This is a genomic window from Deinococcus sp. Marseille-Q6407 (genome assembly GCF_946848805.1).
GTDB lineage: Bacteria > Deinococcota > Deinococci > Deinococcales > Deinococcaceae > Deinococcus.
In genome coordinates this window covers 56,457-110,497 of record NZ_CAMPFU010000003.1, presented here as the reverse complement: position 1 = coordinate 110,497, position 54,041 = coordinate 56,457, and the positions used below count along the sequence as shown (strand labels likewise).

Here is a 54,041-nt window from a genome sequence, read left to right as displayed (position 1 = left end):
CCACGCCGCGGTCGCGGGTGCCGGGGCCGTCCTGCACCACGCCGCTGTCGCGCTCGGGGTAGCCCACCTGGCTGCCTGCGGGGTCGCGGGGTTCCACATCGTCGGGGCGGATCACTTCGTCGCTGGTATGTCCGGTCATGCGTTCACCCTAAGGTACGCGCCCGGCCGCCCGGATGCGGGCAAACTAAAGCGGTCTGAAGCTTTGGGGCGGCGCAACCTATATGCTGGGTGCCGTGCGCGTGTTTGCCCTGGCCGATCTTCACCTGTCCGCGGTGAACCCCAAACCGATGACGATTTTCGGCCCGAACTGGGCGGGGCACCCGGACGCCATTTTCGAGCACTGGCCTGCGCTGGTGCGCGGAGATGACCTGGTGCTGCTGCCCGGTGACCTGTCGTGGGCCATGACCCTGGACGACGCGCTCGTGGACCTGCAGCGGGTGGCCGAGCTGCCCGGCGAAAAGGTGCTGCTGCGCGGCAACCACGACTACTGGTGGTCCAGCGTGTCCAAGCTGCGCTCGCGGCTGCCGCAGGGCATGTACGCCGTCCAGAACGACGCCCTGCGCTTCGGGCCGCCGGGGGCCGGGGTGGTGGTGTGCGGCACCCGTGGCTGGGACACGCCGGGGCACAACCCGCTGGACAGCCAGGACGAAAAGATTCTCAGCCGCGAGGCCGAGCGCCTGCGCCTGAGTCTGGTAGCGGCGCACCGACTTCAGCAGCCCGGCGACCGCCTGATCGTGATGCTGCACTACCCGCCGGCCAGTCCGCCCTTCCAACCCAACGTGCTGACCCCGCTGCTGGCCGAATCCGGCGCCGACCAGATCATTTTCGGGCACCTGCACGGCATTCCGCAGGAGCGGACAGTGGGACAGGTGGGCGGCATTCCAGCTTGCCTGGTGGCCGCCGACGCCCTGAACTTCCGGCCCCGGCTGCTGCTGGACCTGGACGCCGGGGCCGAGGCGGTGGGCTGAAGCTGAAGCTGAAGCGAGTGCCCGGAGGCAGTTCGGCCGGCCGCCATCCGGCTGAGATACGCTACAGGGCATGAAACGCTCGATGCTGGCCCTGACCGCCGCCGTGCTGAGCAGCTTGGCCTCGGCCCAGATACCTTCCAAGTTGGCCCCCGTGCCGAGCTGGAGTGCTGAGTTGAGCGCTCCGCGCAGTGTGAGCGGCGAGCTGCCGCTGACCCTGACCGTGTACAACGTCGGCGGCAAAGACCTGTTCCTGGCCGCCCCACGTGACAGCCGCCAGAACTGTGCCGCCGCGCCGCTGGTGCGGGTGCTGGAAGTGGGCACCCGCCGGGTGGTGTATCCGGCCCCTGACGCCGAGCCGCTGCTGTGCGCGCAGGACCTGGATATTCGCACGGTCGCGGCGGGCGGCAGCGTGGTCTACACCCGCACACTGAACCTGCCGGCCGGCGAGTACATGGTGGAAGGCTGGCACACCGGCGGCGGTCAGAAGGTGCCGGCCCAGCCGGTGCGCGTGACGGTACGCTGAGCTGAACTGCCCGGGCCAAGGCGACTGTTTCATCAAGGGCCGTTCAGGTCAGCATCAGCCGGGTCTTTTATGCTGTAAAGGATGAAAAACTTGCTTCCCCTGCTTCTGATGGCTGCCACTCTGGGCGGCGCTGCATTTGCTCAGTCGTCCGTCAGTGCCCCATTGCCTACACCGCAAAAGACGGTCGCTCAGGTGCCGGCTGGGCTGTCGGCCCACGCTTCGGCCCCTCGCTACACCAGCGGCCCGGTGCGGCTGACCCTGTCCATTGCCAACGCTTCGGACCAGAGCCAAACGCTGAGTGCGCCGCGCGACAACCGCCAGGAATGCGTGGCGGCGCCGCTGGTCCGCGTATTGGAAGCCGGAAGCCGCAGCGTGGTTTATCCGCCCGCCCGCAGCGGTAATGCCACGATGTGCGCTCAGGACATGCTGATCAAGGAGGTGCCGGCCGGCGGCTCGCTGCACCTGGAGCGCAGCCTGGACCTCCCGGCCGGCGACTATCTGATTGAGAGCTGGTTCAGCGGCAATGCGGCTGACGGTAATGTGAAGCTCCCTGCCGAGCCGGTGCGTGTCACCGTCTGGTAAACCGGACACTCTGGCCCTGCTGGTGTATGGTGCGCGGTGCGCCGAGCAAGTCTGTCCGCTCTTGGGCTGGGCCAGCCATTTCATGAAGGACGGCTTAGCCCAGCATCAGCCCAGCATCAGCCCAGCATTTTACTCTGCGTGACATGAACAAAGTGTCTTTTCTGACGTTCCTGACCGCGCTGGGCGGTGCTGCATTTGCTGGAGCGCAGGCGGCGCCGGCCGTGGTAGGCACCACCACTTCTCTCGCTGCGGCGCCGGTGTGCCGTGAGCTGGGCTGCCGCCTGCTGGGCAGCCGAATAGACAGCAGTGGTCCCGGTAACCCGCTAAACGTGTCCACCTATGTACTGCCGCAGGGCCAGCGGCTGGAAGAGACGCGGCTGCATCTACCGGGCCGCCCGGGACATGGCCAGACCGTGCGGCTGCGCTATGACCGGGGCAACTCCGGCTACGGTGCCGTGAATGCCGCCAAGCTGGCCTCGGCCGGTGCCGGGCGGGCCATCACGGCGGCGCAGGTGCGTGGCTGCTGGAATGGGGGCCCGACTTCGGCCACGTCCCCCGCGTCATCTCGCAGCGCGGTTTTAACGACCCGCTGGTGACCTGCGAGGTGCGCGGCGGCCGGCAGACCGTGACGGTCAGCGTGGCGCTGTAACCGCCGGCCGCCGTTGGGCAAATGCCGCTGAGCGGTGCGACGGAAGGTGAGCGGCAGGGGCCGGGGGAGACTGTGCCCCCACTGGCCCCGCCGCTTTTTCTGTGCCTCCCCGCGCTACTATTCTGAGTTATGGAACTCAAGGCGCAGCTCAAGCAAGCCGTTCAGCAGGCCGCCCAGGCGCTGGGCGCGGAACTGGACCCCGCCATTCAGGAAACGCCGGCCGGCAAGAAGGGTGATTACGGCACCCCGGCCGCCTTCCAGATGGCCAAGACGCTGGGCCGCAACCCCGCCGAGGTGGCGCAGGAACTGGCCCGCAGCATCCAGCTGCCGGCCGGTATCGCCCGCGTGGAAGCCGCCGGCCCCTTTCTGAACTTCTTTGTGGACGTGGCCGACTTCGTGCGTGACATCGTGGAGAAGCCCACGCCGCTGCCGCAGCAGGAAGGCAAGGTGGTGATCGAGCACACCTCGGTCAACCCCAATAAGGAACTGCACGTGGGGCACCTGCGCAACGTGGTGCTGGGCGATTCGCTGGCGCGCATCATGCGGGCGGCCGGGCATACCGTGGAAGTCCAGAACTACATTGACGATACCGGCCGGCAGGCGGCCGAGTCGCTGTTCGCGCGCGACTTTTACCACCTGGAGTGGGACGGCCAAGAGAAGTACGACCACTGGATGGGCAAGGGCTATGTGCGCCTGAACGCCGACCCCGCCAAGGCCGAGCAGGAAGAAGGCATCCGCGCGGTGATGCACCGCCTGGAAGCCGGCGAACTGCGCGCCGAGATTGAGAAAATCGTGCAGGCGCACCTGGAAACCTGTTTCCGGCTGGGTGCCCGCTACGACCTGCTGAACTGGGAATCCGACGTGGTGGGCAGCGGCTTTCTGAGCAAGGCCATGAATATTCTCGAAGGCAGCCGCTACACCTCGCGCCCGGCCGAAGGCAAATATGCCGGCGCGTTCGTGATGGACGTCTCCGAGTTCATGCCGGGCCTGGAAGAACCCAATGTGGTGCTGCTGCGCAGCGACGGCACCGCCATGTACGCCGCCAAGGACATCGGCTACCAGTTCTGGAAGTTCGGGCTGTTTGAAGGCATGAAATTTAAGCCCTTTACCACTGACCCCGAAGGCAAGACGGTCTGGACCAGCGCCCCCGACGGCGAACCCGATACGGACCGGCGTTTCGGGCACGCGCAGGAGGTCATCAACGTGATCGACTCGCGCCAGAACCACCCGCAAACGGTGGTGCGCTCGGCGCTGGGCGTGGCCGGCGAGGACGAGAAAAAGGACCGCTCGGTTCACCTGTCCTATGCCTTCGTGACGCTGGAAGGCCAGACCATCAGCGGGCGCAAGGGCATTGCGGTGGCGGCCGACGAGGTGATGGACGAGGCGGTTCAGCGTTCGCTGAAGCTGCTGCAGGAGATCAACCCCGAGCTGGCCGCCCGTGAGGACGCCGCCGAGATTGCCCGCCGCATCGGCATCGGGGCGATCCGCTTTGCGATGCTCAAGGCCGAACCGACCCGGCAGATCGACTTCCGCTGGGACTCCGCGCTGGCCCTGACCGGCGACACCGCGCCTTATGTGCAGTACGCGGCCGTGCGGGCCGGCAACATCCTACGCAAAGCTGGGGACGAAGGCCACGCTGTTGATGGCACCGGCGCCGACTGGGCCGCCCTGCCGGAGATTGACCTGGCGCTGGCCAAGGCGGTGGCCCGCCTGCCGGAAGTGGTGGAGCAAGCCACCCGGATCCACTCGCCGCACGTGGTGGCGCAGTACGCGCTGGACCTGGCCACCACCTTCAATTCCTGGTACAACGCCAAGGACAAGGCCGGCAAGCCCGCCACCAATGTGCTGCAGTCGCCTGCGGGCCTGCGCGAAGCCCGGCTGGCCCTGGTGGCCCGGGTGCGCCGCGCCTTCGAGGAAACCCTGGACCTGATCGGCATCGAAGTTCCGGCGGCGATGTAAAGCCCGGCCCGGCGCCGTTCACGGGCGCTGCGGCTGACCTTATATATAGAGAAAAGAAGGCGTCCATCGGGAATCCCGGCGGCCGCCCTGCTTTTTACCCCTGGTTGGACATTACTTGGGCTCAATCAGCCCGTAGTGGCCGTCCTTGCGGCGGTAGACCACGCCGCAGCTGTCGGTGCCCATGTTCTTGAACACGTAAAAGTCGTGCCCCAGCGCTTCCATCTGAAAGACGGCGTCCTGCGGGGTCATCGGGCGCAGCTCAAAGCGCTTCTGGCGCACGATTTCGGGCTGGACTTCTCCGTCTTCCTCGCCCAGCTGCGCGGCCTGCTCGGCGGGGCCGGGCTCCGGCTGTGGCTGCGCCTCGTGGCGCTGCTTCAGGAACTTGGTCTTGAACTTGCGCAGCTGGCGTTCCAGCACGTCACTGGCCTTGTCAATCGCGGCGTACATGTCGGCGTTGCTCTCCTCGGCGCGAATAATGCCGTTTGGCACGTTGATCTGCACCTCGACCCGGTTGCGCCGGGCGGCGTTCTTCACGTCGCGCACCGTCAGCGTCACGCGGGCGCTGGTGATCTGATCGTGAAAGCGGTCGAGACGCGAGAGCTTTTCGTCCACGTATTCGCGCAGGGGGTCGGTGATTTCCACGCCGCGGCCAGAGAGCTGAGCAATGTTCACTAGACTTCACCTCTTTCCGTTCAGCTGCAGCGGTTCCGGCCCAGCGTCGGTGCGGGCCCAGAGACGGAGCAACAAAGGCAGCTGAATTGTCTCTGTGCCCTCACCCTAGCCGGAGTGTCAGCCCCGCGTCAGCGCCCGGGCTTACCGTGGCCGAACAGGGCATGAGCTATGCTGGGAGTTGGTGCTCCGCAGACCCAGACCGGTACTGTTCTCCTAACTTTTTCTGGCCTGCCCGGGGGGCTTTTACTCATGACCAAAGTGGACCGCCAGGAACAGGATACCCAGCGCCGCCGCCGCATCGCGCGGGCGGCTTTCGAGCTGTTTGCCCGCTCGGGCCTGGAAGCCATCAGCGCGGCCGATATCGCCCGGGCCGCCTATGTCAGCCGCACCAACCTTTACCGTTATTTTCCCAGCAAGCTGCATATGCTGCTGGCCCACTTCGAGGAAACGGTGGAAGAAACCCGGCAAGCAGCGCAGCGCCGCCTGGCCGAGGGCAAGTCGCCGCAGCTGATCTGGCAGGCGGTGACGGCCCGGATGGCCGACCTGGGTGTGCGCTATCACCACCTGGTCGGGGCGGTGGCCTCGGCGGCGCTGGGCGCACGCGGCCGGTCGGGTGACCAGGCCCAGCTGACCGCCGCCGAGCTGGCCGGGCCGCACACCAGCCTCAGCGAACTGGTCAAGCCGGTGCTGCTGTCCATGCAGCAGCGCGGCGAACTGCGCGAGGAAGTGGACGTGCAGGTGCTGAGCGATCTGCTGGTGGATTCCTGCCTGCTGGCGCTGCTCCAAGGCCACCACCGCACCCGTGAAGAGGTGCGGCGCGACTGGCAGGACCGCCTGGAATTGCTGCTGTCCGGGGCGCTGCGCGATGGCCAGCGGCTGGTCTGGGAACTGCCGGATTCTTCCAGCAGCTCCAAGGCCGACGACCAGACCCGCAGCGGCTGAGAGTTGCGGCGCGGCGCCAGTTACTCGGCGTTCGGCGCCGCCTGACTTGAACCTGGCTCCCCGGGACCGGCTGACCCTTCCTGGCCCAGAGCGCGGGAGGGCGTAGCCGGCGCGCGTCCCGCCCGGCTGGGCAGCGAGAACAGCAGCGCGGCCACCAGCACCAGCCCGGCGCCCAGCAGCGAAAGCAGCCCCGGGCGCTCGCCGAACAGGGCCAGGGCCAGCAGCCCGGCCACCACTGGCTCCAGGCTGGCCAGTACGCTGGCCTGGGTGGCTCCCAGCCGCTGTAATCCGGCGCTGTACAGCAGATAGGCCAGATAGGTGGACAGCAGCGCGGTGGCGCCGATGGCCAGCCACGCCTCCGGCGACTTGCCGGTGAAGCTGGTCAGCGGCAGCAGGCACAGGGCACCTACCGGCAGGGCGACCGCATACAGCACCGCCGGCGGGTAGCGGTTAAAAAACAGCTTGCCATACGGGTAATAGAGGCTGTAGCTGAAGCCGCTCAGCAGCCCCCAGATCAGGGCGGCGGGCGTCACCTGAATATTTTCACCCCCGCCCAGTGAAATCAGGGCAATGCCGCCCAGGGTCAGCGCCACGGCACCCAGTTCGCGCAGGCCGGTGGGCTCGCGCAGCAGCAGGGCACCCCACAGCGCCACGAACGCCGGCGCCGTATAGAGCAGCACGCTGGCCAGGCTGGCACCGGCCGCCTGCACCGCCAGCTGGTAGGCCCCGTAAAAGAGGCTGACTCTCAGCACCCCGAAAAGTGCCGTCCAGAGCAGATCAAGGCTGCGCGGCAAAGCCTGCCGGGAGGCTGCTGCCTGTAATCCGAACAGGCCCCCGCCCAGCGCCGCTCGCCAGAAAGCCACCTCCAGCGGCGCGACCCCGGCCTGCTGTGCATACTTGCCGAAAATACCCAGCAGACCCCAGAGACAGGCGGCCAGCACGATCAGCAGACTGGCCGGAAGCGGAGCACGCGGCCGGGTGAAAAGAGACATGCATAATTATGTGAATAACAAGCGGCTTTGTGAAGCCTGCCTGTTTCCTCTGGGCACTGACGCCGACCGGCACGGGTCAGGCCGTTTTGGGGGAAAAGCGGCCCTCTTGATCTTCAAAGGCCAGATGAAAATCTGAAGGCTCTATGAACTGCTGAAATGAAGAGACCCGTTTCTAGCCGTGCAGGACGCTCGCGCAGCTTTTGTGTGGAAATGAGGGGCTCTATGAGAATCCTGACGGTTTCTCTATTTGAGACCAATATTTAGGGTTACCTAAAACGCATAGAGCCCGTATAGGTGCATAGAATGGCCCAGTTCCCCAAACTATTAAGGCCGGATAAAAGCCCGGCACGTACACTCGTTACTTGATGAAAGCACTTCGCACCCTGATGCTCTCGACCGCCGCCGCACTGGCCTGCACCGTTTCTGCCGGAGCTTTGACCGCTCAGGCGGAAAACGGTTCCTTGGCCGCGGCCGCCGAAGCCCATGGCGTGAGCGCCCAGCTGACGCAGTCCACCGACCTGTCCCCGGAAGCCGATACTCTGCCCGGCTACGGCCTGGAAGTGGAAAGCCAGAATGCCCCGGCCCAGTTCGCCGGCCCCGTGATCACCCCGGCCGGCTCCGGCGGCGCCACCGTGCGCACCGCCGCTTCCCGCTACCTGGGGATTCCCTACCGCATGGGCGGAACCGGCCGCGGCACCGTGGACTGCTCCGGCTACACCCAGCTGGTCTTCCGCAACATGGGGATCAGCATTCCCCGCACCACCGGCGGCCAGTGGCGCACCGGCTACTCGGTGAGCAGCCGCAGCCTGCGCGCCGGCGACCTGGTGTTCTTCAACACCATGGGCCGCGGCGTGAGCCACGTGGGCGTCTACCTGGGCAACGATCAGATGGCCAACGCCAACTCCTACTATGGCCGCTCCATGGTCGAGCCGATGTTCGGCAACCGCTACTGGGCCAGCCGCTACGTCGGCGCCCGCCGCGTGCTGTAAGCCTTTTTCTCACCACACAACAGAGCCGCTTCTCCGGGTGCGCGGAAGAAGCGGCTCTGGGTATTGGTCTTGGGGTTCGCCGGGTCTGAGGCAGCACCTGCGCCCACCCAAGGTATCTAGAACAGCGTGGGCTGGTCGCTGGGGGCCGGCGGAGTAACCGGGAAGGGCCGCTCGCCGCGCAGCACGCCGGCCACCTCCTGAATGTCCTCCCAGGTCAGGCTCTTGGGACCACCTTTGACGCGGGTGTCGTTGCGCAGCAGGTAGGCCGGGTGGAACATCGGCATCAAGGCGGCGGTGGCGCCGCTGCCGGGCAGGGTATAAGGGTGCCACTGCCCGCGCATCCGGGTGATCCCTTGCTGGGTGCCCAGCAGGTGCCGGGTGGGCGTGTTGCCCATCGTCACGATGACCCGGGGCCGCAGCAGCGCCAGCTGGCGGTTGAGCCACAGGTCGGTGCAGATGTCGGTCTCGGCCGGGGTGGGGGCGCGGTTGCCCGGCGGCCGGCACTTGACGATGTTGGTGATATAGGTGTCCTGCCGGTCCAGGCCCACGCCGGCCAGAATCCGGTCCAGCAGCTGCCCGGCCTGACCGATAAAGGGGCGGCCAACACGGTCCTCGTTGCCGCCGGGGCCTTCGCCGATAATCAGCAGCTGGGCGGCCGGGTTGCCGTCGGCCACCACCACCTGCAGGCAGCCGGCCCGCAGCGGGCAGGCGTGGCAGGCCTTGTTTTCGCGCTCCAGCTCGTCCAGGGCCCGCAGGTCAGGAGCCCAGAGATCTGCATGGTCGGGGGTCGTCATGCTGCCCAGCCTAGCCCAGAGCCGCCGCGGCGCCTGGGCATGAATTCGCAATTTCCCGCTCTGAGGCGGCATAGTAGGGCCGGTGCCGAGCGGACGCGTACACAATTCCATCAATATGGCCGTGCTGCTGGCACTGGGCACCGGGACGCTGCTGGCTTCGCGGGCCGGGCTGGTTACGCTGACCCAGTCGCAGACCCTGCAATTCTCGCTGGGCTTCCTGGCCGGCACCTTCTTGCTGTCGCCGGACCTGGACCTTTCCGAGCAGCGCGTGAACTCCAAGAAGAACTGGGGCTTTCTGGGGCCGCTGTGGGTGCCTTACGGCATGGTGTTCAGCCACCGTGGGCTGTCGCACACCTGGGTGATCGGGCCGCTGACCCGGCTGGCTTACCTGGCCATTCTGGTGTTTCTGGCGGTGGGCCTGCTGCGCACCTTCTGGCCGGCGGTGCATCTTCCGGCGCTGCCCGACCCTTTCAAGTGGAAGCTGCTGGTGCCGGTTACGCTGGGGTACTTTCTCAGTCAGTGGCTGCACCTGATTGCCGACGGTATTCGCCCAGACCACGGCCTGCGCCGGGCGCGGCGCCGCCGCCGCGGGAGAGCCTGAAAAGGAAACGGGGCGGGAGCTGCCTCCGCTGCCCCTGCCCCTGTTTGAAGAGCCACTGACCGGCTTAAGGCTGGTACCACTTGTAGGTGTTGGGCGGCAGCCGGTAGAACACCAGATTGACCGGTAGGGCGCTGCCGTTGGACGGCATGAACTGGATGCGGACCCGGTCGGACTTGGCCCGCCACAGCAGCTGCGGCTCGTTGGGCGTCAGGGCGTTGCCCTCGCGCGGCAGCTTGATGACCTGGGTCAGGTCGCCGTCGATGATGCGCATGGCACCCCGGTAGAGGCCCCCGCGCGGGCTGAGGGCGATGGCGGTGTTGGCCGCGCCGGTAAATTCCATGTCGTACATCACGCCGTAGTTGCCGGCCAGCCGCTGCGCGCTGCCGGTGACCGAATCGCGGCCGGTGATGACCGGGTCGTGCTGCCCGTCACCGATGACCACTCGCGCCGGCAGCTGCGTGAGCGCCGTCGTCATCGGGCGGTCGGCGCCCGCGAAGGTGCCGCGCTGGTGCCGGCCGTCCAGCGGCAGGTAGGGCAGCGACCGCAGCGCCGCGTCGCTGAGCGGCACGCCTTCTTCCAGCATCACGAAGCTGACCGCCACCCGCCCGCTGGTGCGCAGGTCCTGCAGGATGCTGACACCGTGCCCCGGATTGAGGGTGGGGCTGACATACACGGCGCTCAGGCCGCCGGCCGGCAGGTTCAGTGCGCCGCGGGGCGTGCTGGAGAAATAGTCCAGCAGCGTCACCTGCCCCAGAATGCCCTCGACCCGGCTGGGGGCGGTTTCGCCCTGCTGGGCGACCTGCACACTGACCGGGCGGCTTTCCAGGTTGCGGACTGCGATATACAGCCGCGTCGGGCGGCCCAGGTCGTTGACGTGGTAGCCCAGCAGCCGCGCCTCGCCGCTCACCTGATCCTGATACAGCACGCCGTTCTGATTGGGTTTTTCGGGGCTGTCGCTGAACAGCAGCGGTAGCGGCCGCGGGGTGCCCTGCTGCATGGTCAGCGCCGGATAGTTCAGGATGCGGCCGTCGGCGAACTTGTCCCCGATTTCGCCGTACCGCAGTGCATAGGTGACCGGCGTCTCGCCCGATTGCCCCTCGACGCGGATGGTGCGGGTATAGGCGGTGGAACTCTGCCCGCGGCCGTTGGTGACCTGCAGGCTGACCGGATAGTTGCCCGGTGCCCAGTAGGCGTCCTGCCGGCCAGTCCAGTTGCGGGCAGTCAGGCCGCCGCCTTCGGGGTCGTAAGAATACTCGGTAAAGACCACCCGTTCGCCGGGAGCATAGACAGCCTTGTCGGTCGCGAAGCGGGCCTGCGGGGCGGCCGGTTGCACGGCCGCCGGGGAGGAAGGGGAAGGCGCTGAAGGAAAGACCGGCGCTGGAACCGGCGTTAATGCCCCGGGAGCCACCGGCGTCGCAGGCACAGCTGTGATGGGGGCTGCCGGCCGTGGCGCGGCTGCGCCCGGCGTCGCTCCCGGCCAGACTGGCGGTGTGGAAGCAGGTGCTGCAGGCCGGGGCGAAGTCAGGGCGCGTGACGGCGGCACGAACTCGCCGCGGGGCGGCACCGACAGCGCGGCCGAGTCACCTGGGCCAGGAATGAACTGCCCGCCCAGGCCCACCGCAATGACCCGCGCCGAGACATAGACCTTGCCGCCCAGCACGGCCACGCTGCCGGCTTCCTGCAGCCGCCCGCCCACCGTGGCGGTAGGGGGATCGCTGCTGAGGTCCACCGCCAGGTCGCCGCCCATCACGCTCACCACGTCGCCCTGGCGGGTCAGGTGGTAGCCCAGCAGCAATACGGTGTCGTTCAGCGGCAGCATGGTCCGGCCGCCTACCACTTGCGGCGCGGCGATGTTGGCGCTGTTGCCGCCGATCAGGACGTTGTTCTGCCCCGGGCTGAAACTCAGCTGCAGCTGGGCGCCGGCGGCGCTGCACAGGCCCAGGCCCAGCAGGCCGGTCCGCAGCCAGCGAGCGGTGCGGGTCAGTCGGTGAGATGAAGGCCATTGCGAGCGAACACACATAAGCCTCAGTATGCTTGCCCAAGCTGACGCGCACCTGCAGATGTTATGAGGGCCGGGAGGGTGAGAGCGGCTGGCCGGCGCCCCCTGAGCGTGCCCGTCGGTGAATCCGCCCCAGGCGCCACAAGAAAGCGGCATTGATCAGCCAGGCCAGCGCCATCAGGGCCAGCGGCCAGGCCCCTTGCAGCCAAGCCAGCGAGCTGGGCCAGCTGCCGGCGGGCCACAGCGACAGCGGCCAGGGCAAGGCCTCACCGGCGGCCAGCAGGGCAGCGGCACGGCCGGCTGCCCAGGCCAGCCCGCCCAACACGAACGACAGCAGCAGCGGGCCGCCCCAGACCCATTCCAGCAGGCCACTGCCGGGCAGCACCCAGGCCAGCGGGTCACGTTCCGGCCGGCGGGCTGCAAGGTCGCTCTGGCCCCAGCGGTCAGTGCGCAGCGGAGCGCCGGCCGGGCGGCGCGGTGGCAGCAACGCCAGCAGTAGGGTGCCCAGTGCCAGCAGTTCAGACAGCCACAGCAGTGCCCAGGGATGCAACTGGCCCTGGCGTGCCCCGGCGGCAATGTCCTGCAGCTGCTGACCCGGTTCCAGCAGCTGCGAGCGCCACAGCCCGGTCACGCCACCACTGAGTGCCCGGATCAGGCTGCGGTCGTCGGGGTAACACAGGCGTGGGTCCCCGCCGCGGTACTGTTCCTGAAACTCGCTGCCCAGGGTCAGCACCGGAAAGCCCAGGTTGTAGGCGGCTGCGCCCAGGCCGGGCTGCTCGGCCAGCGCGGAGCGGAACAGGGCGTCGGCGCTGGGACGGTCGCCGCGCAGGGCCGCAATCACGCCGAGGTTGTTGCGGGCGCAGGGCAGCGCCTGGGCCGCCTGATAACGTACCCGCGCCGCCGAAAGGTCGCCTGAAAGCTGAGTGCTGAGCCCCCGCAGCAGTGTGGCTTCGGGGCTGCTGCCCAGCGGCAGCCGGGCCAGGGCGTTTTCGGCCCAGGCACCCCCATAGGTGCCGGTGTTCAGTGCCGGCGTTTCCAGCAGCCGTGCTGTTCGGCTGGCCCACAGGCCGCCGCTGACACTCAGCACCAGCGCGGCGCTCAGCAGCAGCAGGGTCAGGCGCTCACCGGTGCCGGCGTAGTGCAGCGGGGTATAACTCAGGCGCTCCAGCGGGCGGGGCTTCCAGCTGTGCCCACCTTCGTTGCCGGGGCCAGAGGTCAGGCTGGACAGATCGGCCCGCCGGGCCGCCCGGGCCTGCCGCAGGATGCTCCAGGCGGCCAGCAGCAGGCTGAGCGTCAGGGCTGCGGCGACCAGGCTGCTGGTATCACGCAGCCTGATCAGGCCCTGGTCGCCGCGGTGATAGAGGGTCTCGCTGCGCAGCGAATCGGCAAAGCGCCGCCACTCGCTGGCCTCGCCGGCGCGGCCCTGACTTTCCAGCAGCCCGGTGTAGCGCAGGTATAGCGATTCGCCGCCCTGGATTCGGGGGTGCAGCGTGCGCAGATGCCGCAGCCACACCCCGGCGCGGGTCAGCCGGCCCTGCTCCAGCAGCGAATTGATGTAGCCGGCAGGGTTCCCGTAGGCTTCCGGGGCGCTGCGGCTGACCCGGATGGCCGGATCGTACCCGCGCTGCGCGGCGTCGGCGCGGGCCAGTTCCAGCGCCCGGTCGGCCTGCTCGGCATAGCCGGCGGCGTCCAGCCGGGCCGCCAACTTGACCCATACTGGAAAAGGCTGCGGCATGGCCATCAGCTGCCTGAGGTGCGCGGCTTCCTGCGCGGGCTGCCCGGCGGCCCGGGCCTGTTGCGCGGCCCGCAGGCCCAGAAACGGGTTAAAAGCGTCGCGGCGCCACTGCTGCGCCACCTGCGAGTCGGGCACCAGATCGGCGGCCCGCATGGTCCAGAGCGTGACTGCCGGGTCGGGCGTAAAGACCACCCGCTCCTGGGTACCGGCCCCGTTTTCCGGCGCAGTCAGGGTAAAAGTCTCGCGGTAGTCGCCGCCCGAAACGGTGGCCCGGATCAGGCCGCCAGAGCCGTCCAGCGTCAGCACCGGCGCCGACAGGTCGTAGCGGGCCAGCACCTTGCCCTGTTCGTTGTAGGCCAGCACGGCCGGGCCGGCGCCCAGATAGGTTACGTCGCCCTGGCGCAGTGGTCCCCGCAGGTCACCCAACTCGGGTGGAAAGGTCTGTGCCCAGCTCACCTCACCCAGCCGCGAACCGGTCAGGACGCGGCCCTGCAGCTGCACCTCGGTGGCCGGCGTGCCGCGCTGCGCGGTGAAGCCGGTTGCGGTGGAGGTGGCTACTGTGGAGGTGGCCGCCGTCTGCGCCTGCACCATTCCCGGCGCGGCCAGACACAGCAGCGCTGCCGTCAGCCGGCCCAGCTGGCGTCGGTGGCGCGTCACTGGCCGGCTCCAGACTCGGCTGCCTCTGACCCGGCTGCACGCAGCTGTTGCTGGCGGCTTTGGAGCACCATGTGCGCGGCCCGCACGCCCATCACCAGCACGCCCAGCAGGGTGGCCCAGAAGCCGCCCTCGCGCCAGGACAGCCACAGCGCCACCGGCACCACGGCGCCGGCCGTGACCGGCACCACGTTGATATGCACGTAGCGCTGCAGCAGCAACTTGTAGAGCGGCATGAAAATAGCCGTGGCCACCAGCGCACCCAGCAGGGCTTGCGGAGCCGCCAGGGCCAGTGCCCCGATCAGGGTGGCGATACCGCCCCCGCCCCGGAAGCCGAACAGCGGCGGGTAGCAGTGGCCCAGCACCACGAAAAAGGTGGCCAGGGCCGCGCCCAGCTGTGGGTCCTGCGGCATCAGCTGTCCAGCCAGATACACCGCCAGGGTGCCTTTCAGGCCGTCGAACAGCGCCACACCGATGCCGGCCGCCGGCCCGTACTGCCGCCAGGTGCCGCTGCCGCCCGGCAGGTCGGCCCGGCGGATGTCCTGCCCGCGCCAGTGCGAATACAAAACGCCCGCCACCAGCGAGCCCAGCAGCAGCGACAGCAGGGAAACGAGCAGCCACATGGGGGCAGTCTAACGCGGGGCTTGCCCCGCCGGGCTTACGGTGCTGGCCCGCCCGGCCTCTTTAGACTGGACCGCGAGATGCCTGCTGCCCACGCCCGCCGCCTGACCCGCCCTGAACTGCGCCGTTACAGCCGCCCGCTGCTGGTGACCGAATGGCAACAAGCCGGCGCACAGGAGCGGCTGGCGGCGGCGCGGGTGCTGCTGGTGGGGGCCGGCGGCCTGGGCTGCGCGGTGGCGGCGGCGCTGGCCGGCGCCGGCGTGGGCAGGCTGCGAATTTCCGACCATGACACGGTGGACCTCAGCAACCTGCACCGGCAGCTGCTGTTCCGCACGGCCGATGTAGGGCGTTCCAAGGCCGAGCTGGCAGCGGCTCAGGCGCAGGCCATCAACCCATTCGTGCGGCCCGAAGTGGTGCCGGCCCTGACCCCGGACAACGCTGCCGAACTGCTAGACGGAATGTCGCTGGTGATAGACGCCACCGACAACCTGGACACCCGCTATGCACTGGCCGACGCGGCGCACGCGGCCGGGCTGCCCTGCGTGTGGGGCGCGGCTAGTGGCACCTCGGGCATGGTGACGGTGTTCGCACAGGGCCGCCGCCTGCAGGACGTCTTCCCACCAGCAGGGGCGCAGGCGGACAGCTGCGACGAAGCCGGCGTGCTGGGCCCGGTGCCGGCGCTGGTGGGGCAGATGATGGCCCTTGAAGCTCTCAAGCTGCTGGGCGGCGTCGGGCAGCCGCTGCTGGGCCGGCTCTGGACCTTTGACGGTCTGAGCGGCCGAGTCCGTATCATCACGCTTCCTCCTTTGGCTGAGTAGCCTCCGCCCCCCCAGATGGGTGGATATTTTGTAAACTTTTTTACATTTGTGCTAAGGTTCGCCAAAGACCAAATGAAGCTGGCCGGGCTCAGCCGGGCCATGCGCAGGCACCGGGCTGCCGTACCCGTGGCTTTTGCTGGAGGAAGCTATGAACAAGGAAAAAGTCGCCAAGGCCGAACTGGCCTCCCGTATCAGTGAGCAGACTGGACTTTCGCGCAAGCAGGCCGGTGAAGTGGTCACATCGGCCGTGTCGCTGATGGTGGACGCCCTGAAAGAAGGCCGCACCGTAGGCCTGCTGGGCCTGGGCACCTTCAGTATCTCCCCAACAGCCCAGCGTCAGGGTGTGCGCCCCGGTACCACTGAACGCATCACCATCCCTGCCGGAAAAAAGGTGCGCTTCAAGATTTCCACTGGCCTTAAAGACCGGCTCTGAGGCTGCTGGCGCTGGCCTGCCTGAATGGGTGGGCCGGCGCTTATGCTTGGAGCGCCGGCCTCCAGAGTGCCGGCAGTGGATTAGCGGAACAGGTCCTGCAAGACTGCCCGGGCCGCCTGCCAGCCGCTCATGCCGTGTACACCGCCCCCGGGCGGAGTGGCCGAACTGCACAGATACACCTGCGGGTCGGGCGTGCGGTAGGGCGTGGGCGTGGGCACCGGGCGGGCCAGCAGCCCCGGCAGGTCAAAACGGCCCCCGTTCACGTCGCCGCCCACAAAGACCGGGCTGAACGCTTCGAGGTCACGGGGCGTGGTGACTTCGCGGTGCAGGACGAGCGAGCGAAAGCTGGGTGCCAGTTGTTCCAGTGCCGCTTCGATGGTATCGGCATAGGCTGACTCGGTGTCGGCCGGGGCGTGCGCGTAGACCCAGAAGGTGTGCCTGCCGGCCGGCGCCCGGCTGGGGTCAAAGAGGGTGTGCTGAGCGGCCAGCAGATAGGGCCGCTCCGGCAGCTGCCCATCGGCGGCGTTCTCCTCAGCGCCGGCAATGGTTGCCAGGCTGCCGCCGATATGTAAGGTGGCGGCGCGGGCGGCCGCCGGGTCCCGCCAGGGCACTGGCCCGCTGAGGGCATAGTCCAGCTTGACGGCGCCCAGGCCATAGCGAAAGCGGGCCAGCCAGGCGTCGTAGGCGGGGGTAGAGCGGCGCAGCAGGCGGCGGGCGACCACCGGGCTGGAATCCACCAGCACCGCCCGCGCCGCCGGCAGGTCAGCGCGCGAGGCCACCGGGGTATTCAGATGAATCTCGCCGCCCAGAAAGCGGAAATAGTCGGCCAGGGCGTCGGCCAGGGCCTGGGCGCCGCCGCGCGGAAACGGCCAGCCCCCGGCGTGCGCGGCGCTGCCCAGCATCAGGACGGCGGCGCTTACACCGGGGGTCCGCATCGGCAGGTTCACGTGCGCGGCCAAGCCGGCCCACAGTGCCCGGGCTTCTTCGGTCTGAAACAGCCGGGCCAGCAGCGGCGCCGGCACCAGCGCCGGCAGTCCGAAGCGGGCCAGGGTCAGCGGCCAGCGCGGCACCCGCAGCAGCGGCCGCAAGGTGTCTTCCAGCAGCCGGGGCTGAGCGGCGACCAGCGGCCCGAACAGGGCGCGCCAGCGGTCACCGTCGGGGCCCAACTGCTCGGCAGCGGCGTCCAGGTTTTGCGGCAGTGCCAGCGCCCGGCCGTCCCACCACAGGTGCGCGTAAGGGGCCGGCGAGCGCACCCAGTCCAGCCCGAAAGCGTGCAGCGGCCAGGTCTGCCACACAGGCGAAGCGTAGCCCAGCGGGTGAATGGCGCTCCCGTTGTCGAAGGTAAAGCCTTGCCACTGCCGGCTGCTCAGGCCGCCGCCCACCTGCGAGTGCGCTTCCAGCAGCTGCACCTTCAGCCCGGCGCGGGCCAGGGTGATGGCTGCACTCAGTCCATTGGGGCCAGCGCCCACCACCACGGCGTCCAGGGTCATGCGTCCAGTCTAGCGGGGCCGGCCGTACTGGACTGAGTGCAGAGCCTTATAAAACAGGAAGGCCGGCCGGCACAGCCGCCTTCTGCAGCTGCCCGCGACAGAGGCTGCCCTCACAGAGTCGGGCGCCCGACCCTCTAGACTGCCGGGTATGAACCTCGGACCCATGGAAATTCTGGTCATTCTGGTCGTTGCTCTGGTGCTGTTCGGCCCCAGCAAGCTGCCCGAGCTGGGCAAGAGCCTGGGCCGGGGAGTGCGCGAGTTCAAGCGCGGCACCCAGGGCCTCAAGGATGAGCTGGAAAACAGCCTCAAGGAAGAGCCGGCCCGGCCCCAGGGAACGCCGGTTCAGACTCAGCCCGTGCAAACTCAGCCTGTACAGAGCCAAACTGTGCCGAGCCAACCCGTGCAGCCCCAGCCGGCCCAGGCGCCGATGCCTGCCGTGACCGCCTCCCAGGCGCCGGTTGCCAGCGCCCCAGCCAGCGGCGAACAGGTGGTTTATGCGGCAGCACCCCAGCCGCTGCAGCCTGCGGCCACTCAGCCGGAAGCTGCCCAGCCTGCGCCGGTGCAGCCCGCGCCGCTGCGTGCTTCCGACCTGGCGGTGGCGCCGGTCGTGCAGACGCCGGTGGCAGATGCGGCCCCCGCCGAGACACCCGCGCCGGCTGAGCCCACCCACCGCGCCTGAATCCATCTCCTGTGCCTGAGCTGAGGACGGCTGAGCGAGTCTGCTGGTCCACCACATTCCAGCGCGCCTTTTCGGGTATTTTTCGCTAAGCTGCGGCACATGACCCCCGCCCGCCGAGGTTCCCGTTGTTAGCCCGCGTTCGCAGCGCCGCTCTGGTGGGGGTGGACGCCGTGCCGGTCGAGGTGGAGGTGGATGTCTCGCCGGGCCTGCCTGCCTTTATGGTGGTGGGCCTGCCGGATCAGGCAGTCAGCGAGGCCCGCGAGCGGGTGCGGGCGGCCATTCGCAATTCGGGTCTGCCGTTTCCGGCGGCCCGCATCACTGTCAATCTGGCCCCAGCCGACCTCCGCAAGGAAGGCCCGCTGTACGATCTGCCCATCGCGCTGGGCGTGCTGGCGGCGCAGGAGCAAATACCGCTGGACGCCCTGCGCGGCCTGATCTGCGCCGGTGAGCTGGCGCTGGACGGCTCGCTGCGGCCGGTGGCGGGCGCGGTCAATCTGGCACTGCTGGCCGCCGAGCTGAACTTGCCCGCGCTGGTGCCGGCCGGCAGCGCCGAGGAGGCGGCCCTGATCGAGGTGCCGGTGTACGGCGCCGCCTCCTTGCTGGACGCGGTGCGGCACCTGACCGCCCAGGCCCCACTGCCACTCACCGCGCCGCCCCAGCCGCAGGAAGGCTGGCTGGACGCCCCCGACCTGGCCGACGTCAAAGGCCAGACAGCCGCCAAACGGGCACTGGAAATCGCGGCGGCCGGCGGGCACAACCTCTTGATGGTGGGCAGCCCCGGCAGCGGCAAGACCATGCTGGCCCGCCGCGCCGCTGGCCTGCTGCCTCCCCTGACCCGCAGCGAGGCGCTGGAAGTGACCCGGATTCATTCGGCTGCCGGGCTGCTGACGCGGGGTGGCCTGCTGGGTGCGCCGCCTTACCGCAGCCCGCACCACACCGTGTCGGACGCCGGTCTGATTGGCGGGGGCAGCGTGCCCAAACCTGGCGAGGTCAGCTTGGCCCACCGGGGCCTGCTGTTTCTGGACGAATTCCCGGAGTTCTCGCGCCGGGCACTCGAAACGCTGCGTCAGCCGCTGGAAGACGGCCGGGTGGTGATTTCCCGCGCCCGCGCCAGCGTGGAGTATCCGGCCCGCTTTCAGCTGATTGCCGCCATGAACCCCTGCCCCTGCGGCTACCTGGGCGACCCTGAAAAACCCTGTACCTGCACGCCGGTGCAGCGCACCCGCTACCTCGCCCGGTTGAGCGGCCCGCTGCTGGACCGCATTGACCTGACCGTGACGGTGCCGCGTCTCACGGTGGACGAACTGACCCGGGCGCCCCAGGGCGAAAGCACCGCCGAGGTGCGCGGGCGGGTGCTGGCGGCCCGCGAGCGGATGCACCGCCGCCAGGAAAGCCGCAACGCCGACCTGGTGGGGCAGAGCCTGCAGCAGGCCGCCGCGCTGGACGCCGGCCCTGAGAACTTTATGCGGGCGGCGGCCCGGCAACTGGGGCTGACTGGCCGCGGCTACGACCGGGTGCTGCGGGTGGCCCGTACAGTGGCGGACCTGGCCGGAGCCGAGTACGTCGCGGAAGCCCACCTCGCCGAAGCACTGACCTTCCGCCCGCGCGAGTTGGCCTAGCGCGAATGGAACTCTTTTCCCTGAGTCTGCTGGGCGCGCCAGCGCTGCTCTGGCCTCTGGTGGCCCTGCGGATTCCCACTGAGCCGCTTGCACTCAGCCGGACGGTGGCCTACGCGCTTTCTCTGGCTTGCCTCAGTCTGCCGCTGGCCTGGCTTTACCTGGTGTTCCTGGGTTCGGTGGCCTGCCCGGCCGGTTTTCCGCTGGCCGCTGGCTCTGCCGGCTCTGGGCGCAGCGCTGCTCACCGGCTGGCAGGCCATGCTTGTCGGGCGCGCTGGTGGCCAGAGAGAAGCCCGGCTGCTCTGGGCAATACCCGTCGTGCTGCTGGTGGGCTGGATCCTGAATTTCGGTGGTTTGGCTCCGGCAGAGGAGCCGCACCCTGCTTGCACTGAGGCGGTGAATGCCGGGCCAGCCTGGCCTGACTGGGTAGACTATCTCTGGGACGCTGCCAAGGGGCTGCTCCTCCCAGCCGGCCTGACCATCTACGCGGCCTGGTCAAAGCGGGAGCGGGAAAAGTGGGGGAGGGGGCAACTGTAAAAACAGAGCCCTGTGGCCCCTTTGTGCAAAAGCTGGCCTGACAGCTTGCTAAGCTGAGCAGTAGCAATGACGCGCATAGGGCCGACCTTGGAAGAACTGGGCATTACGAGCAAGCCCGAAGCCACCCTGATCCGGGACGACGCCTTTTTTATGCTGGTGGACGACCTGCTGATCTACCGCGACGAGAGGTTGCTGCGCCGGATTCGCCTGCGCGACCTGACCCGGATTCACAGCGACGACAGCGGCATGCTGCGGGTCGAAACGCCGGCCGGCACCGTGCTAAGTGTCAGCCTGCTGGGCTTCGACCCGGATCAGGTGCAGCCGTTTTTTCTGCGGGTGCGCGACGCTACCGCCTATGCCAAGGCACAGGCCAAGCGGGCACAGGAACGCGAGCGCGGCGAGGCCCCACCTTCGCCTTTTGCCGGCGTGCCACGGGCGCAGCCGGCGGTGCCCGCTCCGGCTCCGGAGCCTACGCCTGCTGCTGAAGAATTCGAGCCCTACGCGCCTTATGAGCGGCCACGCTCTTTCGGGCAGGAGGTCAGCGGCCGGCTGGGCTCGGTGGTGCGGGTCATCCAGCGCCGCCCTGCCCCAACCGAGCCTGCCCCCACTAAGCCCGCTCCTGCCGAGCCTGCGCCGCCGGCCGCCGTGCCGGCAGCAGCGCCAGAGCAGGACGCGACTCCAGCACCGCTGGCGCCCCCAGCCGAATCTGCGCCGTCTTCTCAGCCAGTCCAGCCGTCCTCACCGGCCCGCACCGATACCGATACCGATACCGAGCCCACCCCCGCTCACCCGGCCAGCGTCAGCATGGACGAGGCGCTGCGGAATGTGCCGCCGGCTGCCGCACCTGCGGCAGGGAATGCTGCCGTCAGCCCGGCACCGGCCCAGGCCGAGACGCCCCGTCAGCCTGCCCCGCCTGCTGCACCTCTGGCACAGACGGCCCCCGCACCTGTGCCGGCTGAAGTGGGCCCGGCTCCTGCGCCTGCCAGGAACCGGCCTGCCCTGCGCCTCCCGGCTCTCTCTGACGCAGCGGGCATGCCCGATTTATCGGTCTGGCCGGCGCGGCTGCGGCTGATGGCAGCGCTGCTACTGTTGACCGCCCTGGTCCTGATGGTCTATTACCTGCGGCACGGGGCCGCCGCTTCAGGCCTGTGGCTGCTGGTGGCCGGCGCGGCGGGTGGTGTCTTTCTGCTGGCCGCCGCCGATGCCTTGCAGGCGCTGGCCTTCTGGCTGCGTCCGGAAGATGCCCAGGCAGAGGAAGATCCCGGCCGCCAGTCTTAAGGTCGGTGGGGGCGCCGGCGAAACATGGCCCCCGCCCCTGTCAGGGTGCACCGGGTCTGCGGCAACTGCTCTACACTGACCCGCAATGGAACCCATCGGCATCATTCTGATCCTGCTGGTCTTGTTGCTGGTGCTGTTCGCTACCGAGTGGTTTCCGGTAGATGTGACCGCGCTGCTCCTGATCGCCGCCCTGATGCTGACCGGGTTGCTGACCCCTGCCGAGGCGCTGGCCGGGTTCGGCGACACCACGGTGCTGACGCTGGCGTCGCTGTTTATCCTGGCACGGGTTCTGATGCGGACCGGCGTGATCGGCTGGCTGGTGCAGCGGCTGACCGGGTCCTCGGGTCCCCGCGGCGCGGGGAGCGTACAGTCGCCGCAGCAGGGCCAGGGCCTGATCCGGCGGCTGCTGGCCGGAGTCACGGCAGTCAGCACCGTGACCAGCAACACCGCCACCACCGCAGTCTTTTTGCCGGTGATGCACGCTCTGGTGCGGCGCACCGGCACGCCGGCCAGCCGGGTGATGATGCCGCTGGCCTTCGCGTCTATTCTGGGCGGCTCGGTCACCCTGATCGGTACCAGCACCAATCTGGTGGTGGCGGGTTTCATGCCCAAGCTGGGGCTGGACCGCCTGGGCTTTTTCGAGCTTGCCTGGGTGGGCGTGCCCGGCGCAGTGGCCGGGTTGCTGTACCTCTTTTATGTGGCCCCACGGCTGCTGCCCGAGCGCGACTCGGAGCTGGAACAGGAGGTGCGGGCCTATATCTCGGACCTCACGGTCGCCGAGGGCAGCCCCCTGATCGGGCAGACCCTGGCCGGCGCCGCGCTGGGCCGCGACCACGGCCTGACGGTGGTGGCGGTGCGCCGCGGCGGCCGCACCAGCTACGCCCCGGACGCGAATTTCCAGATAGAGCAGGGTGATACCCTGGCCCTGGAGAGTGACTCGGAAGGGCTGCTGGCCGCCAAAGCGGGGCTGGGGCTGGTCAGCCGCTCGGAGGAAAAGCTCTCGCTGAGCGGCCTGGATTCCGAAGCCCGGCTGGTCGAAGCAGTGGTGATGCCTGGCAACGAATTGACCGGGCGCACCCTGCGCGAGGCCCGTTTCCGCGAACGCTATGGCCTGAGCGTGCTGGCGCTGCACCGCCGCGAGAAAACCATGGAGCGGCTGGGTAGCCTGCGAATACGCGGCGGCGACGTGTTGCTGATTCAGGGCACCGAGTCGCGGGTGCGCAACTTGGGCGATACGTTCGCCGTGCTGAGTGACCTGACCGAGCAGCAGCGTGACCAGTCCAAAGCGCCACTGGCTGCTGGTCTGTTCGTGGGTGCCCTGCTGCTGGCCGGCACCGGCGCCGTGCCGCTGGTGGCTGCGCTGATCACGGCTGTGGCGCTGGCGCTGGCGCTGCGGCTGATCAGCCCCGCCGAGGCCTACCGCGCGGTCGAGTGGCCGGTGCTGGTGCTGGTGGCTGCCATGCTGGCGTTCGGAGGCGCGTTTCAGTCGAGCGGCGCGGCTGAACTGATTGCCGGCTGGATGTCCGGGGTGCTGCAGCCGCTGGGCGGGGTGGGCGTGCTGGCGGGCGTATACCTCTTTACCCTGATTCTGACCCAGCCCATGAGCAATCAGGCGGCGGCCCTGGTGATGCTGCCGCTGGCGGTGAGCATCGCCGGCGCGCTGGGCTACGACCCGCGCCCTTTCGCCATCGCGGTAACGCTGGCGGCCAGCAACTCGTATCTCACGCCGCTGGAACCCAGCTGCATGCTGGTGTACGGCCCGGGGCACTACCGCTTTGCCGACTTTCTGCGGGTAGGCGGGGGCCTTTCGCTGATCACTTTCCTGCTGACCATCGTGATCGTTCCGCTGGTCTGGCCGCTGACCTGACTCTGCCGTCCTGAACGCATGGGTCGCTGCCGGCTGATCACAGCCTGATGACAATTTCACACTTTTCACGGCCGCTTCACGGCCGGATTCATCTTTCCTTGAAGCGTTATGGCAAACTGAAGGTCATATGCGAACCCATACGCTGATGTTGACCCTGGCGCTTGGCGCCGCCGCGCCGGCCCTGGCCCAGACGGCCGCTCCGGTGCGTGCGCCGGCCCCTGCCGCGCAGCCTGCCTCTGCTCGGCCTGCCGCAGCGCAGCCGGCCGGCACCGTGTCGGAAGTGGTCGTGAACGGCACCACCGAACTGCTGGCCAACTTTGTGCGGGCCACCCTGAACGTGCAGCCCGGCGCCCCGGTCTCGGGCGTGAACCTGGATCAGGTGCGCCAGAGCGTGCTGAACTCGGGCTACTTCTCGGCGGCCACCCCGCGCATCGAGCAGCGCTCGGGCCGCAGCGTGCTGGTGATTGACGTGGTGCCCAACGCGACCATCGGCAGCGTGGAAGCCACCGGCCTGACCTACCTGTCGGCCGACGCTTTCAAAAAGAGCATCGCCGACATGCTGAACATCGCCCCCGGCGCCGCGCTGAACACCGCCCGCCTGGAGCAGGCCAAGAACGCCCTGCTGGACAACTACCGCTCCGAAGGCTTTCCTTTCGTTCCCAAGGTGACGGTGCAGACCGCGCCGGCCAACGACGGCACCGTGACCGTGCGCTTCTTGGTGGATGAAACCGCTCCCATCCGCGCTGTGCGTGTGCAGGGCGTGACCCTGCTGGACCGCGCCCGCGTCGAGAACATCTTCCGGCCGCTGCAGCAGTCGGGCAAGTTCACCCCCGAGTCCTACTACCGCGCCGTGTCGCAGGTGCAGGCTCTGTACGAAGAAGCCGGCTACCTGCACGCCGGTGTGGAAGTTGCCAAGACCACTCTGGACGGCGGCCTGCTGACCGTGCAAGTCGTGGAAGGCCGCGTGACCCGCTTGGATACCAGTAACCTGGGCAATGTGGACGCCGCCGTGCTGCAGGGCCTGCGGACCCGCTCGGGCCAGCCGGTCCGCGCCGCCGATCTGCAAGAAGACGTGCGCACCCTGTCCAACCGCACCGGCAAGCCGGTGGGCTTTGCGCTGCAGGCCAACCCCCAGAACCTCAATCAGGTGGTGGTGTACTTCGGCAGCGCCAACGTGGTGACGGCGCCTATCCAGCGTATTGAGATTCGTGGCAACACCCGGTTGACTGCCGAGCAGCTGCGCGCCGCGCTGACCATCAAGGAAGGTGACGTGTTCAGCCCGCAGCTGGCCCAGGACAACTTTGTCCGGATGCGTGACCTGTACCGTGCCCAGGGCTACGAGATCAGCACCCGGGACGCCGTGCAGTTTGAAAACGGCGTGCTGGTGTTCAATGTCCGCGAAGTGACCCTGGCCGGCTATGAGCTGAACTGGAAGGGCGAACACCGCACCGAGGACCGCGTGATTCTGCGCGAGCTGCCCAAGCCGGGTCAGCTGTTCAACGCCAATCAGCTGCGCGAGGGCCTAGGCCGCATCAGCCGCCTGGGATACGTGCAGCTGGTCAGCCAGGAAACCCGCACCGACCCCCAGAACCCCGAAGCCATCACCTACGTGCTGACGGTGGCCGAAGCCGACACCGGCATTCCGCTGCAGCTTTCGCTGGGCTACGACAGCCTGCAGGGCGGCTGGAACGGCGAAGTCGGCTACAGCAACCCCAACGTGTTCGGTCTGGGCCACAACGGTTCTATCAGCCTGGGCGCCCAGCAGAACGACGCCGGCCAGAACTGGTTCGGCTCGGCCAACTACACCATTCCCTGGCTGGACCTCGACTTCCTAGACTTCCGTGAAAACCGCACCAGCCTGAGCGCCGGCGTGAGCAGCACGGTGGCCGCCAACCAGGCCATCTTCCAGGAACGCGATGACCCCAACGGCAGCGGCAAGGTGCAGCAGGATACCGGCCGCGACTACACCGTTCGCAACAACACTTTCGGAGTGGATCTCAGCCGTCACCTGACCGATGAAATCACCGCCGGCGTGGGTGTGGGCGTGACCCAGCAGAATTATTTCCTGGAAGGCAAGATCCGCGACAACGACGTCCGGACGCCTTACAAGGTCGAGGGTGATACCCAGTACTGGATCGACTGCAACAACGCTCCGGTCAAGGCCAACCGGACCGACACCGCCCTGATCGAGCAGCTGCGCCGCCCCTGCGCCCTGACCGACGCTCAGGCGAACGCTCTGCTGCCCCAGAAGAGCCTGACCACCAGCTTGAACGGCCGCGTGAACTACGACAACGCCGATTCCTTCGCCTTCCCCAGCAAGGGCTGGCGCGGCGACCTGAACGGCTCGTACAACTTCGGTGCGGTGGGTGACAACCGCGTCAACTGGTTCGAGGTGGAATCGGGCACCCGCACCTACTTCAACCTGGGCGACACCGTGCAGAAGCCTACCGGTGAGCAGACCCCCCAGCAGGTGGTGGCGGTGCGTGCCAACGCCGGCACCATGGTCGGTGACACCCCGGTCGGCACCGGCTTCCGGGTGGGCGGCGGCAACAGCGGCTCCTTCTCGCGTCAGCTGCGCGGTGTGGAAAACGGTTCGCTGTTCGGCTCCAACTACTTCACCACCTCGGCCGAGTACCGCCGTGACCTGAACATCAACCTGGGCCCGGCCCGTGGCGTGTACGGCGTGCTGTTCGCTGACGCCGGCGACGCCTGGGGCGATAAGGATCCCTTCAAGCTGAACTACGGCGTGGGCGCGGGTGTCCAGCTTGACCTGGGGCTGGGCAACTTCCAGCTGCCGCCGCTGCGCTTCGACTACGGCTACAACCCCCAGACCAGCAACGGCCAGTTCTACTTCCGTCTGGGTAACTTCTGGTAACCAGCCACACGCTGTCAGGCGACTGACGAGCAAGACGGGAAGGACCCAGGGCTCTGCCTCTGGGTCTTTTTCTTTTTGTGCCTGCCTGCGGCTGGGCAGCTCCACCCGACCGGACAGCGCCGCCTTTTGCCGCCCGGCCCCTGCCCTACAATGTCCTCTTATGGAAGGTTTGATGCTTGCCCGCGTGCTGCGGGGCCTGTCCGGGGGCCTGCCGGCGCGGGCGCTGGGCTGGGTCTTTCCCGACGAAACGACCGCAGCGCTACTGCTGGAAGATATGCCGCAGGGCACCGGCAATCTGGTGCTCAGCTACCGGCCCCCGCAGCCGGTGGTGTATTTCTCGCGGGAGCGGCTGCGCGGCGAGCCGCACAACCCCTTTCAGCAGATGGTGGCCAACAAGGTGCGTGGTGACCTGCTGCGGGCCGAGCAGCTGAAGCTGGACCGGGTCTTTCAGCTGCATTTTGGCGGCGAGGAGGGCTTTGTCAGTGTGCCGCCCGCCCGGCTGCTGTTTGAGGTGACCGGGCGCAACGCCAACCTGCTGATTCTGGAAGAGGGGGAGGGGTTCAGAGGCCGTATTCTGCACGCGGCCCGCGAAATCACTCCGGCGCGCAACCGTTTCCGCACCACTCGCTCGGGCGGTCAGTACACGCCGCCGCCCCCTTATGACAAGCTGGACCCCCGCAGCCTGAGCCTGGAAGAGGCGCAGGCCGCCGGCCTGGACGACCTGCCGCTGCCGCGCTGGCGCGAGCAGGTAGATGGGCTGGGCCCGCTGCTGAGCGCCGAGCTGGGCCGCCGCGCCGGCTTCACGCAGGCGCCGGGGCCACAGCAATTACCGCAGGCCCTGGCGGCGTTGCACTCGCTGGTGGAAGACCCCAGCGTGTCCGAAGGGGTGATGACCGAGGGCGCCCGCGAGGCGGCCCGCAGCGAGAAAGCGGCGCAGCTGCGTAAGGAGCTGATCGGCCCGCTGGACAAGCGCCTGACCCTGCTGACCAACCAGCTGAGCGACGTGACCCGCGCCGAAGAAGGCATCGAACTGGCCGAACAGGAGCGCCTGGAGGCCGATATTCTGATGGCCTACAGCCACCAGGTGCCCGACGGCAGCGCCGAAGTGCGCCTGCCTGACCTGACTGGCGAGAGCGAAGTGACCATCACTCTTGACCCGCTGCTGAGTGCGGTGCAGAACGCTGAGAAGCGGTACACCCGCGCCCGCCGCCGCGAGGATATCTATGAGCGGCTGGCCGAGCGCGAGCCACGGCTGCGGACCGAGTTTGCTGAGGCGCAGGCCCGTGTGCAGGCGCTGGACACCGCTGGCCTGAAAGAGCTGGAAGCCCTGGCTGCACAGCTGAGCAGCGAGAAGCCCGAGAAAGTCCCTTACGGCCTGCGCTTTACGCTGCCCAGTGGCCTGACAGCGCTGGTGGGCCGCAACAACAAGGAAAATGCCACCCTGACTCACCGGATCGGCCGCAGCATGGACTACTGGTTTCACGCGCAGGGCTACGCCGGCAGCCATGTTCTGGTCCGCACCGGCAGCGGCGGCAAAGAGCTGTCCCAGGCCGATATCCTTTACGCTGCGCAGCTGGCCGCCGCCCACTCCAAGGCGCGCGGCAGTTCCAACGTGCCGGTGGACTATACTCGCATCAAGCATGTCTGGCGTCCCAAGGGCGCAGCGGCTGGCAAGGTGAATTACACCGGCCAGAAGACTGTTTTTGTGGACGGCGACCTGCCGGAGAGTTAAAGGGTCAGGAGGCGCGTGGGCTGGGAGGGTTAGCCCAGCGTGCTTAGCCGCTCGCCCACCTCCTCACGCATCCGGTGCGAGAGGAGAGAGAGCAGGGCCCGCTGCCAGAAAGCTGCGTTGGCTCTGGCCGGGTGCTTGTGTGTCTCCATCAGCTCGGCCAGGGTGGGGGCGCTGGCGTCACCGGGCTCCAGCCAGCCGGTGTCGCCAGCCTGCAAGCGGCCGGGGCGCAGCACCCGCACGTAGATGCCGGGCCGGCCCAGCGCATAGAAGTCCTTGACGAACGGTCCGTCATACACGTCCCGCAGGTAGGCGGCGGCCACGGCACATGGCAGGCGCGGGGCAGTGGCTTCCAGAATCACTTCGGCGCCCAAGGCGGTCACCAGGGCGTACCTCAGCACTGCTAAGGCCGTCCAGCCGCAGGTTTTCTCCGAAATAAGACCGTCCCAGGTCAGCCGGCAGGCCGCGCTCCGTCCAGGCCAGAGCGTCGGGCTGGGTGTACAGGTAGGCGGCTTGGTCGGGGCCACCGTGGTATTTGCGGTTCAGCACATGGTCGCCGCGCAGGCCGCCTGCGTCCAGCCAGGCGGTGTCTACCGGGCGCTTATGAATCCCGCTGCGGGTGCCGCCCGGCTTGCCGCTGCCAGCAATCTTTTCCGGTTCACCGAGGTACAGCGCCAGAATGCGCAGTGGGGCAGGGGAGGGGCTGGCAGAAGCGCTCATGTGACCCAGGCTAGCAGCTGGGGAGGAAGGCAGAGCACCCTTGTCCCGGCGCCGCTGTGCTGAAATGGGCAGCGTGACTGACACTTCCTCCGAAGCGACCCCAGCGACCCCGGCCGAGCTGGAACAGGGCCGGGTGTGGCTGACGGCGCTGCTGTGGGCGCTGCCGGCCCTGGTGGCCGTGCCCACAGTCTCTGCCCTGCTGCGCGGCCACACCGAGGGTGCCGCGCCGCAGCTGATCTACTTGCTGGCGACCGGCGTGCTGATGTGGAATGTCTGGCGCGGCAGCGTGTGGTCCTGGCGCATTACCGTGGCCCTGACCATGCTGACCGGCATGCTGGTGTTCATGGCGGGGCTGTTCGCCGGCCGGACGATAGCGCAGGGCCTGCTGGTCAGCTTTGCGGGCCTGGCCTTTTTGGGCATCGGCCTGCTGCTGGTCTCGGCGGGGCCGGTGCGTTCCTTCCTGGAAACCCGCTGGACAGCCCGCAGCGAGCAGCTGCGCCGGAAGAGGCAGGCATGAGCGGGCGGCGCTTTACCGTGCAGGGCACCAACAACGCCTTCGAGTGCACCCACTGCGGCGCCGACATTCAGCCGCTGCAGAACGGCTCGGTGCGCAACCACTGCCCCCATTGCCTGCACTCGCTACATGTGGACATCTTTCCGGGCGACCGCGCCTGCGACTGCCACGGCGTGATGGAGCCGGTGGCGGTGGAGAACAGCGGCAAAAAAGGTTGGATGATCGTGCACCGCTGCCAGAAGTGCGGGCACACCGGCCGCAACCGCGCCGCCCTAGACGACCCCCAACAGCCCGACGACTGGGACCTGATCGTGGAGCTCAGCCAGCAGCCCCGACTCTAATCCAGGCTTTCTGGGTGTGGGTGCCAGGCGCACGCTTCTCACCGTAGGGTAGATTACAAAAGAAAGACTGCTGGAGCTGGTGAGATGTCGCCGGCCCTGCACCGAGGTGACCCCGTGACTGACAGACTTGATCCTGCCGCCGCTCTTACCCCCCGCCTGCCCGCTTTCCTGCTGCTGGCCCTGCTGCCGGGCCTGCTGGCCGGCTGCACCAAAGAAGAGAAAACCACCACCCAGACGGTTTCACAGCAGACCGTTTCCCAGACGACCACCTCCCAGGCTGCCACCACCCAGTCTACGGACGCATCGGCGGTCAGCACTTCCGGGACCGAATCGCAACCGGCAGATGCCGTGAGCGCTCCGGTCAGTGGCAGCACAGGCACGCCGGCCTCCACCCCAGCTCCTTCTTCTGAGGCGACTCCGGCGGCGCCCAGCGGTCAGTCAGGGTCGCCGGCGCCCGCCCAGTCAGCGCCTTCCCAGACTACTCCGGCCCAGCAGTCACCCGCTCAGACAACTCCGGCGCCTGCGGCCCCGGCCCAAGCGGCGCCTGCACAGTCGGCGCCGCCTGCCCCAACTCCGGCGCAGTCCACCCCCACCAGCGGCAACCAGTCGGCGCCAGCGGCTCCCGCTCACAGTTCGTCGGCGCAGCCTAAGCCTGCGGCGCCGGCGGCCAATCAGAGCACTCCTGCCCCGAAGGCAGCGCCCAAAGCAGAGAGCACTGCGGCCCCCGCTCAGCCGGCACCGGCCGCCAGCGATGAGGTGATTGCCGATCCCACCGAGTATTACCAGGATCAGGGCAAGGACAGTGGCGGTGCAGCACAGGCACCAGCGGCCAGCGGCGAAATTTACTTTCCCAACTGCGCCGCGGCCGCGGCCGGTGGCTACAGCCGGATGGGCAAGGACAGCCCCGCTTACCGCCCCGAACTGGACAGCGACGGCGACGGTGTGGCCTGCAACTGAGCTTCTGCGCCCACGGCGGCCGGTCTCCGGGCCGGCTGCTGGGCATCACTCCCAAAAGCCGATTCCAAAAAGAAAACTCCTTCCAAGACAGGAAGGAGTTCTTTGCTGGTCGAGGCGGCGAGATTTGAACTCACGACCCCTACCACCCCAAGGTAGTGCGCTACCAGGCTGCGCTACGCCTCGACGTTCAGCACCGAGAAATATACACGCCTGATGGGGGAGGGTCAAGCCGTAAGGCGACAAGGTGGCTTTCCCACGGTAGCCGGAGCGCTGGATTCCCGGCCCGCCGTTCCACTGCCGGAGATTCTCTGCTGCCAGCGGCCGGGCGCAGTATCGTGAAGCTATGGTTCAAAATTTTGACGAGAAGTTGAAGAAGTACGCTGAGCTGGCTGTGCGGACCGGCGTGGGCCTGCGTCCCGGCCAGCGCCTGCTGATCGAAGCGCCGGTCGAAACGGCGCCCCTGGCCCGCGCTCTGGTGGAAGCTGCCTACGACGCCGGCGCCAGCTTCGTGGACGTGCGCTGGGACGATGACGCCGTCAACCTGCTGCGCTACCAGAAAGCCCCCGAAGGCAGCTTCGATCAGCTGAGCAAGTGGCGGGTGGACGCCGAGATGGAAACGGTAGACGAGGGCGGCGCCGTGCTGGCGATTCGCTCGACCGACCCTGGCCTGCTGGGCGGGGTGGACGCGGCCCGCGTGACCCAGCAGTCGCGGGCGCTGAGCACCTACCGCAAGCCCTACAGCAAAAAGGTGATGACCAACTCGGTCAACTGGAACCTGATTACGGCGCCGCTGCCCGAGTGGTCCAGCCAGATTTTCCCGGATGTGAGCGCCGAGGAAGCGGTGGAACAGCACTGGGACGCCATCTTCGCCGCCACCCGTGCCGACCAGCCGGATCCCATCCAGGCCTGGGAAGACCACCTCGCTGCCCTGAAGACCCGCCGCGATTACCTGACCGACAAGGGCTACGCTGCGCTGCACTTCAAGGACGCTGCCGGCGGCACCGACCTGACGGTGGGCCTGGCCGATGATCACGTCTGGGGCGGCGGCGCCAGCGACAGCACCGGAGCCGAACAGGGCCGCTTCGTGCCCAATATCCCGACCGAGGAAGTCTGGACCGCGCCGCACCGTGAGTGGGTGGACGGCGTGGTGGTCAGCACCAAGCCGCTCAGCTACAACGGTGTGCTGATCAGCGGCATTCGCATGCGCTTCGAGAACGGCCAGGCGGTCGAAGTTAGCGCCGAACAGGGCGAAGCGACCATCAAGGAACTGATTGCCACCGACGGCGGCTCGGCGCACCTGGGCGAGGTGGCGCTGGTGCCGCACTCCAGCCCCATCAGCCAGTCGGGCCTGTTCTTCTTCCATACCCTCTATGACGAGAACGCCGCCTCGCACATCGCGCTGGGCGCCGCTTACCGTTTTAACGTGGCCGGCGGCACCGAGATGAGCGACGAGGAATTCATGGCACACGGCGGCAACGATTCGATCGTGCACGTGGACTGGATGATTGGCAGCGCCACCATGGACGTGGACGGCATCACCAAAGAAGGCCAGCGTGAACCGGTGATGCGCGCTGGTGAGTTTGTCATCTGAAGCCTTGACGCTTCTGCGCCTTGCGCGGAGCAGGCGGGCCGGTGCCGTGGGCGCCCGGCCCGCTTTTCTGTGTTTCTGTGAGCCGGCCTCAGTTTGCCTGACCCTACACGTCCAGCGAGAGTGGGTCTTCCCCTGCGCTGACGTCCTCCTCAAAGCCCAGCAGCTCCAGCGCCTCGGCGTACTGCACCTCGGGTACGTAGAGGCCCACATCGCCCAGATAATTTCCGGCGATGATCTCGTAAACGGGCGCTGCCACCGACCAGCCGGCCGGGGTCAGCAGCGCGCTGACCACACCGCCTTCGGCCAGGTCGCGCCGCCACCCCTCGGCCAGCAGGCGCGGCAGGGTATCCACCCGCCGCCAGCGGTGGCCCAGGTGCTCGGCGGTGTCGCCGTAGTGAGGCGCAGTCACGCGGGGCTGGCGGCCGAGGGCTGGCCTGCCATAAAGCGCTCCATCCACTCGCGGCGGTCGGGTGCCAGCGGCGCAGGCCGCTTGTCGGGACCGATATTCACCTGCACGGTCCGGGCGTAGGCGCTGGGGACGCCGTCGGCCAGCACCCGCACCACGAAAGTGTAGGAAGACGTGCCCAGACCCTCGACCAGTGTTTCCACGATGACCTGCTGGCCCAGCTTGATTTCCGAGATGTAATCCACCTCAATGTGCGCCACCACCGTCAGCAGGTCGTGCAGCGGTGTGCCCATTTCGGCCAGCATCTGCACCCGCGCGGTTTCCAGATAGGAGACATAGGTGGCGTTGTTCAGATGGCCCATGGCGTCGGTGTCGCCGTAACGCATCTGAATCTCGGCGCGGTGGGCGTGGCTCCAGTCCAGAGCGGCCAGGGGATGTTGACGGGCAGATTTGGGGGTTTCTGACATGGCGTCAGTCTAGGAGAAAGCCGGTCTTCTGCGCAGGAACCCAGGCATCTTCTGCCCGGCCTAGCTCGTCCCTGGTGCAGTACTCGGCAGCAACATCAATGCTGCCCAGAGCACCAGCAGCAGGCCAAACCCCAGCATAAACAGCGAGGCCAACAGGCTGAGCGGCTTGGAGGCCAGGGTGCCCCTGGGATAGGCGGCGGTCCATGGCTGCCCGTCCGGGCTCGCTCGAATAACACGGTGTGCGGCCGGCGCCGCCAACACCAGAATGGTCTGGCCCGCGGGTAGGCGTTTCTGGGCTTCGGCCAAGGCCAGGCCGTCAGCGGCAGCCATGAACTCTTGGAAACTGAGCCCTGGCGGCTGCGTCAGCGTCATCCGGGCCAGTTCAGGTGGCCAGACTTCGGCCAGTGTGCCGTCTTCCAGCTGGACGGTCACGGCGGCCCGGACCGTTTCGGTCTGTGCGCCACGTGACAGAGCAATCTGGTTGCCCCGGTGTTCATGCTCTACCTGGTGGCTCAGTACGGTGGCGGGCACCTCCGGCCAGCGGTAAGTGTCCCGGCCAGTGCCTCCAAGCAGAGTGGTCCAGAGGCTCAGACCGCCCAGCCACAGCAAAAAGAGCCCCAGCGCCAGCAGCGGCAGAGTAAAGAGCAGGACGAGCCAGTTCATTGCTCCCAAGTCTCACGGTGGCTGGCCCGCAGGAATGTCACAAATAGGCTGTGCAGCTGGCCGGGGGGAGCGCAGGCGCTAGCATGGGGCATGAAAGCAACCTGGCAAGGCGCGGTGCTGGCGGAATCTCCCGATACGGTCGTGGTGGAAGGCAACCACTACTTTCCGGCCGAGAGCCTGCGGCGCGAATACTTTAGCCCGTCACAGACATATAGCACCTGCCCTTGGAAGGGCGAGGCGAGCTACTACACCGTGACCGTGAACGGGCAGGAAAACCGCGACGCGGCCTGGTTCTACCCCGAGCCCAAGGAGGCCGCCGCCCAGATCCGCGGGCGGGTGGCGTTCTGGAAGGGCGTGGAAGTCACCGAGTAGACCAGAAGCAAGGGCGGCTCTTAGGGACGGCTGGTGGCGCGGCCCCAGGCTTCCTCGGTACTGCCCTCTTCTAGCGGCGGCACCGGGCGGGGCTTGCCGTTCTCATAGACCGCCACAAAGACGAAAGTGCCGGTGGTGGCCAGTTCCTGCTCGCCGCTGGCCATGTGCTCGCGGTAGACATCCACCTGAATGGTCATCGAGGAGCGGCCCACCCGGATCACCCGGGCGTCCAGTGCCACCGCGTCGCCCACCCGCAGCGGAATGCGGAAATCCACCCCGTCCATCCGGGCGGTGACCACGCCGCCGCCGGCGTGCCGCACCGCCGCTACCGAAGCGGCCTTATCCATCAGCGACAGCAAGAAGCCTCCGAAAGCGGTGCCATGATAGTTGGTGTCCTTGGGAAAGACCACCTCCAGCATGCGGGCGCGGCTGCGCGGGGCCGGCATTTTGGGCAGTGGTGCGGTGCCGGCGCTGTCGGTGCCGGATGCATCTGTGCTGGCTACATCTGTGCCGGCAGTCTCGCTACTGGCCGTCTCACTAGTGGAAAGCTCTGCGCCGGGCGCGTCCGGGGTCTGGTCCTGGTCAGTCATTGCGCTTCAGAATAACGCTCTGACCCCGGCCTGCTGCTCTCGCTTGCGGCTGGGTGCTGGCGTGATGTTCAGGCCCTTATTCGGCGGGGAGCGCGGGCACCTGGCGCTGCAGGTGAAAATAACGGTGCCCGGCCAGGGTGCGTTCGCCGGCCGGCTGATAGCCACTGCGGGCATAGAGCCGCGCTGCGGGGTTGCTTTCCTCGACCAACAGCCCGATGCGTGCGAGGCCCAGGTCGCGTGCTCGGCTGTCCAGCGCTGCCAGCAACTGGCCGCCTACGCCCCGGCCCCGGCCCCGCGCCGCGCCCGAGACGGCCAGGGTGTCGAGGTACAGTTCGCCGGGTTCGCCTTCGCTGAGAAAGTCGGCTGGGCGGCCCCCGGCGCGCAGCGCCTGCCGCAGCGGTTCGTCCAGCGCCTCCGACTGTTCGCCGGGGTAAGCCAGCGCCAGGCCCAGCGGCTGCCCACTTTCGGCGTCCTCAGCCAGCAGGCACGGGTCGTAAGCCATGCGGTGCCCCGGCTGCGCGAACAGCCGGGTAATCGCCTGCGCGGCGGCCTCGTCGCTGCCGGTGCCGGTCAGCTGCCAGCCGATGTCGCCGATCGCCTCCTGAATCAGGGGGCCGGCAAAGGGAGCGTCTGCAGGAGTGGCGGGGCGGAAATTCAGAGCCATGCACCCAGCATAGGCCCCGCCGTACACTGAGGGCATGACGGCAACATTGAATATTCCTGACCTGATCGCCAAGAAGCGTGCTGGCGGCGAACATACCCGTGCCGAGCTGGAACAACTGATCGGCGGCTACACCCGCGGCGAGGTGCCCGACTATCAGGTGAGCGCCTGGCTGATGGCGGTCTTCCTGAACGGCATGGGCGCCCAGGAGACGGCCGACCTGACCCTGGTGATGGCCGAAAGCGGTGATCAGATGGACCTCAGCAGCCTTCAGAACACCGTGGACAAGCACTCTACCGGCGGCGTGGGCGACAAGACCAGCCTGATCCTGACGCCGATGCTGGCGGCGCTGGGCCTGACGGTCGCCAAGATGAGCGGGCGCGGCCTGGCCCACACCGGCGGCACCATCGACAAGCTGGAAAGCTTTCCCGGCTGGGACCCCGAAATGCCCGAGGACCGTTTTATTGCCCAGGCCCGCGAGATCGGGCTGGCGCTGGTGGGGCAGAGCAAGGACCTGGCTCCCGCCGACGGCAAGCTGTACGCCCTGCGCGACGTGACCGCCACGGTGGAATCGCTGCCCCTGATCGCCTCGTCCATCATGTCCAAGAAACTGGCCAGCGGTGCCCAGACCATCGTGCTGGACGTGAAGTCAGGTGCCGGCGCCTTTATGAAGACGCTGGACGATTCCCGCGCTCTGGCTCAGGCCATGGTAGACATCGGCACCCGAGCTGGCCGCAACGTGCGCGCCGTGCTGACCGATATGGACACCCCGCTGGGACACATGGCCGGCAACAGCCTGGAAGTGCAGGAAGCCATAGCTACCCTGCGCGGCAACGGCCCCGCCGACCTGACCGAGCTGTGCACCACCCTGGCCGCCGAGGTGCTGCTGGCCGCCGGCCAGGAGAGCGACCCCGCGCGGGCCCGTGAGCGGGCCGCCGCCACCTTGCAGGACGGCAGCGCCCTGGCCAAACTGAAGGCGTTCGTGGCGGCGCAGGGCGGTGACGCCAGCCGCGTGGACCAGCCGGAAAAACTGGACGTGGCCCCCGGCCGCGCCGAGATCACCGCTCCCGAAAGCGGCTACATCGAGCGGCTGGACGCCATGAGCGTGGGCCGCGCCGTGCTGGCGCTGGGCGGTGGCCGCGAGCGCAAGGGCGAGGCGATCGACTTCGGGGTGGGTGTGGAAACCCTCAAGAAGCCTGGCGAACAGGTAGCGGCCGGCGAGCCGGTCTACCGCCTGTATCACCGTGACGGCCGGGGCCTGGAGCGGGCGCAGGCGCTGCTGAGTAAAGGCATCCGCATCAGCCAGGAGCAGCCGCAGGCGCACGGCCTGATTCTGGGCCGGGTGCAGTAACAGTCTCTGCGCAGAGGACCGGGCCAATTCTGAACCCGGTCCAGAAAGAATGCGCTGGCGCCGCGTAAAATGGCCCCCGATCAGGAGGCGAAAATCGAATGGCGCTAGAGCATTTTTTCCGTAGGCGGCGGCCCCAGTCACAGGCCGGGGCCGACCTGCCCGAACTCTGGACCAAGTGTCCTGCCTGCAAGGAAACCGTCTACAACAAAGACCTCGACGCGAACAGCTGGGTGTGCCCCCGCTGCGGGCACCACCTGCGGCTGGACGCCCAGCAACGCGTAGGCGTGCTGCTGGACCCCGGCAGCTTCGAGCAGCTGTCGGGCCGGGTGTTTCCGGCCGACCCCTTGCAGTTTGTGGACACCGAAAGCTACCCCGAGCGGCTGCAGCGAGCGCAGGCCAAAACCGGCCGCCCCGAGGCGATTCTGACCGGCCGCGGCCGGATTGAAGGCGTGCCGGTCATAGCCGCCGTGATGGACTTTGCCTTCAGCGGGGGCAGCATGGGCAGCGTGGTGGGCGAGGAAATTGCCCGCGCCGCCGAAGCTGCCGCCGAGCAGGGGCTGCCGCTGGTGCTGGTGGCAGCCAGCGGTGGGGCACGGATGCAGGAAAGCGCACTCTCGCTGATGCAGATGGCGAAAACCACCGTGGCGCTGGAGGGTTTGCACGAAAAGGGCCTGCCCTATATCAGCCTGCTGAGCGACCCCACCACCGGCGGCGTGACTGCCAGCTTTGCCACCATCGCCGACGTGATCATCGCCGAGCCGGGCGCCTTGATCGGCTTTGCGGGGCCGCGCGTGATTCAGCAGACCATCCGCCAGAACCTGCCCGAAGGCTTTCAGCGCTCGGAGTTCCTGCTGGAACACGGCATGCTGGACGATGTGGTGGACCGCCGCGAGCAGCGGGCTTATCTGGCCAGACTGCTGCGGCTGCTGACCCGCGCCCCGCAGGCGGAGGTGACCGGGTGAGTGCGATGGCCGACCTGATCCGCGACCTGGAACACAAGGTGCGCGACCTGGAACAGACCGCCCGCAAGACCGGGCAGAACCTGGAAGCGGCGCTGGCCCCACTACGCGAGGAAGTCGCCAAACTGCGCCACGACGAATCCGAGCGTGAGGCAGGGCTGGCGGCCCCGGAGGCCCCGGCCGGCGGCGAGCGCTGGGAACGGGTGGGCCTGGCCCGCGCGCCGGGACGCCCCACCGCGCTGGACTATGTGGAGCTGCTGACTGAGGACTTCACGCAGCTGCACGGTGACCGGCTCTACGGCGATGACCCGGCGCTGCTGGGCGGGCCGGCAGTGTGGCAGGGCACCCCGGTGATGCTGCTGCTGCAACAAAAAGGCCGCGACACCAAGACCAAAATCAAGCGCCGCTTCGGCATGAGCAACCCGGAAGGCTACCGCAAAGCACAGAGATTGATGGACCTGGCCGACAAGTTCCGGCTGCCGGTGGTGGCGCTGATTGACACGCCGGGGGCCTATCCCGGCATCGAGGCCGAGGAGCGTGGGCAGGGCTGGGCGATTGCCGAGAGCATTCAGCGCATGAGCCGCCTGCGGGTGCCGGCTGTCTGCGCCGTGATTGGCGAGGGTGGCTCCGGCGGTGCACTGGCAATCGGCGTGGGCAACCGGGTGCTGATCATGGAAAATGCCTGGTATTCGGTCATTTCGCCCGAGGCCTGTGCCAGCATCATCTGGAAGGATGCCAGCAAAGCGCCCCTGGCCGCCGAGGCCCTGCGGCTGACAGCGCCGGACCTGCTGGAACTGGGCATTGTGGAGGAAGTGATTCCCGAGCCCGAGGGCGGCGCGCACCTGGATAAGCAGGCCGCCGCCGAGGCGCTGGGCGAGGCGGTCAGCCGCCACCTGCGCGAGCTGAGCGGCCTGAGCGCCGAAGAACTGCTGGCCGGCCGCGCCGAACGCTTCCGGTCGACGGGGGTGTTCGAGGAGCGCTAGCTGGGACAGGGGTGCTGCTGAACGCCTGAGCAGTACGCGGCGGCTTTTCTCGCCCCACGCCGCCGCCGGCAGCTCAGCCTGGAAACACCCGGGGGTCCAGCTCGCCGTGCCCGGCATTCCTGTGCCGCACCCACACGCTCAGGGCCAGCAGCAGCGCCCAGGCTACAGCGCACAGCAGCACCACCCGCGGCCAGCCGCCGGCATCGAAGGCCAACCCGGCCGCCACGCTCGCTGCGGCGCCGCCGCCGTAATAGGCAAAGTTGTACAGCCCACCGGCCAGGCTGCGGCCACTGTGCACGCTCTGCTGCACCAGATTTTGCGCAGCCGCCTGCGCCATGAATACCCCGGTCGAGGCCAGCGCCAGCCCGACCACGATCACTGGCAGTGGGGCCAGCAGTGTCAGCCCCAGCCCCAGTAGGCTGATGCCGGCCGCCGCCCGCAGCACGAAGCCGGGCCCCCGGCTCTGTAGCACCGGCGAGGTGGCCGGTGTGACCACCACGCCCAGCAGGTACACCGCGAAAATCAGCCCCAGCGGCCCCGGCCCCAGGTTGTAGGGCGGCGCGGCCAGCCGGAACGGCACCGTATTGAACACGGCCACCAGCACGAAAAGAATCAGGAAGCCGGCCAGGCAGACGCTCAGCAGCTGCGGGTTACGCAGGTGGGCTGCCAGGGTCACCCGGGTGCGCCAGCGGCTGCGCTGCGGGTGAAAGTGCGTTTCGGCCGGCAGCCGCCACACCAGCGCCAGCCCCAGCAGATTGGTCAGCAGCAGGGCGTAAAAGGCGGGGTGCCAGTCGCCGCCGTGCGCCACCAGACCACTGATCAGGCGGCCCAGAAAACCGCCCAGCACCGTGCCGGCCACATAGCCGGTCAGCAGGCGGTTGTACTGCCAGCGCGGCGTTTCTTCGACCAGGTAAGCGGTGATTGCTACCATCACCAGCGGAATCAGCAGGCCCTGCAGGAACCGGGCGGCGCTCAGCGTGCTGAATGTATCCGCGTTGGCGGCCAGCAGGCAGGGCAGCAGCAGCAGGGCGAAAGCCCCCATCATCACCCGCTTGCGGCCCAGGGCGTCGGCCAGCAGGCCCGAGACCGGCGAGGCCAGCGCGATCGCCAGGGTGGTGCTGCCGATCAGGGTACCCACCTGCGCGGTGCTGACCTGAAATTCTCTGGACAGCAGCGGCAACAGGGCCTGCGGTGCATACACGTTCATCAGCAGCAGGGTGCCGATGGCGGCAATGTGCAGCGGCGAGGTGCCGGAAGGCTCATTACTGGAGGTGGTCATGAGAAATGCCCACTCACGGTAAGACCGGCTTTGCGGATGACCGGCGCCTGACAGCCCGGAGCCAGGATACATACATGCAAAAAAGCTTAGCAGCTGTCTCCCTTTCGCTGGGTCTGATTCTCTCGGCTTGCCACCAGGCTCCTGCGCCGCAGCCGGCCGAAAACAGCGTGGCCCCTTTCATGGACACCAACAAAGTGGCCCGCGCGGTGGGCGGCACCCTGGAGTGGAACAAGATGGAGGGCCTGGCGTATGACGCGCGGAGCCGCACCCTCTACATCGCCGTGACGGCCTTCAGCGGCGGCATGGCCGATCAGCTGGGCGACATCCGCATGGCGGCCAACCCCTGCGGCGGCATCATTGCGGCGCAGCTGGACAGCAACCTGAGCGCCACCCGCCTGACCCCCATCCTGGCGGGCAAGCCGACAGCCGATGGCAAGGGCTGTGATGTGAACGGCCTGAACAGCCCCGACAACCTGTCGCTGGACCAGCGGGGCCGGCTGTGGATCGGTGAAGACGGCGACGACACCCGCAACGCCCTGTGGGCCTACGACCTGAAGGCCGGGTCCCTCAAGCGTTTCGCAGTGGTGCCCGACGGAGCCGAGGTCACCGGCCTGCGTGTCAGCGAGCAGGGTGACCTGTTCATGAACATTCAGCACCCCGGCAAGAATGTTGCGGCGCCCTACAACAAGGGCACCGTGGGCGTGTTCAGCGGATTCAACGCCAACCGCGACGACTTTACTGAACTGGCCTACGACGGCACCTCGCAGCCCACCTTGCGGCACGCGGCCGGTCAGTACACCGTGCTGGTCCAGAGTGGCGAGAATGGCGCGGGTGTCATCACCAACGCCGACGGCAGCAGCGAGGTCAGCACCAACCCCGACGCCAACATGCTGGTGCCCACCGGCCCCGACAGCGCCATTCTCTATACCAACTGGGAATCCCAGCCCGGCGGAGTCAGCCGCCTGGACCTGAAGCGCAGCGGCGGCAGCTGGGTGGCCGACGGTCAGCCGGGCATGGTGGACTTTATGGGTGTCCGCGGTACCTGGAACAACTGTAACGGCAGTGTGACCCCCTGGAAGACCGCCCTGACCAGCGAGGAATACCCCGCCGAGGACGACGCGACCTGGGCCGAGGCCGAGCCGAACATGAGCAAATACCTGGGCCGCAAGGCCAACCGCTACGACTACGGCTACATCAGCGAGATCACGCCCAGCGGCGCCGGCCAGAGCGTGAAGAAGCACTACGTGATGGGCCGCAACAGCTACGAGATGTCGCTGGTGCTGAGCGACAACCGCACCGTGCACTTTGGGGACGACGGCAACATGCGCGGCATGTACAAGTTCGTGGCCGACAAGGCCGGCGACCTCAGTGCCGGTACGCTGTATGTCGCCAAACTGGAACAGGTGGACGACCAGGCCAGCGCCACCGGCCAGAGCTTTACGGTGAAATGGATGAAGCTGGGCCACGGCGTGGACAGCGAAATCGAAGCGGCCATCGCCCGCCTGAACTGAGCCCGTCGCCCCTGCCTGCCGGCGGGGGCAGCGCTTCCGGCCAGACGCTGAACATCCTGGAGAAAAGCGGCCTCGGTCTCGCAAATTGCGCTGCCCGAGGCCGAATGCCGCGCTGTGGACGCGGATAGCCGCTACGGCGGCAGCACCCGCACCCTGAACAACATCACCCGGAACAGCGACAACGTGTTCAGCGACGGAGTGAAGGCGCGAACACCGAGCATGGGGGCGGCTGCGCGGGCCTGACCCCCAGCATCGGCGTGGGCCTGCGGCGCTGGCCCAGCGCGGGAGGAGACCGACTCGCCCCATGAACGGTAGCCCACCCCAATGTCTGCTTCAGGCCTCAGAAGAAGATAAAACTCATAAGTTGCACCTTGCATAGCTGAGCGAATAGCCGTGCTGGTGGAGGAATTCTTGCTCTTTTTGAATTTGGCTCAGCAGGTGGTTCAGCCTGACTTCGGGGAAGAGGGTATGTAGGGCCAAGCGGGCTGCCTCTTTCAGGGTCATGTCCTCAGAGCGGTACAGCATGGTCAGGGTGAAGGCCAGGAAGACCATCAAAATCCAGCGGTCCAGACCCCTGGCAGTTCGCAGCGCGAACTGCGCCAACCCAAACTGATGCTTCCCTTCTTTGAAAAACGACTCCAGTGCCCAGCGCCGTTTTCCTTCGGCCAGGATGTCATCCCCCTCTAACAGCTCAGACGACACCGCGAAGAATTCGCGGTCCCCACGGTCCATCCTCCCCAGAGACAGCGTTTCCAGAGGCCAGTTGGCGAGGTTGACGTACCCCCCATGCGGACAGTCCGCCACCGTCACCTGTCCAGGATGGTCTGTGCGCCGGTTGCTCCTCACACCCACCACGAACTCGAAACCCAGGCGCTGCACACCGTCCAGAAAGACAGCGGATTCGAATCCGCTGTCCGCCAGTACGCAGACCTGAAAGCGTTTCCCCACGAAGTCTGGCACCTCTTCCAGCAAGTCGAGGGCCAGTGTGACCGGGGTGCTGGTGTGCTTGCCCTGGTAGATCCGGTAAGAAATGGGGAACTTCAGTTCCCCATATTCGGCGAACAAGACCACCAGATGGATGCCGTGCCTACCGTTGTAGACACTGACATAGGGCAGCTGAGTTCCCACCTTTTCCACCGTGGTCAGATCCACGCTGAGCCGCATTCGAGGTCTACGTTTGTGACGAGCTGTATCCAGCAGGATGCGCCACTGGAAGTCCTGCATCTCTTCCCGGCAGCGGTCTGAATCCCAGTCATAGACGTTGAAGAAACGGCTGAGTGCACTGGGGCTGACTCCCTCTGCCTGGCTGAAGTTGGTCTTCTGACCTGGACTGTGGAAGAGGTGCAGCGAAGCTTGCAAGCTTCGCTGCTGATACAGCGTCTCTGGAATATCCAGAACCTGCTGTGCGAAAATACGGACGCGCTCCCCTGAAACCGGTTGATTCACACTTCCAGAATTTCAGCTCTGGGAGCGCTTTTTGTCTCCCTATACAGGTGCAAGTTCTGAGTAAAAGATTTATGGCGTTGGGCGACCAAATCTTCGTAGCTGCAATATCCATTATTTTTCACCTCATTGAGTGACTCTCTGTGAGGCAGCTGGTCAGATCTTTTCCTCGTGGCTCTTCCGTTATGCTGGCCGCATGAGTACCCCCGACCAGACCTGGCAAGCTTTCCTGGCCCACTACCGCGAACTCAGCGACCTGCGGGATATGGCCTCGCTGCTGGGGTGGGACCAGAGCACCTATCAGCCGGAGGCCGCCGCTGAGGGCCGCAGCCGCCAGCAGGCGCTGCTGTCGCGGCTTCAGCATGCCCACGCCACCGACGCGGCGTATGGCCGCACCCTGGACGCCCTGGAAAGCCGCAGCGACCTGGACCCGGTGCAGACCCGGATGCTGGCGCTGGCCCGGAAGGACTTCGAGCGCAACACCCGGCTGCCGGCGGCGCTGGTCGGTGAAATGGCCGAGCACTGGGGCCGTTCCTACGCCGCCTGGACGCGTGCACGCCCGGAGAACGACTGGGCCGGCATGGTGCCGTTGCTGGAGCGTTCGCTGGACCTGACCCTGCAGGCGGCGGGCCACTTCCCGCAGTTCGCCGACCCGCACGACGCCCATATCGACGAATCCGACGAGGGCATGAGCGCGGAGGCCATCGCCGCCGTGTTTGCGGACCTGCAGCGCGAACTGGTGCCGCTGGTGCAGGCCGTGACAGCTGCGCCGGAGCCGCGCACCGACTTTATCGGCCGCGAGTACCCCGCGCAGCAGCAGCTGGCCTTCGGGGAGAAGGTGATCCGCGACTACGGCTACGACTTCAACTCGGGCCGCCAGGACCTGACCCACCACCCGTTCATGACCCGGTTGGGCGACCACGATATCCGCATTACCACCCGAGTGCAGCTGAGCGACCCCACCGACGCGCTGTATTCCACCCTGCACGAGTCCGGCCACGCCATGTACGAGCAGGGAATTGCCGCGCCGTATCTGGGCACGCCGCTGGGCGGGGGCGCCAGCTCCGGGGTCCACGAGAGCCAGTCGCGCCTGTGGGAAAACCTGGTGGGCCGCAGCCGCGCTTTTTGGGAAGCCTACGGCGCCGAGTTCCGGGCGACTTTCCCGGAGCAGCTGGCGGACGTGACCGACGACGAGCTGTACCGCGCCAGCAACGTGGTGCGCCGCAGCCTGATCCGCACCGATGCCGACGAACTGACCTATAACCTGCATGTCATCTTGCGCTTTAACCTGGAGCGCGAACTGCTCTCGGGCCGGCTGGCGGTGCGCGACCTGGCCGACGCCTGGCAGAGTGCTTACAGCGACAACCTGGGGTTGCAGAGCGACACCCTGGGCAACGGCGTGTTGCAGGACGTGCACTGGTTTTTCGGGCCGGTGGCCGGGGCTTTTCAGGGCTACACCCTGGGCAACCTGATGAGTGGGCAGATTTATGCGGCGGCCCGCCGCGCTCTGCCGGAGCTGGACGCCCAGATCGCCCGGCGCGAGTTCGGCCCGCTGCACGGCTGGCTGCGCGAGAACATCTATCAGCACGGCGCGCTCTACAGCCCCGCTGAGCTGCTGGAGCGGGCCACCGGCAAGCCACTGGGCGCCGAGGATTATCTGGCTTACCTGCGTGGCAAGTACGGCGAGCTGTACGGACTGTCGCTGTGACCCAAACCCGGCGCCAGCGGCTGGTGGTCGGGGTCAGCGGGGGCAGCGGCATTCCCTACGCGCTGGACCTGCTGCGGACCCTGGGCCAGCTGGACGTGGAAACCCACCTGATTGTGACCAGCGGGGCCAAACGGGTGATGGCGGCCGAAGGTGGCGTGCGGCTGGACGAACTGACCGCGCTGGCGTCCGCGGTACATGAGGACCGCGATCTGGGCGCCAGCATTGCGTCCGGCTCCTTCCGCACCGACGGCATGGTGGTGGTGCCGTGCAGCGCCGGGACCCTGGCCAAAATTGCCCACGGCTTTGCCGACAACCTGCTGAGCCGCGCCGCCCACGTCACACTCAAGGAGCGCCGCCCGCTGGCGCTGGTGCTGCGCGAGGACCCGCTGCCCCGGCCCATGCTGGTCAACATGCTGGCCGCCCATGACGCGGGCGCCACCATCATGAGCGCCAGCCCCGGCTTTTACCACGCGCCGCAGAGTGTGGACGAACTCCTGCATTTCGTGACGGTGCGGGTGCTGGACCAGTTCGGGCTGGAGGCGGGGGGGTTCAGGCGGTGGGGGGAAGAAAGGTAATCTAAACGGCCTTCTTAACCCTCCCTCTCCTCTTCAGCCACCACGCCCAGATGCACCAAGTAACGCTTTGCCTCCAGTGACTCTGAATGCTTGGCATAGTAACGCGCAAAAAGGGCGCTCAGTTCTTCCCTGAACATGCGGACCTCTGCTGGGGGCAGATACAAACTGCCTGCGCGGATGTGGAGTGCCTCGCCTGACCAACCCTGTTCCCCGAAATCAAGGCTGGCTCCCTGCCCATCAAAGCGCACAGTCAGCGGGCCGTAGCCCAGTAGGTCAGGCTGTACGCGCTCCACGGCGGCCAAATACTTGCGGTAAGCAGCGAGTTCTTGAGTGACCCGGCGCTCTATATCCAGCAGATAGGCAGGCACGAAAAAGGCCCGCGCCGCCGTGAGGTAAAACCGTATTGGACGGCCTGCACGTTGCTGCTGGTGCGTGACCCGGAGCAGGCCTAGGCCCTCCGCCTTGTGCACCCAGTAATGCACCCGCCCCAGCGGAAGCCCTAGCCGCCGGGCTGCCCCGCTCACTGTTTCCGGGTGGGCCGCAAAGGGCGCCAGATACTGTGCCGCGTCCGTGAGGAGCCGTGCCGCCTCCGCTGAATCTAGCGTCATTTCTTCGCTCTGCACACTACTCAGCCTAGCGACTTGCCGTAGGAGTTGGTTCTCTCCTACGGTGCGGCATGTCCGGTTCACTCTTTGCTTGGGTTCGTGCCAGGCCCGCGTTTGCTTGGCTCTGGGCGGCGGGGTTCGTTTCTACTGTGGGCGACGCTTTTCGTGCTATCACCGTCAGCCTGTGGCTTTTTGAAGCTTCGGGCGGAAGCGGCCCAGTGATGGCGCTGGCGACGGCTGTAGGCGTGCTGTCCACCCTGCTGCTGGGTACGCTGGCGGGGGTATGGGCTGACCGCTGGGAGCGCCGCCGTACCTTGCTGGCCTGCGACCTTCTGCGCCTGCTGTGCAGCCTGGGACTGGTGGGGGCCGCTGCGCTGCACTCTGTGCCGCTGGGTTTGCTGGCGCTGGCCTTCCTAAGTGGGGTGAGTGTCTTAGGCGAGGTGGCCTCAGAAACCACCCTGCCGCGTGTGGTGGAGGGGGCCGATTTGGAACGTGCCAACGGACTGTGGGTGGTGATGGCCCAACTGAGCTTCATCGTGGCTCCGCTGGGAGCGGCCCTGGTGTACTCGGCGTATGGCGCGGCCTACGCCTTTGGGGTGGATGCGCTGAGTTTCGGGCTGTCGGCGTTGTTGCTGCTGCGGTTGCCTCCTCTGCCCACTCAGGAGGCCACCCTTCGGCAACCGGAGCGGGGCCGCATTTGGCAAGAGTTGATGGCTGGCCTGAGGCTGATTGGGCAAGACCGCCTCATCTCCAGTTCACTGCTCGCCCTCTCCCTACGCGTGCTTTCAGGGGGCATCAATAGCGTCGTCGTGCTCTTTTTTATTGCACAGACCCTGGGACAATCCGCCACCGATTTGGTTTGGCTGAGCACGGCCAATGGCGTAGCGCAGGTGCTGACGGGTTCGCTGGTGGTGGCGGCGGCTCACCGCGCTGCGCTGCCCGTCACGCTGCTGGGCGGCTTGGGCGTGATGGTGCTGGGCGCTACGGCTATCGCGCTGGCCCCAGGGCCCCAGGGTTTTGGGTGCTGATTGCGGGGGTGATTCTGACCTCGCTGGGCAATGCTCCCGCCAACATCGCGCAGGCCACGCTAGAGCAGCGCTACGTGGCAGGGCCTCTGCTAGGGCGCGTCAAAGGCGTGCAGAACACCCTGATGCAGCTTGCCTTTTTGCTGGGCGCGGCGCTGGCAGGCGCAACCATGCATTCCATAGGACCGCGTGCTTGGCTGTGGCTGTCGGCGGGGTTGCTGCTGGCAGCCTTTGTCGTCACCGCTGGCCTGACGGTGCCGCAGTTGCAGCGCCGGGCCGCGTTTCAAGATTAAAATCCCAGCATCGTGGCCCCTCCGTCTCCCCTCAACCATCAACCATCCTCCTCCTTCTCCTTCGCCGCCCTCATCCCCGCTGCCGGCTCCGGCACCCGCCTGGGACACGGCCCCAAGGCTGCCGTGACGGTGGGCGGGCGCTCGCTGCTGGCCTGGGCTGTGGCGGCGCTAGCCCCGCATGTGAGTGAGGTGGTGGTGGCGCTGCCCGAAGGGCTGGCGTTGCCGGACGATGTGCCGGCTGGCGTGCGGACCATTACGGGTGGAGCAACGCGCCAGGACAGCGTGCGGCTGCTGCTGGACGCTACCGGAGCGGAATACGTGCTGATTCACGACGCGGCCCGGCCCTTCCTGAGTGCCGACATCGTGCAGGCGGTGCAGGCGGCGGTGCAGCGCAGCGAGGCGGCGACGGTGGCCCTCCCGGTGGCCGATTCGCTGGTGCGGGGCGGCGAGGCGGCTCCGGGCGGCCCCGCGTTCTGGGCGGAAGGCGTGCCCCGCGAAGACCTCTGGGCGGTGCAGACCCCGCAGGGCTTCCGGCGCGAACTGCTGCAGGCGGCCCACGCCGGCGCTACCGCAGCCGGGTTCAGTGCCACCGACGACGCCGGGCTGGTGGCACGGCTGGGGCATCCAGTAGAGCTGGTGCCCGGCGACGCCCGGCTGCTGAAAGTGACGCGCGGCGGCGACCTGGCACTGGCTGAGGCGCTGGCGGCCAGCCTATTGCTGGAGAAGGAGGGAGCCGACCATGCCTGAACCCCTGACTCGTCCTGAAGCCCTGACCCTGTTTGCCCCGGCCAAGACCAACCTGGGCCTCAGCGTGCTGGGCGTGCGGCCGGACGGCTACCATGAGCTACACAGCCTGATGGTGCCGCTCAGCGTAGGCGACGAGCTGAGCTTTGCGCCGGCGCCCACGCTAACGCTGGCCTGCACCGGACCATACGGCACGGGCCTACCGACCGATGGACGCAATCTGGTGTACCGCGCTGCCCGTGCCTATCTGGACGCGGCTGGTCTGGACGCAGGCGTCCAGATCACCCTGAACAAGCAGTTGCCGCTGGCCTCGGGCCTGGGCGGGGGCAGCAGCGACGCGGCCACCACCCTGCAGGCACTGGCCCAGCTGTTTCCGGCCGGGGTGAACCTGCCGGCGCTGGCCTTGAGCCTGGGCGCCGATGTGCCGTTTTTCCTAACCGGCGGCCCCGCACTGGCCGAAGGCGTGGGCGAGCGCCTGCGCCCGGTCGCACTGCCCCCGGCCTGGCTGGTACTGGCCAACCCTGGCAGCGAGGTCAGCGCCGCCGACGCCTACCGCTGGCTGGACGAGACGGCGGAATTCGGCCCCACCCTGAACCTGCCCGGCATCATCACGGCGCTGCAAGGTGGCCGGGAACTGCCGTATTTCAACTCGCTACAAAGTGGCGTGCTGCGGCGGCACCCGGAAATCGAAGCCACCTTGCAGGCGCTGGCAGACGCTGGGCTGCACTCGGTGCTGCTGAGCGGTTCCGGTGCGACCTGCTTCGGGGTGGCGCGGGACGCGGCGCACGCTCAGGCAGCGGCGGCCAGTGTGCAGACCGCGCAGCCAGGCTGGTGGGTGGCCGCCGCGCAGGTGCTGGATGGTCCCAGCCGCGCAGGTCACGCCTGATGCCGCAGGAAAAGACACTTTCCGCCGAAGACTTGCTGGAAATCTGGCGCGTGCTGGAGAACCTGACCGTGACGCTGGACCGCTTGGGCCACTATGAGCGACTGCACGGCGAGGCGGCTGCCTGTACCGAGCTGAGGATCTGACGCCGGATCTGGTGCGTGACATTGCCCAGGCACGCCGCCTGGCGCTGGATACGCTGATGGCCGATGACCCGGTCATGTGCCGCCAGACAGAAGCCCTGGCTGAAGATGAAGTGGCTATCGGTTACTGGCAGGGGCCGCGCTGCTGAACCGCCGACCTCAGTCATCTTCCAGCGGATACTCGCGCGAGGCGCTGACCGCCAGCGAAATCAGGTAAGCATAAAAAGTAATGACTCCGGCAAAGACCACCCAGCCCGAGAGGGTGCCTACCCGCGCCGTCTGCACGAAGGTTTCTAGGGTGATGGGCGCGCCGGCCGGGTACTCGGCGGCCAGTTTGGCCAGCCAGGCGATCAGGACGGCCGCGTAAATCCACAGGTAGTTGCGCTTGAGCCGCCAGCCCAGCGCCTCGCGGATGCTGATGGGACTGCGCGGCTTGGCAAGTTCGGCCAGCAGGAACTGGTGCCAGCCGGCGTCCACATGCTCGCCCAGCATGGCCGGATAAAAGAAGCGCTCCATTACCCGCACCCGGTGGTGCGCGATCTCGTACGAGCGAAAGCGCCGCGCTTCCAGCCGCAGAAAATAGAAGTTCATGAACATGGCGAACAAAAAGGTGGCGTGGCTGTGGCTGCCCTCGCCCATCGCGAAGCTGGCCAGACCGGCCGTGGTGACCACCGCCCAGTTGGTGGTGTTGTCCAGGCGCTGGCGGTAGCTGACCATCTTGTACGATTCACCCCGGTAGAGGTGAATCAGGGCGTTGGCAGCGTTGCCGCTGTAGCTGGTGGCGGTGATGGTGCCGGGGCGGGCGTCGGTCATATCGGCCTTAGCCTAAAGCACCCGCGCGCCCAGCAGGCTCTGCGCCGCCATTCCAGCTCTCAACAGGGCACTTCGTGGGTGCCGAACCACTCCGGGGCCGCTGCCGATGATTGCCCAGGATCCGCACAGCAGACTGCAGACCCGCCCCATAAAAAAACTCCCACCCGGGGGTGAGAGAGATAGAGTGTTCCCGGCTCAGTCGTCTACGCGGCTGGCGCCCCCGGTCAGGACATCGAACAGGACGGATACGCTGTCGTCGGTCAGCACCCAGCGGCCGTTCAGGCGTTCCAGCTCCACATTCAGCGTCCGGGTGTACAGCGGCAGCTGCCCGATCTGGTACTGACGCTGCATGCTCTGAACCGCGGCCTGCGCCATATCGGCGTCCGTCTTGAGGCCCTGCAGCTGGCCCAGCTCAACCTGTTGCACAGCCGGATCGTTCATCACCCGCTTCATCATGGCGACAAAGTCTGCGCCGCTGGCCCTGACCCGGACCTGCGTGCCCTGAGCGCTCAGCACCTGACAGCGGCTTTTGCTGAGCATCTCGTTGCCCGCTGCTACCATTTCCCTGTCGTCTATATTGGCATTGAACAGCTGGGTGATCTGCTTTTGGGACACGCCCAGCATTTTGCCTATTGCCGTTTGCCAGCCCTGACGGTCCAGGTCCTGGCAGAACTGCTGCATGGCGGCCTGCGGTGTGGCCGCCGGAGTGGCCCGGCCACCCTGCATACCCTGTACCGGGGTAGCGGCAGGACGGGTCGGCACCCGGCCAGACTGAGCGCCGCCGGCTTGGGCCAGCGCGGGAGAAGTCAGCCCCAGCAGGAGCAAGGCCGCCATCATTTTCTTCTTGGACATGCTCAGGATTCCAAAGCTCCCGGCTGGCCTTAGTCCCTCAGCTTAAAAACGGATTGGTCTGCCGCTCGCGGCCCACCGTGGTGGTGGGGCCGTGGCCGGGATACACGGCCGTTTCACCGTCCAGGGTCAGCAGTTCGGCCTGGATGCCGGCCAGCAGCTGCGGGTGGTTGCCGCCCGGCAAGTCGGTGCGGCCGATGCTGCCCGCAAAGAGGGTATCGCCGGCCAGCACGAAGCCGTCGCCCACGAACACCACATGCCCCTGGGCGTGGCCGGGCAGGTCGCGGGCCATCAGGCGCAGGCCGCCCTCTGCCTCAAACAGCTGGTCCTGGGCAATGTCGTGGTCGTGGGCCGCCGGCTGGGCCAGCCGCAGGCCAAACTGCGCCGCTCGCTCCTGGCCGCTGCGGTAGTCGTCCAGCGCTTCCGGGTGCAGGTACACCGGCACTTTCAGCGCTTCACGCACCGCCTGCACCGCGCCGATGTGGTCAAAATGCCCGTGGGTCAGCAGGATAGCCTGCACCTGCACGCCCGTAGCCTCGACCAGCGCCAGAATGCGGGCGGCGTCCTCGCCGGGGTCAATCAGGTAGCCCTGGCCGCCCGCGCCGGCGACCAGATAGCAGTTTTCCTGCAGGGGTCCGGTGGGCAGCGACCAGATGCGGACCTCGCCGTGAACAGCAGGTTGCGGCAGTGCAAAAGTCATGTGGGCAGTGTACCGGCCTGCGCGGCCAGCCGGCGGCGAAAGAGGGGGTTGGCGCGCCCGTCGGCCACGCTGAGGGGTCGGCCGTGCCCCGGGTACAGCCGGGTGTCTGGCGGCAGGCTCAGCAACTCGCGTAGGATGCCTGCAATCAGCTGTGGGCGGTCACCGCCGGGCAGGTTGGTGGGGGCCAGCGCCCCGGGAAAGAGGGTGTCGCCCGACAGCACAAAGCCGTCTCCCCGGTACACCACGTGGCCCGGCGTATGGCCCGGCAGCTCGCGGACCGTGAGGGTAAGGCCGCCAGCCGTCAGCACCTGTCCCTGCCGCAGGGGCGCGTCGGGCGGCGCCGGCTGCTGAAAGTCGGCTGCGCCCAGCAGCCCGGCCAGGTCCGCCGACCCGGCATAGATGGCTCCGTCCAGCGGGTGCAGATACACCGGTACCTTCAGGGCTTCCCGCACCTCCTGCACCGCACCGATGTGGTCAAAGTGCCCGTGGGTCAGCAAAAGGGCCTGCACCTCGGCGCCGCTGCTGTCCAGCATCCGCAGAATCTGCGCCGCGTCGCTGCCAGGGTCAACCAGAAAGCCGCAGCCCCCGCTGGGCGCGTCGGTGACCAGTACGCAGTTCTCATTGAGCAGCCCGGTCGAAAGAACCCGCACCCAGGCGGCGCCGTGCTGCACCGGCTCCAGCTGGTTGTAGGGCGGCGGGGGCACGATTCCCAGCGAGCGGGGCAGCATCAGCCTTCCCCCAGGGCAGCCCGCGCTGCCAGCCCGAACACCATGAAGCTCAGCGCCGGGTTGGCGTAGGCTTCCAGCGCCCGCTCCAGGGTGTCCAGCGCTGTGTCCAGCCGGGCGCGGGCCGCCGGGCTTTCCACGCGCCACACGAAGCGCAGGGCCTCGGCATGCCAGGGGGACCAGCCTTTTTCCAACTCGCCGGCCGTGTCCAGGGTGGGCAGCAGGCCCTCATGCAGCGCCGCGTGCAGGCTGGCGGCCCCGGAAAGCGCCGCCGCCACCTCGCCGGCGTGGGCCAGCACTTCGGGGCGGCCAGCCGCAAAAGCCACCAGCTCCTGCGCGTTCAGCCCGGCGGCTGCCGGGTCTGCGCTCAGCCGCCGGGCCAGTTCCTCCTGCATGGCGGCGTCGCTCAGCGGGGGCACGCCCAGGCGAGTGCTGCGGCTGACCAGGGTGGGCATCACCGCCCGCACGTCGCCGGCCAGCAGCAGGAAAAAGGCCCCGTGGGGCGGCTCTTCCATCAGCTTGAGCAGGGCGTTGGCGGCCTCGGCACCCAGGTACTCAGCGCCCTGAATCAGCACGCCGCGGCGGTGGTAGGTGGGGCGCACCTCCAGAAACTCGAAGACGTGTGTATCGAACTCGTGGCCTTTGTCGCGGCTTTCCAGAATCGCGCCGATGGGAATGATCCGGCGCCGCGCCGCCCGGCCGGTGCTGGTGGTTTCGCGGGGTGCCAGTTCCAGCAGGTCGGGGTGTGCCCCGGCCGCCAGCGCCCGGCAACTGGGGCAGACCCCGCAGGCCTCGCCGCCCATGCCGCGCTGCCCCGAGCAGTTGCTGGCGGCAAAGATGGCCAGCGCCAGCGCCAGGCTGCCGCCATACTCAGCGCCGGTCAGCAGCAGGGCGTTGCCACCCGAAGCGGTGGCCTGTTCCAGCAGCGGCAGGTGGGCGTGGGGCAGCGCAGGCAACATGACCGCCAGTCTAATCCGGTGGCCCCGCCCGGCATAATGTCCGCATGACCCATTCCATGTCCCGGCGCGTTGTCCTGCTGACCGGTGCCAGCAGCGGCATCGGGGAGGCCACCGCCCGTGAGCTGGCGGCGCGGGGGGATGCGCTGGTGCTGGCTGCACGCCGTGAAGACCGCCTGCGCGCCCTGGCCCGCCGGCTGGACCCCAGTGAGTCACGCGTCATTGCGGTGCCGTGTGATGTGGCCGACCCGGCCGCCCGGGAAGCGCTGGTGCGCTCGGCGCTGGACCACTTCGGGCAGATAGATGTGCTGGTGAACAATGCCGGCGTGGGCCTGGGCGGGGGAGCTTGGTGGGAAAACCCCGACTGGCCCCGGGTGCTGCACGTCAACCTGGAAGCGGTGATGGCCCTCACGGCGCTGGTGCTGCCGGGCATGCTGGCACGCGGGCGTGGGCACATTGTCAATGTGGCGTCGGTGGCGGGGCAGGTGGCGACCGAGGGAGCCTACAGCGCCAGCAAATTCGGGGTGCGCGGGTTCAGCCATGCCCTGCGGCGGGAACTGTGGAGCAGCGGGGTGAACGTGAGCGTGGTGTCGCCCGGGTTTGTCCGCACCGGGATGACGGCCCGCAGCCGGTTGCCCATGCCGGGGCCAGAGGTGGTGGCGCGGGCCATTGCAGGCGTGCTGGAGCGCCCCCGCCGCGAGGTGACGGTGCCGCGCCTCTACCGGCTGGCCGCCCTGGCCGAGCTTGTCCCGGCGCTGAGTGACCCTTTGATTGCGCATGGCTACAGCGCCCGGCGCCGGCGCCGCTAGGTTGGCAGGTGCTCAGGGGTGCAGGTCGTGGGCGTGTTCGCCGTGGTGGCCGGGCGGTTCCAGCTGTACCGTCACATGGTCGATGCCGTAACTGTGCGCCACCTCCTGCGCCGCACTCAGGAGTTCGGCACTGGGCGCCGAGGCAGCCGGCAGGTCGGCGCCCGCCTGCTGACAGACCAGATGCACTGTCAGGCTGTGTTCACCGCTGGTGATGCTCCAGACGTGCAGGTCATGCACCTCGGCCACGCCCGGCAGGGCACCCAGCTCGGCGCGCAGAGCGTCCAGGTCCAGGCCGGCGGGCGCGCCTTCCAGCAGTACGTTGATGCTCTCGCCCAGCAGGCGCCAGGTGCGCGGCAGCACCCACAGCCCGATACCGGCGCCCAGCAGGGGGTCTACCCAGGTC

General features: G+C 67.7%; 57 protein-coding genes, 1 tRNA gene and 1 pseudogene (2 of these 59 cut by a window edge). 35 read left to right on the top strand and 24 right to left on the bottom strand.

Translation table 11 applies throughout. The annotated features are described in order from the left end of the window. On the bottom strand, positions 1–139 hold the 5' portion of the coding sequence (locus OCI36_RS07585) for a hypothetical protein (RefSeq protein WP_261664494.1). Its footprint begins 65 nt before the window's first position; the window shows 139 of its 204 coding nt (coding positions 1–139); its start codon is at positions 137–139; its stop codon lies off the left edge, out of view. Positions 140–233: 94 nt separating this feature from the next. Here OCI36_RS07585 and OCI36_RS07580 point away from each other — a divergent pair, with 94 nt between their 5' ends. The 5 genes from OCI36_RS07580 to OCI36_RS07560 all read left to right on the top strand — a co-directional run bounded on the left by OCI36_RS07580 (position 234) and on the right by OCI36_RS07560 (position 4,681). Continuing rightward, positions 234–968 carry a metallophosphoesterase gene (locus OCI36_RS07580; RefSeq protein ID WP_261664493.1) on the top strand — a complete coding sequence of 245 codons (735 nt, stop codon included), beginning with the start codon at positions 234–236 and terminating at the stop codon, positions 966–968. Positions 969–1,038: 70 nt separating this feature from the next. Further along, positions 1,039–1,491: a hypothetical protein gene (locus OCI36_RS07575; protein WP_261664492.1), complete on the top strand. Its 453-nt coding sequence runs from the start codon at positions 1,039–1,041 to the stop codon at positions 1,489–1,491. Positions 1,492–1,572: 81 nt separating this feature from the next. After that, on the top strand, positions 1,573–2,073 hold the full coding sequence (locus OCI36_RS07570) for a hypothetical protein (RefSeq protein WP_261664491.1): 501 nt from the start codon (positions 1,573–1,575) through the stop codon (positions 2,071–2,073). A 143-nt stretch (positions 2,074–2,216) separates the two neighbouring features. Then, a complete protein-coding gene (locus OCI36_RS07565; RefSeq protein ID WP_261664490.1) occupies positions 2,217–2,669 on the top strand; it encodes a hypothetical protein in 453 nt (150 codons plus the stop codon). Between the two features lie 182 nt (positions 2,670–2,851). Continuing rightward, positions 2,852–4,681 (top strand): arginine--tRNA ligase, encoded by a 1,830-nt coding sequence (locus tag OCI36_RS07560; RefSeq protein ID WP_261664489.1) that lies wholly within the window; start codon positions 2,852–2,854, stop codon positions 4,679–4,681. Positions 4,682–4,792: 111 nt separating this feature from the next. On the opposite strand, the gene hpf is transcribed toward OCI36_RS07560, so the two are convergent. After that, the gene (hpf, locus tag OCI36_RS07555) at positions 4,793–5,353 is read right to left on the bottom strand and encodes a ribosome hibernation-promoting factor, HPF/YfiA family (RefSeq protein WP_261664488.1); all 561 of its coding nucleotides are present in this window, start codon (positions 5,351–5,353) and stop codon (positions 4,793–4,795) included. 249 nt (positions 5,354–5,602) lie between these two features. Between hpf and OCI36_RS07550 the strand changes: the two genes are divergently transcribed. Continuing rightward, positions 5,603–6,295, top strand: a complete 693-nt coding sequence (locus OCI36_RS07550; protein ID WP_261664487.1) for a TetR/AcrR family transcriptional regulator — start codon at positions 5,603–5,605, stop codon at positions 6,293–6,295. Between the two features lie 20 nt (positions 6,296–6,315). Here OCI36_RS07550 and OCI36_RS07545 read toward each other — a convergent pair whose 3' ends face one another. Beyond that, positions 6,316–7,287, bottom strand: coding sequence for a DMT family transporter (locus OCI36_RS07545; RefSeq protein WP_261664486.1), 972 nt, complete (start codon positions 7,285–7,287; stop codon positions 6,316–6,318). 365 nt (positions 7,288–7,652) lie between these two features. Here OCI36_RS07545 and OCI36_RS07540 point away from each other — a divergent pair, with 365 nt between their 5' ends. Continuing rightward, a complete protein-coding gene (locus OCI36_RS07540; protein WP_261664886.1) occupies positions 7,653–8,276 on the top strand; it encodes a C40 family peptidase in 624 nt (207 codons plus the stop codon). A gap of 116 nt (positions 8,277–8,392) precedes the next feature. Here the strand turns inward: OCI36_RS07540 and OCI36_RS07535 are convergent, their stop codons facing one another. Then, positions 8,393–9,070: a uracil-DNA glycosylase family protein gene (locus tag OCI36_RS07535; RefSeq protein WP_261664485.1), complete on the bottom strand. Its 678-nt coding sequence runs from the start codon at positions 9,068–9,070 to the stop codon at positions 8,393–8,395. Positions 9,071–9,152: 82 nt separating this feature from the next. Here OCI36_RS07535 and OCI36_RS07530 point away from each other — a divergent pair, with 82 nt between their 5' ends. Further along, entirely contained in the window at positions 9,153–9,671 is a 519-nt protein-coding gene (locus tag OCI36_RS07530; protein WP_261664484.1) for a metal-binding protein, read from the top strand. 64 nt (positions 9,672–9,735) lie between these two features. On the opposite strand, the gene OCI36_RS07525 is transcribed toward OCI36_RS07530, so the two are convergent. From OCI36_RS07525 to OCI36_RS07515, 3 genes are read right to left on the bottom strand one after another with little or no spacing between them, the layout of a single operon-like run. Next, the gene (locus OCI36_RS07525) at positions 9,736–11,691 is read right to left on the bottom strand and encodes a copper amine oxidase N-terminal domain-containing protein (RefSeq protein WP_261664483.1); all 1,956 of its coding nucleotides are present in this window, start codon (positions 11,689–11,691) and stop codon (positions 9,736–9,738) included. Between the two features lie 43 nt (positions 11,692–11,734). Further along, positions 11,735–14,062 (bottom strand): hypothetical protein, encoded by a 2,328-nt coding sequence (locus OCI36_RS07520; protein ID WP_261664482.1) that lies wholly within the window; start codon positions 14,060–14,062, stop codon positions 11,735–11,737. Then, positions 14,059–14,682 (bottom strand): glycerol-3-phosphate acyltransferase, encoded by a 624-nt coding sequence (locus tag OCI36_RS07515; RefSeq protein ID WP_261664481.1) that lies wholly within the window; start codon positions 14,680–14,682, stop codon positions 14,059–14,061. Before OCI36_RS07515 ends, OCI36_RS07520 begins: the two co-directional genes overlap by 4 nt. Positions 14,683–14,760: 78 nt before the next feature. On the opposite strand from OCI36_RS07515, the gene OCI36_RS07510 reads away from it, so the two are divergent. Both OCI36_RS07510 and OCI36_RS07505 read left to right on the top strand, forming a co-directional pair. Further along, positions 14,761–15,498: a HesA/MoeB/ThiF family protein gene (locus OCI36_RS07510; protein WP_261664480.1), complete on the top strand. Its 738-nt coding sequence runs from the start codon at positions 14,761–14,763 to the stop codon at positions 15,496–15,498. 148 nt (positions 15,499–15,646) lie between these two features. Next, positions 15,647–15,931 carry an HU family DNA-binding protein gene (locus OCI36_RS07505; RefSeq protein ID WP_261664479.1) on the top strand — a complete coding sequence of 95 codons (285 nt, stop codon included), beginning with the start codon at positions 15,647–15,649 and terminating at the stop codon, positions 15,929–15,931. A gap of 80 nt (positions 15,932–16,011) precedes the next feature. On the opposite strand, the gene OCI36_RS07500 is transcribed toward OCI36_RS07505, so the two are convergent. Beyond that, on the bottom strand, positions 16,012–17,421 hold the full coding sequence (locus OCI36_RS07500; protein WP_261664478.1) for a phytoene desaturase family protein: 1,410 nt from the start codon (positions 17,419–17,421) through the stop codon (positions 16,012–16,014). Between the two features lie 148 nt (positions 17,422–17,569). On the opposite strand from OCI36_RS07500, the gene tatA reads away from it, so the two are divergent. The 6 genes from tatA (at position 17,570) to OCI36_RS07470 (ending at position 28,005) form a co-directional block, all read left to right on the top strand. Then, on the top strand, positions 17,570–18,100 hold the full coding sequence (tatA, locus tag OCI36_RS07495; RefSeq protein WP_261664477.1) for a twin-arginine translocase TatA/TatE family subunit: 531 nt from the start codon (positions 17,570–17,572) through the stop codon (positions 18,098–18,100). A gap of 125 nt (positions 18,101–18,225) precedes the next feature. Beyond that, on the top strand, positions 18,226–19,719 hold the full coding sequence (locus OCI36_RS07490) for a YifB family Mg chelatase-like AAA ATPase (RefSeq protein ID WP_261664476.1): 1,494 nt from the start codon (positions 18,226–18,228) through the stop codon (positions 19,717–19,719). A 600-nt stretch (positions 19,720–20,319) separates the two neighbouring features. Then, positions 20,320–21,531 carry a hypothetical protein gene (locus OCI36_RS07485; RefSeq protein ID WP_261664475.1) on the top strand — a complete coding sequence of 404 codons (1,212 nt, stop codon included), beginning with the start codon at positions 20,320–20,322 and terminating at the stop codon, positions 21,529–21,531. An 85-nt stretch (positions 21,532–21,616) separates the two neighbouring features. Next, positions 21,617–23,398 carry an SLC13 family permease gene (locus OCI36_RS07480; protein ID WP_261664474.1) on the top strand — a complete coding sequence of 594 codons (1,782 nt, stop codon included), beginning with the start codon at positions 21,617–21,619 and terminating at the stop codon, positions 23,396–23,398. Positions 23,399–23,525: 127 nt separating this feature from the next. Next, on the top strand, positions 23,526–26,273 hold the full coding sequence (locus OCI36_RS07475) for an outer membrane protein assembly factor (protein ID WP_261664473.1): 2,748 nt from the start codon (positions 23,526–23,528) through the stop codon (positions 26,271–26,273). 160 nt (positions 26,274–26,433) lie between these two features. After that, positions 26,434–28,005: an NFACT family protein gene (locus OCI36_RS07470; RefSeq protein ID WP_261664472.1), complete on the top strand. Its 1,572-nt coding sequence runs from the start codon at positions 26,434–26,436 to the stop codon at positions 28,003–28,005. 29 nt (positions 28,006–28,034) lie between these two features. On the opposite strand, the pseudogene OCI36_RS13425 reads toward OCI36_RS07470, so the two are convergent. After that, positions 28,035–28,722, bottom strand: a pseudogene (locus OCI36_RS13425) (MOSC domain-containing protein). Positions 28,723–28,795: 73 nt separating this feature from the next. On the opposite strand from OCI36_RS13425, the gene OCI36_RS07455 reads away from it, so the two are divergent. The 3 genes from OCI36_RS07455 (at position 28,796) to OCI36_RS07445 (ending at position 30,534) form a co-directional block, all read left to right on the top strand. After that, complete coding sequence (locus OCI36_RS07455) at positions 28,796–29,239, top strand: hypothetical protein (protein WP_261664469.1); 444 nt, start codon at positions 28,796–28,798, stop codon at positions 29,237–29,239. After that, on the top strand, positions 29,236–29,577 hold the full coding sequence (locus OCI36_RS07450; protein ID WP_261664468.1) for an RNHCP domain-containing protein: 342 nt from the start codon (positions 29,236–29,238) through the stop codon (positions 29,575–29,577). Before OCI36_RS07455 ends, OCI36_RS07450 begins: the two co-directional genes overlap by 4 nt. A gap of 114 nt (positions 29,578–29,691) precedes the next feature. Further along, positions 29,692–30,534 (top strand): excalibur calcium-binding domain-containing protein, encoded by an 843-nt coding sequence (locus OCI36_RS07445; RefSeq protein WP_261664467.1) that lies wholly within the window; start codon positions 29,692–29,694, stop codon positions 30,532–30,534. A gap of 106 nt (positions 30,535–30,640) precedes the next feature. On the opposite strand, the gene OCI36_RS07440 is transcribed toward OCI36_RS07445, so the two are convergent. Further along, a tRNA-Pro gene (locus OCI36_RS07440) sits at positions 30,641–30,717 on the bottom strand. Positions 30,718–30,877: 160 nt separating this feature from the next. Here OCI36_RS07440 and OCI36_RS07435 point away from each other — a divergent pair. Then, a complete protein-coding gene (locus tag OCI36_RS07435; RefSeq protein WP_261664466.1) occupies positions 30,878–32,125 on the top strand; it encodes an aminopeptidase in 1,248 nt (415 codons plus the stop codon). 103 nt (positions 32,126–32,228) lie between these two features. Here OCI36_RS07435 and OCI36_RS07430 read toward each other — a convergent pair whose 3' ends face one another. The 3 genes from OCI36_RS07430 to OCI36_RS07420 are packed head-to-tail and all read right to left on the bottom strand — an operon-like array spanning position 32,229 to position 33,661. Next, complete coding sequence (locus OCI36_RS07430; protein WP_261664465.1) at positions 32,229–32,534, bottom strand: hypothetical protein; 306 nt, start codon at positions 32,532–32,534, stop codon at positions 32,229–32,231. Continuing rightward, a complete protein-coding gene (locus OCI36_RS07425; protein ID WP_261664464.1) occupies positions 32,531–32,998 on the bottom strand; it encodes an acyl-CoA thioesterase in 468 nt (155 codons plus the stop codon). Before OCI36_RS07425 ends, OCI36_RS07430 begins: the two co-directional genes overlap by 4 nt. 60 nt (positions 32,999–33,058) lie before the next feature. Then, positions 33,059–33,661: a DUF3592 domain-containing protein gene (locus OCI36_RS07420; protein WP_261664463.1), complete on the bottom strand. Its 603-nt coding sequence runs from the start codon at positions 33,659–33,661 to the stop codon at positions 33,059–33,061. 90 nt (positions 33,662–33,751) lie between these two features. Here OCI36_RS07420 and OCI36_RS07415 point away from each other — a divergent pair, with 90 nt between their 5' ends. Then, positions 33,752–34,033, top strand: a complete 282-nt coding sequence (locus OCI36_RS07415) for a DUF427 domain-containing protein (RefSeq protein ID WP_261664462.1) — start codon at positions 33,752–33,754, stop codon at positions 34,031–34,033. Between the two features lie 20 nt (positions 34,034–34,053). On the opposite strand, the gene OCI36_RS07410 is transcribed toward OCI36_RS07415, so the two are convergent. After that, positions 34,054–34,479 (bottom strand): acyl-CoA thioesterase, encoded by a 426-nt coding sequence (locus OCI36_RS07410; protein WP_261664885.1) that lies wholly within the window; start codon positions 34,477–34,479, stop codon positions 34,054–34,056. A gap of 220 nt (positions 34,480–34,699) precedes the next feature. Beyond that, positions 34,700–35,287, bottom strand: a complete 588-nt coding sequence (locus OCI36_RS07405; RefSeq protein WP_261664461.1) for a GNAT family N-acetyltransferase — start codon at positions 35,285–35,287, stop codon at positions 34,700–34,702. A 34-nt stretch (positions 35,288–35,321) separates the two neighbouring features. Here OCI36_RS07405 and OCI36_RS07400 point away from each other — a divergent pair, with 34 nt between their 5' ends. From OCI36_RS07400 to OCI36_RS07390, 3 genes are all read left to right on the top strand, one after another. Beyond that, positions 35,322–36,635 (top strand): thymidine phosphorylase, encoded by a 1,314-nt coding sequence (locus OCI36_RS07400; protein WP_261664460.1) that lies wholly within the window; start codon positions 35,322–35,324, stop codon positions 36,633–36,635. Between the two features lie 98 nt (positions 36,636–36,733). Further along, complete coding sequence (gene accD / locus OCI36_RS07395; protein WP_261664459.1) at positions 36,734–37,597, top strand: acetyl-CoA carboxylase, carboxyltransferase subunit beta; 864 nt, start codon at positions 36,734–36,736, stop codon at positions 37,595–37,597. Between the two features lie 5 nt (positions 37,598–37,602). Then, on the top strand, positions 37,603–38,577 hold the full coding sequence (locus OCI36_RS07390) for an acetyl-CoA carboxylase carboxyltransferase subunit alpha (RefSeq protein WP_261664884.1): 975 nt from the start codon (positions 37,603–37,605) through the stop codon (positions 38,575–38,577). Between the two features lie 73 nt (positions 38,578–38,650). On the opposite strand, the gene OCI36_RS07385 is transcribed toward OCI36_RS07390, so the two are convergent. Beyond that, positions 38,651–39,856, bottom strand: coding sequence for an MFS transporter (locus OCI36_RS07385; RefSeq protein WP_261664458.1), 1,206 nt, complete (start codon positions 39,854–39,856; stop codon positions 38,651–38,653). A gap of 74 nt (positions 39,857–39,930) precedes the next feature. Here OCI36_RS07385 and OCI36_RS07380 point away from each other — a divergent pair, with 74 nt between their 5' ends. Beyond that, on the top strand, positions 39,931–41,367 hold the full coding sequence (locus OCI36_RS07380) for an alkaline phosphatase PhoX (protein WP_261664457.1): 1,437 nt from the start codon (positions 39,931–39,933) through the stop codon (positions 41,365–41,367). A gap of 114 nt (positions 41,368–41,481) precedes the next feature. Then, positions 41,482–41,610, top strand: a complete 129-nt coding sequence (locus OCI36_RS07375; protein WP_261664456.1) for a hypothetical protein — start codon at positions 41,482–41,484, stop codon at positions 41,608–41,610. Positions 41,611–41,724: 114 nt separating this feature from the next. Here OCI36_RS07375 and OCI36_RS07370 read toward each other — a convergent pair whose 3' ends face one another. Then, positions 41,725–42,813 (bottom strand): transposase, encoded by a 1,089-nt coding sequence (locus OCI36_RS07370; protein WP_261664455.1) that lies wholly within the window; start codon positions 42,811–42,813, stop codon positions 41,725–41,727. A 193-nt stretch (positions 42,814–43,006) separates the two neighbouring features. Between OCI36_RS07370 and OCI36_RS07365 the strand changes: the two genes are divergently transcribed. After that, on the top strand, positions 43,007–44,518 hold the full coding sequence (locus OCI36_RS07365) for a carboxypeptidase M32 (protein ID WP_261664454.1): 1,512 nt from the start codon (positions 43,007–43,009) through the stop codon (positions 44,516–44,518). Continuing rightward, positions 44,515–45,093, top strand: a complete 579-nt coding sequence (locus OCI36_RS07360) for a UbiX family flavin prenyltransferase (RefSeq protein WP_261664453.1) — start codon at positions 44,515–44,517, stop codon at positions 45,091–45,093. The genes OCI36_RS07365 and OCI36_RS07360 overlap by 4 nt, the downstream gene beginning before the upstream one ends. Positions 45,094–45,107: 14 nt before the next feature. Here OCI36_RS07360 and OCI36_RS07355 read toward each other — a convergent pair whose 3' ends face one another. Continuing rightward, positions 45,108–45,716: a hypothetical protein gene (locus OCI36_RS07355; RefSeq protein WP_261664452.1), complete on the bottom strand. Its 609-nt coding sequence runs from the start codon at positions 45,714–45,716 to the stop codon at positions 45,108–45,110. A gap of 53 nt (positions 45,717–45,769) precedes the next feature. Between OCI36_RS07355 and OCI36_RS07350 the strand changes: the two genes are divergently transcribed. The 6 genes from OCI36_RS07350 to OCI36_RS07325 are packed head-to-tail and all read left to right on the top strand — an operon-like array spanning position 45,770 to position 48,935. Then, positions 45,770–46,726, top strand: coding sequence for an MFS transporter (locus tag OCI36_RS07350; protein ID WP_261664451.1), 957 nt, complete (start codon positions 45,770–45,772; stop codon positions 46,724–46,726). Continuing rightward, positions 46,720–47,016, top strand: coding sequence for a hypothetical protein (locus tag OCI36_RS07345; protein ID WP_261664450.1), 297 nt, complete (start codon positions 46,720–46,722; stop codon positions 47,014–47,016). The genes OCI36_RS07350 and OCI36_RS07345 overlap by 7 nt, the downstream gene beginning before the upstream one ends. A 12-nt stretch (positions 47,017–47,028) precedes the next feature. Continuing rightward, complete coding sequence (gene ispD / locus OCI36_RS07340; RefSeq protein ID WP_261664449.1) at positions 47,029–47,763, top strand: 2-C-methyl-D-erythritol 4-phosphate cytidylyltransferase; 735 nt, start codon at positions 47,029–47,031, stop codon at positions 47,761–47,763. Then, positions 47,756–48,646, top strand: coding sequence for a 4-(cytidine 5'-diphospho)-2-C-methyl-D-erythritol kinase (locus OCI36_RS07335; RefSeq protein WP_261664448.1), 891 nt, complete (start codon positions 47,756–47,758; stop codon positions 48,644–48,646). Before ispD ends, OCI36_RS07335 begins: the two co-directional genes overlap by 8 nt. Continuing rightward, entirely contained in the window at positions 48,646–48,789 is a 144-nt protein-coding gene (locus OCI36_RS07330) for a hypothetical protein (RefSeq protein ID WP_261664447.1), read from the top strand. Before OCI36_RS07335 ends, OCI36_RS07330 begins: the two co-directional genes overlap by 1 nt. Positions 48,790–48,800: 11 nt before the next feature. Continuing rightward, complete coding sequence (locus tag OCI36_RS07325) at positions 48,801–48,935, top strand: hypothetical protein (protein ID WP_261664446.1); 135 nt, start codon at positions 48,801–48,803, stop codon at positions 48,933–48,935. A 10-nt stretch (positions 48,936–48,945) separates the two neighbouring features. Here OCI36_RS07325 and OCI36_RS07320 read toward each other — a convergent pair whose 3' ends face one another. From OCI36_RS07320 to OCI36_RS07300, 5 genes are all read right to left on the bottom strand, one after another. Next, positions 48,946–49,599 (bottom strand): DUF2270 domain-containing protein, encoded by a 654-nt coding sequence (locus OCI36_RS07320; RefSeq protein WP_261664445.1) that lies wholly within the window; start codon positions 49,597–49,599, stop codon positions 48,946–48,948. A gap of 195 nt (positions 49,600–49,794) precedes the next feature. Next, positions 49,795–50,451 (bottom strand): hypothetical protein, encoded by a 657-nt coding sequence (locus OCI36_RS07315; RefSeq protein WP_261664444.1) that lies wholly within the window; start codon positions 50,449–50,451, stop codon positions 49,795–49,797. Between the two features lie 37 nt (positions 50,452–50,488). Then, the gene (locus OCI36_RS07310) at positions 50,489–51,148 is read right to left on the bottom strand and encodes an MBL fold metallo-hydrolase (protein WP_261664443.1); all 660 of its coding nucleotides are present in this window, start codon (positions 51,146–51,148) and stop codon (positions 50,489–50,491) included. Then, positions 51,145–51,876 (bottom strand): MBL fold metallo-hydrolase, encoded by a 732-nt coding sequence (locus OCI36_RS07305; protein ID WP_261664442.1) that lies wholly within the window; start codon positions 51,874–51,876, stop codon positions 51,145–51,147. The genes OCI36_RS07310 and OCI36_RS07305 overlap by 4 nt, the downstream gene beginning before the upstream one ends. Next, positions 51,876–52,832, bottom strand: coding sequence for a DNA polymerase III (locus tag OCI36_RS07300; protein ID WP_261664441.1), 957 nt, complete (start codon positions 52,830–52,832; stop codon positions 51,876–51,878). The genes OCI36_RS07305 and OCI36_RS07300 overlap by 1 nt, the downstream gene beginning before the upstream one ends. 44 nt (positions 52,833–52,876) lie before the next feature. Between OCI36_RS07300 and OCI36_RS07295 the strand changes: the two genes are divergently transcribed. Beyond that, entirely contained in the window at positions 52,877–53,638 is a 762-nt protein-coding gene (locus OCI36_RS07295) for an SDR family NAD(P)-dependent oxidoreductase (RefSeq protein ID WP_261664440.1), read from the top strand. A 12-nt stretch (positions 53,639–53,650) separates the two neighbouring features. Here OCI36_RS07295 and OCI36_RS07290 read toward each other — a convergent pair whose 3' ends face one another. Next, positions 53,651–54,041 carry the 3' end of a cation diffusion facilitator family transporter gene (locus OCI36_RS07290; protein ID WP_261664439.1) on the bottom strand. 581 nt of this gene lie beyond the right edge of the window, so 391 of the gene's 972 nt are visible here — the last part of the coding sequence; its start codon lies beyond the right edge, outside the window; its stop codon occupies positions 53,651–53,653.

Bases quoted from the DNA above. Each gene is read 5' to 3' on its own strand.
- OCI36_RS07560 (WP_261664489.1), top strand. From the start codon at position 2,852: ATGGAACTCAAGGCGCAGCTCAAGCAAGCCGTTCAGCAGGCCGCCCAG.
- OCI36_RS07485 (WP_261664475.1), top strand. From the start codon at position 20,320: ATGACGCGCATAGGGCCGACCTTGGAAGAACTGGGCATTACGAGCAAG.
- OCI36_RS07380 (WP_261664457.1), top strand. From the start codon at position 39,931: ATGCAAAAAAGCTTAGCAGCTGTCTCCCTTTCGCTGGGTCTGATTCTC.
- OCI36_RS07330 (WP_261664447.1), top strand. From the start codon at position 48,646: ATGCCGCAGGAAAAGACACTTTCCGCCGAAGACTTGCTGGAAATCTGG.
- OCI36_RS07310 (WP_261664443.1), bottom strand. From the start codon at position 51,148: ATGACTTTTGCACTGCCGCAACCTGCTGTTCACGGCGAGGTCCGCATC.
- OCI36_RS07420 (WP_261664463.1), bottom strand. From the start codon at position 33,661: ATGAACTGGCTCGTCCTGCTCTTTACTCTGCCGCTGCTGGCGCTGGGG.
- OCI36_RS07510 (WP_261664480.1), top strand. From the start codon at position 14,761: ATGCCTGCTGCCCACGCCCGCCGCCTGACCCGCCCTGAACTGCGCCGT.
- OCI36_RS07450 (WP_261664468.1), top strand. From the start codon at position 29,236: ATGAGCGGGCGGCGCTTTACCGTGCAGGGCACCAACAACGCCTTCGAG.
- OCI36_RS07470 (WP_261664472.1), top strand. From the start codon at position 26,434: ATGGAAGGTTTGATGCTTGCCCGCGTGCTGCGGGGCCTGTCCGGGGGC.
- OCI36_RS07565 (WP_261664490.1), top strand. From the start codon at position 2,217: ATGAACAAAGTGTCTTTTCTGACGTTCCTGACCGCGCTGGGCGGTGCT.
- OCI36_RS07400 (WP_261664460.1), top strand. From the start codon at position 35,322: ATGACGGCAACATTGAATATTCCTGACCTGATCGCCAAGAAGCGTGCT.
- OCI36_RS07475 (WP_261664473.1), top strand. From the start codon at position 23,526: ATGCGAACCCATACGCTGATGTTGACCCTGGCGCTTGGCGCCGCCGCG.
- OCI36_RS07545 (WP_261664486.1), bottom strand. From the start codon at position 7,287: ATGTCTCTTTTCACCCGGCCGCGTGCTCCGCTTCCGGCCAGTCTGCTG.
- OCI36_RS07390 (WP_261664884.1), top strand. From the start codon at position 37,603: ATGGCCGACCTGATCCGCGACCTGGAACACAAGGTGCGCGACCTGGAA.
- OCI36_RS07480 (WP_261664474.1), top strand. From the start codon at position 21,617: ATGGAACCCATCGGCATCATTCTGATCCTGCTGGTCTTGTTGCTGGTG.
- OCI36_RS07320 (WP_261664445.1), bottom strand. From the start codon at position 49,599: ATGACCGACGCCCGCCCCGGCACCATCACCGCCACCAGCTACAGCGGC.
- OCI36_RS07295 (WP_261664440.1), top strand. From the start codon at position 52,877: ATGACCCATTCCATGTCCCGGCGCGTTGTCCTGCTGACCGGTGCCAGC.
- tatA (WP_261664477.1), top strand. From the start codon at position 17,570: ATGAACCTCGGACCCATGGAAATTCTGGTCATTCTGGTCGTTGCTCTG.
- OCI36_RS07305 (WP_261664442.1), bottom strand. From the start codon at position 51,876: ATGCTGCCCCGCTCGCTGGGAATCGTGCCCCCGCCGCCCTACAACCAG.
- OCI36_RS07425 (WP_261664464.1), bottom strand. From the start codon at position 32,998: ATGTCAGAAACCCCCAAATCTGCCCGTCAACATCCCCTGGCCGCTCTG.
- OCI36_RS07315 (WP_261664444.1), bottom strand. From the start codon at position 50,451: ATGTCCAAGAAGAAAATGATGGCGGCCTTGCTCCTGCTGGGGCTGACT.
- OCI36_RS07505 (WP_261664479.1), top strand. From the start codon at position 15,647: ATGAACAAGGAAAAAGTCGCCAAGGCCGAACTGGCCTCCCGTATCAGT.
- OCI36_RS07365 (WP_261664454.1), top strand. From the start codon at position 43,007: ATGAGTACCCCCGACCAGACCTGGCAAGCTTTCCTGGCCCACTACCGC.
- OCI36_RS07335 (WP_261664448.1), top strand. From the start codon at position 47,756: ATGCCTGAACCCCTGACTCGTCCTGAAGCCCTGACCCTGTTTGCCCCG.
- OCI36_RS07515 (WP_261664481.1), bottom strand. From the start codon at position 14,682: ATGTGGCTGCTCGTTTCCCTGCTGTCGCTGCTGCTGGGCTCGCTGGTG.
- OCI36_RS07525 (WP_261664483.1), bottom strand. From the start codon at position 11,691: ATGTGTGTTCGCTCGCAATGGCCTTCATCTCACCGACTGACCCGCACC.
- OCI36_RS07500 (WP_261664478.1), bottom strand. From the start codon at position 17,421: ATGACCCTGGACGCCGTGGTGGTGGGCGCTGGCCCCAATGGACTGAGT.
- OCI36_RS07385 (WP_261664458.1), bottom strand. From the start codon at position 39,856: ATGACCACCTCCAGTAATGAGCCTTCCGGCACCTCGCCGCTGCACATT.
- OCI36_RS07550 (WP_261664487.1), top strand. From the start codon at position 5,603: ATGACCAAAGTGGACCGCCAGGAACAGGATACCCAGCGCCGCCGCCGC.
- OCI36_RS07570 (WP_261664491.1), top strand. From the start codon at position 1,573: ATGAAAAACTTGCTTCCCCTGCTTCTGATGGCTGCCACTCTGGGCGGC.
- OCI36_RS07435 (WP_261664466.1), top strand. From the start codon at position 30,878: ATGGTTCAAAATTTTGACGAGAAGTTGAAGAAGTACGCTGAGCTGGCT.
- OCI36_RS07575 (WP_261664492.1), top strand. From the start codon at position 1,039: ATGAAACGCTCGATGCTGGCCCTGACCGCCGCCGTGCTGAGCAGCTTG.
- OCI36_RS07410 (WP_261664885.1), bottom strand. From the start codon at position 34,479: ATGCCGGCCCCGCGCAGCCGCGCCCGCATGCTGGAGGTGGTCTTTCCC.
- OCI36_RS07405 (WP_261664461.1), bottom strand. From the start codon at position 35,287: ATGGCTCTGAATTTCCGCCCCGCCACTCCTGCAGACGCTCCCTTTGCC.
- OCI36_RS07540 (WP_261664886.1), top strand. From the start codon at position 7,653: ATGAAAGCACTTCGCACCCTGATGCTCTCGACCGCCGCCGCACTGGCC.
- OCI36_RS07350 (WP_261664451.1), top strand. From the start codon at position 45,770: ATGTCCGGTTCACTCTTTGCTTGGGTTCGTGCCAGGCCCGCGTTTGCT.
- OCI36_RS07300 (WP_261664441.1), bottom strand. From the start codon at position 52,832: ATGTTGCCTGCGCTGCCCCACGCCCACCTGCCGCTGCTGGAACAGGCC.
- accD (WP_261664459.1), top strand. From the start codon at position 36,734: ATGGCGCTAGAGCATTTTTTCCGTAGGCGGCGGCCCCAGTCACAGGCC.
- OCI36_RS07415 (WP_261664462.1), top strand. From the start codon at position 33,752: ATGAAAGCAACCTGGCAAGGCGCGGTGCTGGCGGAATCTCCCGATACG.
- OCI36_RS07535 (WP_261664485.1), bottom strand. From the start codon at position 9,070: ATGACGACCCCCGACCATGCAGATCTCTGGGCTCCTGACCTGCGGGCC.